Here is a 57,151-nt window from a genome sequence, read left to right as displayed (position 1 = left end):
ATAATGAGGGCTAGCTTGCCTGCCGTATTCCACTTATGAACAGGCGTCCCCTGCATATCCGTCCCAAAAATCCAGAAGCCAGCTTCCTTGAGCTTGTCCAGAGTCTGGCTGAGATTGGTCACACGGGCAATAGGAATGTGCTCGATAGCGCCCGTAGAGGTCTTGGCCACAACTGGTGTCACGCCGACTGCTCGGTGCTTGGGAATGATCACTCCCGTGACATTGGTAGCGTCAGCCGTGCGCAAGATAGAGCCCAGATTATGCGGGTCTGTCAAGCCATCCAAAATCAACAGAAGAGGATTCTCTTCCTGCTCCGCTTTTTTCAAAACATCCGCCAAATCTGCATAGGCAAACTCCGATACCCGCAAAACAAAGCCTTGGTGAACGGCTCCATCCGTCATCTCCTGCAAGGTTTTCTTGGGGGTCCAAGAGATAGAGACCTTCTTTTCTGCCGCCAAATCTTTCAGCTTGCTCACGTTTTTGCCACGCAAGTCATCCTGAATGTAAAGTTTATTTCCCGTATTGGCCATCAAGGCCTCGGTCACAGCATGCACGCCGTAAACAATATCATTTTTTCCATACTAACAGTATATCACAAGCTCCCCAAAAAAATCTGTCTAAAAGCTAAATATCTCTCTATTACAACCTAGCATTTCTCAGCAATCAGCTAAAAACTTCATTTTGTTATCCTATTTGCTTTTGAAATAATTCCTTATTTGAGACCTAGAAAACAACTAGACTAGCCAGCTCTGCTAGCTGATTTCCAAACAAGAGACATCTCTTCTCGTTAGACACTTGCTTTTGGTCAACAGCTATCTCAAGTATCATTTACCTTAAAAACTAAAGGAAAGTGACCAGCCGAGGCCTAGAATACCATGAATCTATAGGAAAAGTGACCAGCCGAGGCCTAGGTTGCCCGCATCTCTCTTGAACAGTTCTTATTTCGAAACAAGCTCTCCAACATCAAAAAAAAGAGAGAACAAATCGTTCTCTCTTGTGCTTGCATTTGTCATCCACTAGGGCTGACTAGAAGCTATTATTTTACTTTAGCAGTGCTTGTGATGACTTCAACTGCTTTCTTAACAGCGATATCATGTTTAAGCATTTCTTCTGAAAGCAATTGGCGAACGCGGTCTGCTTCCATGTTGTAGTCTGTTGCCAATGAAGTGATTTCTGCTTCAACTTCTTCAGCGCTAGCTTCAAAGCCTTCTGCTTTCGCAACTGCTTCTACAACAAGGTTCGTCTTAGTGCGTGCTGCAGCATCTGCTTCATATTGTTTGTGAAGGTCTTCTTGAGTTGTACCAGTGATTTGGAAGTACATATCAGGAGAGATACCTTGACGTTGCATGTTGCCGAGGAATTCGTTCACAGCGCGATGAACTTCTTCGTGAATCATTTCTTCTGGAAGGTCAACGATTTCTGCATTTTCTACTGCAAGATCGATCGCTGCTGCTTCAACTGCATCGTTGTAAGCTGCTTCTTTCGCTTCTGCTAATTCTTTGCGGTATTTTTCTTTCAATTCAGCAAGAGTTTCAACTTCTTCGTCGATGTCTTTTGCAAGTTCATCATCAAGAGCTGGAACTTCTTTTTCTTTTACTTCATGGATTGTTGTAACGAATTTTGCTTCTTTACCAGCAAGATCAGCTGCTTGGTAGTCTTCTGGGAAGGTTACAACAACGTCTACTGTTTCACCAGCTGAGTGACCAACCAATTGGTCTTCGAAGCCTGGGATGAATTGACCTGAACCAAGTCCAAGTGAGAAGTTGTCGCCTTTTCCACCGTCAAATTCAACACCGTCAACAGAACCAACAAAGTCGATGACAACTGTATCCCCTTCAGCTGCTGCTCCATCTTTCAGAACCAATTCAGCCAAGTTGTTGCGTTCACGCTCAATGCGCTCATCAACTTCAGCATCAGTAACTTCCTTAGAAACTTCTACAGATACTTCAAGGTCTTTGTAAGCACCCAATTTCACTTCAGGTTTTGTCACAACATCAGCAGTGATCACCCATTCTTGACCTTTTTCCATTGAAGTCACATCAATTTTTGGTTGTGCAACCACTTCAAGACCAGCTTCTTTTACAGCTGCTTCATAAGCTGCTGGAAGCAATGCATTCAAGACATCTTGATAAAGTGACTCTTCACCAAAACGTTGGTTGAAGACTGGACGAGGAATATGACCTTTACGGAAACCTGGTACAGCAATATTTTTCTTAACTGCATTAAAAGCACGATCCAAAGCAGGTTTGATTTGGTCTTGACCGATAGTAAAAGTCAATACACCACGATTTGTTTCTTTGTTTTCAAATGATACAGACATTCTGTCAGTTCTCCTTCAAATTTTTTGCATACAATCCATTATAACATAAGTAGCAGTTTTTTCAAGCGACACCTTTTATTTTTCGCCTTTTTCCCCTTTCACAAGTCAAAACCCAAGCCACTTTTTGCTCTTTTTTGACCATTTCCCCAGCTCTTAGCAGACACTATTTTCCTATCACTGTGGGATTATTTCCCTCGCCAACACGAGAATCGACTAGCAAAGTCTACCATTTGGGAAAAGAGAGTGGGACAGAAATCGGTAATTCGTTAGAATTCGATTTCGTCGTCCCACCTCCGCACAGTTGAGTAGGGCTGTAAAAGCTGATGAAATCAGCGTATTAGAGCCCACTCAACCACTGCGTCTTGCTCGACAATCCAAAGACAATTGAGAGGCTAGGACTTTTGTCCCAGCCTCTTCTCCTCTTCTACTAAGATTTCCGAATCCTATCTTCAATATATGACGCTCTAGCTCCGCCAATCAACTTGGGACGACTGGCAAGGGCTGTAACGTGAGCCTGACCTAAACTGCGCAGCTGAGGGCGAATCGGAACCTGAACATGCTTGACATGCATACCGATTGACGTATCTCCCACATCCAAGCCAGCATGGGCTGTGATAAACTCAACCTCCACAGGATCCTGCATATAGTCAAAAGCCGCTAGCTGGCCACTCCCGCCTGCATGTAGACTAGGCAGGACATTGACAATCTCTAGGTCTTTCTTTTCTGCCAATTCTCGTTCCACAACTAAGGCACGGTTGAGGTGCTCACAGCCTTGAACGGCCAAGTAAATCCCCCGCGCTTGCAGAATATCTAACAAGGTCTTGACAATGACCTGACCGACTTCCCTGCTGGAATGCTGGCCAATGTTTCCCCCCATGACTTCACTAGAAGATAGACCTAGGACAAAAATATTTCCCTTGACCAAACCTGCCTTGTCCAAGACATCCGTGGCAATCTGTCTGGTTTCCTTTTCAAGCTTCTCTAAATCCATCTTTGACCTCACTTACTCTGGCTGAAGGGCTCTTTTCAAGGCAAGGGGAAAAGCTCTGTAAAGGGCATAGCCGACCACCAAGCCAAAAATATTTTGCATGACATTGCCCCAAATCGCTGCGATAGCTGCACCTGGTCCACTCAAAATGCTACCAAAGAGAGCATAGCCGCCGACCATGGCAAGTCCAGCCAAGAGCAAACCGATGTAACGCTGCTTGTCAGTGAAGCCAGCAAAGTAGCCTTGAAGGCCATGGCAGATGAGGCTAAAGACCATCCACTGAGGATAGCCTGCCACCAAGTCAATCAAGAGACCAGACAAGCCACCAACCAAGGCTCCTTCCTTACGACCAAAATAAAATGCGGTAAAGTAAATCCCTGCATCTAGCAAGGTTAGAAAACCAGTTGGCGTAGGGATTTTGAAAAAATTCCCCAAAACAATGGATAGGGCTGTAATGACAGCCAGCAAAGCGATTTTTCTTGTCTGATTATTTTTCATATTGAATAACTCCATACTGATCTGAGCGCTGGATAGCGCGGTAAACAAAATCTTTTGAATAGTTGACGGCTTCAAGAGGGGATTGGCCTGCCAAAAGCTGACTAGCTATGCTAGAAGCAAAGGTACAGCCTGCCCCTGTATTATTATCTGGTAAAACAGGACTTTCCAACAACACAAAGTCTTTGCCATCGTAAAATAAATCAAGGGCCTGATCTTGACTGAAACGATTCCCTCCCTTAATCACGACATTTTGAGCTCCCAGTTCATGGAGGGTCACAGCCGCAGCCTTGAGGTCATCCAGACTCTTGATCTTCGACTGGGTCAGGATCTCCGCTTCTGGTAGATTGGGCGTGATAATGGTCGTATAAGGGAAAAATTTGATCAATTCATCTCGGAGGGCAGAGACTTCCACATCGTGGGTTTCCTTACAGACTAGGACAGGGTCTAGCACGACTGGTATGCCCGTTTGCTTTTTGATGAAGTCCAGAACCTGATCTGCAATGGCAACCGTTGGTAACAAGCCCAACTTGATTGCCGAAAACGGCACATCTTTGAGCGAGGAGAGTTGCTGCGCAAAGACCTGCTCGTCGGTCGGAAGAACTTCAAAGCCCTTATCCGTCATAGCGGTCAAGCAAGTCACCGCTACAAAACCATGCAGGCCATGGACCGTATAAGTAGCCAGATCCGCATGAAGACCACCACCACTAAAAATATCATTGCCAGAAAGGGCTAAAATCAGCTTATTCTTCATAGATAATCTCCTTTAGGTAAAGACCATTAGGCGCTGCGGTTGGCCCAGCTAGCTGCCGATCCTTTTCTTCTAAAATCCGTTCGATTTGGTTGACTGGCATCCGCTTATTTCCAATCTTGAGCAGGGTTCCCACCATGTTGCGGATTTGTTTATAGAGAAAGCCATTGCCAGAAAACGTAAAGACTAGAAAATTGCGTTGCGCATCAAAAGTCAGACTGGCCTTTGTAATCGTACGAACCTTATTTTCCACACTGGTACCCGAGGCTGTAAAGCCTGTAAAATCGTGTGTCCCCTCCAAGGCTTTAATGGCCTGCTCCATCAGAGGAATTTCCAAAGGATAGGGATAGTGGGTCGCATAGTGGCGCATCATCGGATTTTTTGGCCGACCAATATCCACCAGAAACTCATAGGTCTTACTGTGCGGCTTGTAACGGGCATGGAAATCTTCCGTCACTTCCTCCACAGAAATGACATCAATATCTTCTGGCGTCTGGGTATCCAAGGCAAAACGTAGCTTTTCTTCATCCCTAGCTGACGGGAGGTCAAAGTGAATGACCTGCCCAAGCGCATGAACGCCGCTGTCGGTCCGACCAGCTCCGTGGATGACAATGGGCTGGCCTTTGTTGATACGAGTTAAGGTTTTTTCAATTTCTTCCTGAACACTCCGAGCATGAGGCTGGCGCTGAAAGCCAGCAAAGTCATGTCCGTCGTAGGAAATAAGGGCTTTATAACGAGTCATGTCATTATTTTAACAGGAAAAAAAGCCTGTCGCAAGAGAGAAAGAATAGAACTGTCTGGGTACAGAAAGTGTTGACAGGAAGCTCTAAATCAAGTAAACTAAAAAACGCAAGGAGGATACTATGGCAAAGGATATTTCTTATAGGCAAGGACAGGAGCGCTTTCGCTATCGGGCTGCTGCTCTTATCATTGAGGAGGAAGCCCTCTGTGTCATATCTTCTCCTAGCGAAGACTATTTCTATTCAGTGGGAGGGGCGGTCAGATTTGGAGAGACCTCCGAAGAAGCTGTCCGGCGAGAAGTTTTCGAAGAAACAGGACAAAAGTATGAGATTGAAAAGCTGGCTTTTGTCCATGAAAATTTATTTTCAAACTCAACCGGCGTCCTCAAGGGACTAGACTGTCATGAGATTTGCTTCTATTATCTGATGAAGCCTCACGGCAAGCAATTTGACTACCAACATAAGCAAGAACAAGTCTACTGGATCCCCCTGACAGACTTGGAAAACTACAAAGTTTTTCCAAAGGAAATCACACACATCCTCAAGCACCTCCAAACAGGCATCCAGCATATCATCAGCAAAAAAGAGAGTGGGACAGAAATCGGTCATTCGTTAGAATTCGATTTCGTCGTCCCACCTCCGCACAGTTGAGTAGGGCTGTAAAAGCTGATGAAATCAGCGTAGTAGAGCCCACTCAACCACTGCGTCTTGCTCGACATTCCAAAGACAATTGAGAGGCTAGGACTTTTGTCCCAGCCTCTTTTATTCTCCCAACATGACCTGCTTAATAGTCAGTTGATCTATCCTTCTACTGGATAAATAGATTAAACTTTCATAGACTAAGACAAAGACTAGCAAAGTCATCAAGCAGACTCCAAAATCAAAATCATAGTCAACTTTCTGAGCTATTGATTTTTCCATCAATCTGAGTAAAAGCTGCATAATCCCGTATTGATAGCCCGTTCCTAAGACAAAGCCCAAAAAAGCAAGAATACGATAAGGAGCAAATAAACTCTTATGGCACTCATTTCTGCTATAACCAAAAACCTTCATAATAGCTAGGGTTTCTTTATTTTCCTGCAGGAGTACTCCCAGCGACAGATAGAGGATTGCTACTGATAGGACAGTACCGATTGACATCATCATGATCTGAATGGTTTCATCTGTCAATTCTTTCATACCAAATGATAGTTGAATCATAGCTGAAAAGCACATTGAACCGAAAATGACAAAGAATATTAATAATTTTCTAGACCAGAGCAGGCTGGCAGAAAGGTCTTTTAAAAAGGGGCGGCCTTTCCTTATTTGCTTTACTGTTTTCCTTTTTGGTGACTTTCGACTAGGTCTGACCCGCTTGAGCAAGTCTAAAGCAGGCAAGCGTAGACAATAACTAGCGTAGAGAACAGCTAAAGCAGCAAAGGCTAAAGTTGGCAAGACAACGAGAAACAGGAAAAGGGACCAATGTTGTCGAATGGTAATTTCAGGCAAAACTCCGCTTTGATTACGCAACTGATAAAAATGCGGCATCATGACAAACGAAGAGAAATAGCCAGCGCCTGTTCCCAAGCCAATTGGAAGACTAAAAATCCAAAACTTTCGAGCAATTTCCCAGTTTTTATAGCCCAGAGCCTTTAAAACTCCTAATTCTGGCTTATGCTGGTCAATAAATTGCCGAATGTAAAAAAAGAGAAGGAGTATCGATGTTAGGGATAAAACAGCTCCGCTAATGGATGCAATCAACCAAGAAATCGCAACTTGAGCATCGTAAGCAGCTCGAATCTCAGGCAACCAATTTGTTTGATCTAGTAAACGGATATCCAGATAAAAATTTAGGAAGAGATTGGTCACAAAGACCGCACAAAAGCTAATAATTGATACAACGACTAATCTATACAAATCTTTTATTGAAAACATAGCTTACCATCCAATCTCATAGGCCGTCTTGGGCTGGCTATTTCTCTCTAAGCTTTGAATCTGACCGCTATTGATATGGACAATAGTCTTAGCCATCTGAGCAATATTTGCATTGTGAGTCACCATGACCAGCGTAAAACCTAGCTCCTCTTGAAGACTTGAAATATAGGCTAGAATCTGACGACCTGTTGCTTCGTCCAAGGCTCCAGTAGGCTCGTCCAAAAAGAGGACACGCGGTCTTTTAGCTAGGGCTCGTGCAATAGCCACCCGCTGCTGCTCACCACCTGACAGCTGACTTGGATAATGCTGAAGTTTATCACCTAAACCTAAAGCCTCCAAAATACGGACATAATCTTGATTGCCTGCTAGGTTGGCGCCCATTTTGACATTTTGCTCCACTGTAAGATTTGGAAGTAAGAAATACTGCTGAAAAATAAAGGCAATCTTCGCTCGACGAAAAGCCGTTAATTGACCTTCTGTCTGCTGGGATAGATCTTCCTCACCGTAGTACACATGACCACTGTCTGGCTTTTCTAGGCCTGATAAAACGTTGAGCAAGGTTGACTTTCCAGATCCAGAAGCTCCCAAAATGACCAAGTAATCTTGGTCAGCAATCTCCAAATCAATTCCTTTTAAAACTTCTCTCCCATTGTAGGATTTGCGAATTTCCTTTAATCTAATCATTCTTGCTTTCCTTTCATTTCCTTTAGGAGGGCAGTAAATACTTGCGTTAAGCGCTCTGTCACTTCCTCCTGACTAAAAGAATAAATACCCGATGCTATCATGCTAGCCAAACCATGAGAATAGATAAATAAATGCTGATAAACGAACTCTGCACTCTCTATGGACATGGGATAATCCTCCACAATCGACTCTAATATCTGCTGATAACTATGGTCTTTCTGAGGTAAAAAGTTCTTGAAAGACTCAATGGGGTGCTTGTGAGGATTTAGATAGAGAATTTTAAAAAGCTGAGGCTCCTGACTGGCAAAAAGGATATAGGCCATGCCAACTGCTCTGAAAGGCTTGGCTCGCTCCAAAGCCGAACGAATATATTGGACCAAAACGAATTCAGCCGCCCGAACAACCGAATGACTTAGATCCTCCATATTTTCAAACTGACCGAAAATAACCTTGGGGCTAGACTGTAATCGTTCCGCTAGAGAACGAGCGGTCAAACCAGCTAAACCGTCTTCCCTGACAATCCCTAGAGCTGCTTGGATAATTTCATCACGAGTAAATTTATTTTTAGGTGGCATCAAAACTCCTTTTAGATACGATTGTTGCACAACATATGTTTCTTAAAATATAATATCACACAGAACATTAAAAAACAAGTATAAAAAGAAGCCTTTCGGCTTCGATTTTTTGTATGATAAATCGCCAAATAAAACGGGATCCTCATTTAGTCAACAAGAGGGTAACAAACAAACTCTTTTCCTCTATCTTTTAGGGATCTGTAAAAACCATGGTTGTACTTTGGTTTTTCATATTTGCGAGATAAGAACTTCAATCAAGACTTATTAAACATTCTTTCTTTAGTCTCTTCTCAAGAATTGATCCAAGTAATAGTCAAAGTAGGTTTTGCTTCCTGTAATGACTACCGCACGACCTTCAATACCATAACGCATCTTCTTGGCTTGGGCATCCGTTAAGCTTATTTCAGCTTCCACCTTAAAGAAATTGCCTTTTTCCGTTTTCGTCGCATTGTTGTCAATGTTTGAAATTTTAGATTTGAGAACAAATTCTTTATTATTTCCATCCATTGCAGTGAAACGCAGAGTCTCACCTTTTTTCAGACTAGCTACATCTTTCGAGGTCACATAGGTTGTGATGACAACCTTTTTTTCCTTGGTCAAAACAGGATACAACTGAGCGAGTAACTTCCCTTCGGGAACCAGATTCGCTCCTGCTGTTTCAGGATTTAGATGGAGAATACCATCTTCAGTTGCTGTGATCATGCCCTTTTGAGTGATACCACCTTGCACCTTGAGATTATTTTCAACTTCTAAAATCTTTTGATTCAAGGCCGTCAATTCTTGACCAACTTTAGTCAACTGCTGAGCTTTCAAAGACTCAAGCTGGCTATCCAGGCTACCAGAATAGGCTTGCTGAGCACCAGAGCCCGCATACTGCACCCGATAACCTGCAAGAGCTGATTCAAACTGAGAAATCTGACTATCAATTTGCGAAAGAACCTGACTCTTTAGCTGACCTTGACTATCTGCAGCAGCTTGTGTCTCATAAGCCTGATAGATGCTATAGCCGGCATTAGTCGAAGGGACACTTGTCCCATTTTGGATAGCATTTCTAAGGGTCTGGTAATCTGCTAATTTGGCATTTGTTTCATTGATCAAATTCCCCAGCTCTGCCTGTGAATTGCTAGCTGCTGAATTTTGAGAAGCAATGGTCGAATTTTGCTGCTCAGTATTACTACGGATACTCGCAGCTTGATTCTTGTAATCATTAAATGCTTGCTCATAGCCGAAGCGATCCTCTCCTGAAAACTGGCTAGTCCCCGTCTTCAGACTTTCTTGCAGCAGCTCCAATTGACGTTTTTGCTCCTTCAAGCTTTCTACTTGAGAGGAGAAGGTTTCTTTTTGAGTATTTTCACTATCAGACTTATACTGAACTAAAAGATCCCCTTTTTTAACAATCTTGTTTTCCTTCAAATTATTAGTGACAATGGCATTGTTACTGGTTGATTGGATGTTAGCCAGAATCTTGCTAGGCTCAATAGAAGCACCTGAAGTAATAGTGATTTCTTTTTTAGCAAATAGGGAGAATAAGACCACAAAAATCAACAAGAAGAAAGTCGGTAAAATCACGCGCACAGAAAAGCTAGAATATCTACGGTTATAAAATTCAGCACTCTCTAAGTAATGTTCTTCCATCTTCTTTCTCCTTTCTAACTATTCACCAGATGAGCATAGAAGCCATCCTGAGCAACCAACTCTTCATGCGTTCCTTGCTCCACGATTTCACCCTTGTCCAGAACAACCACTTTTTCAGATCGCTCCGCAATAGTCAATCGATGGGCAATGAAAATGATGGTCTTGTCCAACTCCAAAAGGTTGTCAATAATCTTTTTCTCTGTCAAGATATCCAGATTGCTGGTCGCCTCATCAAGGATCAAAACAGGAGCATCGGTCAAAAGAGCCCGAGCCAAGGCCAAGCGCTGACGCTGACCACCTGAAATTCCTGAACCATCCGATGTCAATTCTGTTTGGTAATTCAAAGGCATCCGTTCAATATCTTCACGGATTTCTGCAATTTCCAACGCCCGAATGATTTCTTTCTGAGTCGTTCCAGGCTTGGCACCTAGGAGAACATTCTCTAAGATGGTCCCATTAAAGACATAAGGCTGTTGCGGCAAGTAATTGATATGACGGCGCAAGACATGCTTATCAATCTGATTGAGGTTGATATTATTAACCAGAATTTCTCCCTCGTTTGGATCGTAAAAGTTCACGATCATCTTAGCAAGAGTCGTCTTTCCAGAACCAGAAATTCCTACAAAGGCCACCTTGCTGCCTCTTTCAATGGTCAAATTAATATCTGACAGAACGTTTCGTCCATAGCCATACTTGTAGCTGACATTTTTCAACTCAATGTCGCCCTTGGTCATGCTCAAATCACGGATCGCTTTTTTATCCATAAATTCAGAGTCAACCAGATAAACCTCGTTCAAGCGATTATTGGCAACTTGTGCAGTCTGAAGCTTGGTTTGTAAATTGATAATGTTTTCCAGCGGATTTGTGAAATAAACCAGCAAAGTATTATAAGTAATCAATTGCCCCAAGGTCATTTTATTGTCCATAACCAAAAGGGCTCCCATCCAAAGGATTGCAACATTCAGCAAGAGCTGAGCCGTCTTCTTCAAGCCGATTTGGATGTTTTCCATCCGACTATAGGCAAATGATTTCTTCAGATAGTCAACAAATTCTCTATCAATCTTTTGATAGCGGAAATCTTCACTTGTCAAGGATTTGATCGTCTCAATACCATTGATATCTTCGATAATAGAAGAAGACAAAATGGCATTAGATTCCATCGTATCGCGATTCATTTTTTCAAATGGCTTCATGAAAGCAAAAATCACGACGATATAGATTGGCAGCGAGAGCAAACTGATGAAGAACAAATAGAAATTTTGCGAGAACAAAACAATTGCCATAACGACAACGATAGAGACATCCAAAAAGATGGACAGAATAGTACTAGCCAAGGCATCAATGATACTATTGGCATCGTTGAAGCGCGATACGATTTCCCCTGTCCTTCTCGTCGCAAAAAAAGACATGGGCAGATGAAAGACATGCTTGATATAGGACAAAATCACATCAATCGAAAGACGTTGGCCCAAGATGAGAAGCAGATAGCTCTGAGCATAAGTTAGAACCTGTTGCAAAATGTAGACGACTATTAGACCGAGAGAAATGATCCCTAAGGTATTCCTCATCTGATTCGGTACGTAAGTATCAATAATCCCCTGCATGTAGTAAGAGCCCACGATATTGATGATCGTCACCAGCATCGTTGCGATAACGATATTGGCAATCAGTCCCTTTTGTTTCATTAAAATTGGAACAAAAGACCAGAGACCGTTTTTCTTTTCCTTGTGTGGTCTATATTCTGGCGCTGGGGCGATGAAAATAGAGACACCTGTCCACTCTTGCGCAAACTGTTCCTTAGAAAGTTTGGTCATTTTAACAGCCGGATCTGGATCCGCAATATAAACCGAATGTTTATCGTGCCCAGTCACAACATAATAGTGAAGCAATTTCTTATCTTTGATAACATGGGCGATAAAAGGATAAACGATGCCCTTCATATCAAATAAAGACATATCTGCTTTAAAGGCTCGTGTTTCAAAACCTAACTCTTCCGAAACCTTCACTAGCCCAAAAGCAGTTGTTCCTCTTAAAGTTGTCTTGGCCATTTCACGCAAACTAGCCAAAGAATAATAGGAACCATAATAGCCATATATCATGGCTAGCGCTGCTACACCACAATCTCTCGCGTCAACTTGAGCCCTATAATGACGCTTTGTAAATCTCATACAAACTCCTTTATTCACAAAAGTGTAAATTTGCTTTTATGGAGAACGACCCTCGCATAAAAACTCCTAATTAGTAAACATACTATTCAATAAAAACTGCTTGTCAACTTTATCCATAGCGGTTCTCTCTAGCAAAAAAACAAGTATAAATTAGGAAGAAAACTTTCACAACGAGCAAAAAATAGATATCTCTATCATACACTAATATGGCGTATTTTTCCAATGGTATCAGTCGTTTTACTCCATGTAAACATAAAATTACTTAAAAAACAGACATAAAGTAACTTTATCAGACCATTCTACACTAAAAAGCCTCTTGTCCCAATCAAGACGAACAAGAGGCTCTATGTCGAAACAAAAAATATTAGTTAAAAATTCCTTGGTCTGCGCCACCACCGTTGTTAGTGCCACCACCGTTGCTAGAACCAGATCCTGATCCAATTCTAGAACGAATACGACCATATGCACGAACAGCAAGTCCACGTACAGTGCGACCAACTTCACGACCGATATCAAATACGGCACGTACAAGGTCACCACCGACCCATCCACCTTCTACTTCAACCAATTCAGCTTCAGTAAGTGGCATAAATTTTTGATCCAATGATTTAAAATCTTTGTTCATGAAATTCACCTTCTTCTATTTGAAATACTAATTAGCTAAAAAGTCCTACTAAGAAGCCTGAAACCAATGAGCCACCCAAAATAGCCAATGATACTGTGAAAATATCAACAGGGACACCGTAGAATGACCATCCACCGTCGATCATCATCATTTCTTCTTCAGTCAACGCAGCAAATTGGTTGTCCATCATAGCAAAGTTTTCCATATGTGTTCTCCTTTTTTACAAGGTCTTCTTAACCTTGTTAATATATTGTTTGCGGTCAGTTTTTTTCAAACATTGACCCAACACCTATATTATACAACAACCATATATGGTTCAACATGACATTGATGTCATGTTGGGAAGAAAAATGTGTAATTTTTTCATAATCTTTTAAATATCCTATTTTTCCCATTTTCCCTAGTTTCATTTTATGGTACAATAGGGGCTATGGAAAGTATAACTTTAAGTCCTAAACAAGAAGAAATTCAGGCTTTTGTCCAGAAATATCAAGACAAGCTTGTGCCCAGTAAAAATCAGTATATCCAATACTTACTGAAATTAAACCAGGCAACTGTTAGTATCTATACTTCTGGTAAGGTTCTTTTCCAAGGAGAAAAAGCCAGGCATTATGCTGCTTTTTTCGGCCACCAAGTCGAAGAAACAGTCGACACTACTCAGAATATTGCTCTTATTGGTACTGATGAGGTCGGAAATGGCTCTTACTTTGGTGGTTTAGCAGTTGTTGCTTCCTTCGTCAGCCCAGAACAACACACTTTCTTGCGCAAGTTGGGCGTGGGCGATTCGAAGGCCTTGACCGACCTTAAGATTCGGCAGCTGGCACCAATTCTGAAAAAAGAAATCCAACATCAGACTCTGCTCCTGTCTCCAGAAAAGTATAACGAAGTGATTGCCTCTGGTTACAATGCCGTGTCTGTCAAGGTGGCCCTTCACAATCAAGCCATTTATCTGCTGTTACAAAAAGGTTTGACACCAGAAAAAATAGTCATCGATGCCTTTACCAGTCAGCAGAATTATGACAAATACTTGCAAAATGAAAAAAATCATTTTCCAAATCCTGTTAGCCTCATTGAGAAAGCAGAAAGAAAGTTTCTAGCTGTCGCTGTTAGCTCCATTATCGCCCGTGACCTCTTCCTGGAAAATCTGGAAAATTTAAGTCAAGAACTTGGCTACACCCTTCCGAGTGGAGCTGGGAGCAAGAGTGACCAGGTTGCTAGCCAAATCCTCCAAGCCTATGGAATGGCTGGCCTCCAGCATACTGCTAAACTTCATTTTAAAAATACAGAAAAAGCTAAAAAGCTCTTAGAAAGGTAGACTATGAAAAACAAACGCTTTGACTTCCGTGCCTTCCTCAAGGAGTGGGGAGTCTTTACCCTGATTATCTCTGTTATCTTACTCACTCGCTGGCTGCTCTGGGCACCTGTCAAGGTAGACGGCCACTCAATGGACCCAACCTTAGCCAATGGGGAGTATCTGATGGTTTTGAAACACCAGTCCATTGATCGCTTCGATATTGTCGTAGCCTCTGAAAAGGATGACGATGGCAAAAAGAAAGAAGTCGTCAAGCGAGTGATTGGTCTTCCGGGCGATACCATTCAGTACGAAAACGACACCCTTTATATCAATGGTAAAAAAACTGATGAATCTTACTTAACAGAATACATCAAGAAATTCAAAAAAGACAAGCTCCAATCTACTTATGTAGGCAAGGATTACACGGACAACGGAACTTTCTTCCGCAAGCTGGCCTCTCAAGCCCAAGCCTTTACCGTGGACAAGGAAGGTAGCCCCGTCTTTACCATCAAACTCCTAGATGATGAGTACCTGCTTTTAGGTGACGATCGCATCGTGTCCAAGGATAGCCGTCAAGTAGGTGCCTTTAAATCCAGTCAGATTCAAGGCGAAGCTAAATTCCGCATCTGGCCAATCCTACCTTTCAAGACTTACTAATACTTAAGAGTATACTCCATCCAAACTCAGTTGACTACTCAGCTGGGTTTGCTTTTTAAAGAGCATATATAAACAATGACAGAATTTTATTTTTCAGGCACTATTGAGCGCATCATTTTTGAAAATCCCAGCAATTTCTTTCGAATCCTCCTCTTGGATATCCAAGACACGGATTGTGAAGATTTTGATGATTTTGAGATTATCGTGACCGGAACCATGGCCGATATTATCGAAGGCGAGGATTATACATTTTGGGGCAACCTAGTCCAACATCCAAAGTACGGACAGCAGCTAAAAATTTCCCGCTACGAGAGGGCAAAACCGACTAGCAAAGGGCTGGTTAAATATTTTTCCAGTGACCACTTTAAAGGCATCGGGGTCAAGACAGCTCAAAAAATTGTGGAACTCTATGGGGATGAAACCATTGATAAGATTTTAGCTGAGCCAGAAAAACTTAAAGAAATCGCTGGCCTTTCTGCCAAGAACCGAGAAGCCTTTGTGGCCAAACTGCAACTCAACTATGGAACAGAGCTGGTCTTAGCCAAACTGGCTGCCTACGGCATTCCCAACAAACTAGCCTTTCAGATTCAGGAAACCTACAAGGAAGAAACGCTGGAAATTGTCGAGCACTATCCCTACCAACTAGTTGAAGATATCCAAGGTATCGGTTTTAAAATTGCTGACCAGCTGGCCCAGCAGTTGGGAATTGAAAGTGATGCCCCTGAGCGTTTTCGGGCTGGCTTGATTCATACCCTCCTGACCCAATCCATGGAAACTGGCGATACCTATTTGGAAGCCAGAGACCTATTGGCACATACGATTGATCTTCTGGAGAGTTCGCGCCAAGTAGAGCTAGACCCTAGTCTGGTAGCCGATGAATTAGCTCACCTGATTGAAGAAGACAAAGTCCAAAATGTTGAGACTAAGATTTTTGAAAACAGCCTCTTCTTTGCCGAGGAAGGTATCCGCAGCAATCTGGTCCGCCTCTTGGAAAAAGGCCATCAGGATCGCTTTGAAAACGAAAAAATCCTCGATGCCATCAGCCAAGCTGAAGATGACCTAGGCATCCACTATGATCAGATTCAGAAGCAGGCTATTTTCGACGCCATTACACAAAAAGTCTTCATCCTGACTGGTGGACCAGGAACAGGAAAAACAACCGTCATCAATGGTATCATCGCTGTCTATAGCCAGCTTCGAGACTTGGATTTGAAAAAGAAGGCAGATTTGCCCATTCTCCTTGCTGCTCCGACTGGTCGAGCTGCTCGCCGTATGAACGAACTGACTGGACTACCCAGCGCTACGATCCACCGACATCTCGGTATGACTGGAGATGATGATACCAGTCATTTGGATGATTATCTGGATGCTGACTTTATCATCGTGGACGAGTTCTCCATGGTGGACACTTGGCTGGCCAATCAGCTCCTCAGCAATATCTCCACCAATACCAAACTGCTCTTGGTTGGGGATGCAGAGCAGTTACCCTCTGTCAGTCCTGGGCAGGTATTAGCTGACCTATTGCAAATACCGAGTATCCCCCAAACCAAGCTGGAAAAAATTTACCGTCAGAGCCAAGATTCGACCATTGTCACTCTGGCTAGTCAAATCCAAAAAGGACTACTACCAGAAGATTTTACTGAGAAAAAAGCGGATCGTTCTTATTTTGAAGCTCGAAATGAACACATCCCGCCCATGATTGAACGAATCGCCAGCGCAGCTATTCGCAGCGGCATCCCAGCTCAAGATGTGCAAGTGCTGGCTCCCATGTACCGCGGACAGGCCGGTATTGACCAGATTAATAGCCTCATGCAAAATCTCATCAATCCTGTGGAAAAAGACCAGCTGACCTTTGAAGCACCCGATTGCCAATATCGACAAGGAGACAGGGTTATCCACTTGGTCAATGATGCCGAAAGCAATGTTTTTAACGGTGACTTAGGCTACATCGTCAACCTGCTCCCAGCTAAGTACACCGAGTCCAAGCAGGACGAATTAACCATCAACTTTGACGGCAATGAAATTAGCTACCAGCGCAGCGAATGGTACAAAATTCGCCTAGCCTATGCCATGAGCATCCACAAGTCTCAAGGTAGCGAGTTTCCCGTGGTCATCCTGCCTATCACCCGCAGCAGCCACCGCATGCTCCAGCGCAATCTGGTCTACACTGCTATTACCCGAGCCAAGAGCAAACTAATCCTACTTGGGGAAAAGTCAGCCTTTGACTACGCCGTAAAAAATACCGGAACAGCTCGCAAAACCTATCTGATTGAGCGCTTTGAAGATGTAGAACCCTCTCAAGAAATTATCCACAATCCTGTGGATAACAGCGAATCGCCTGTGGAAAACTATATCCTTACGGAGGAAAATATCCTAACAATCGATCCTCTAATCGGACTGACCGAGGAGGATATCCACAGTATATTTGACAATGACAACCAAATAGAAACAGATGCCTAGGTCTACCTTTGAAGCTGTCATAAAAGTTTACAGAGTGCCTTATCAAATATTCCCTATAAAAATAGCGTCTGAGACAGTTGTGTCCCAGACTCTTTTACATTCTTATCCAAACCCCGTCACTGTCAGTCCTAATAAGCGAACGCCTCGCGGCTGCTCTTCCAGGCTGTCATAGATTTCATGACTAACCCGCTCAATCACTTCGACTTCCTTCGTTTCTTGCTCCAAGGTCCTCCTTTTGGTTAGGGTTGAAAAGTCAGCATAGCGGATTTTGAGGACAACCGTCTTGCCAGCTTTCTGGTGTTTCTCTAAGCTGAGAGCGACCTTAGCTGCCAAGCGAGATAGTTCTTTTTTTATATCCTCCTCGCCATGGAGCAATTTAGCATAGGTTCGCTCCTTACCGATAGACTTGCGGATACGATTGGACTTGACCGGACTATCGCTGATGCCACGCGCTTTCCGGTAGAGATCAAAGCCAAAGCGGCCGAACTTATCAATCAAGGTCATTTCCGGTATCTTGAGCAAATCTGCGCCAGTATAGACCCCCATATCATGCAGTTTCTCAACACTCTTCTTCCCCACCCCATGAAATTTGGCAATGTCCATAGACGCCAAAAAAGCCTCTGCCTCTTCGGGTAAAATAACCGTCAGACCGTGCGGTTTCTCATAATCACTGGCAATCTTGGCCAGAAACTTATTATAAGAAACACCTGCCGAAGCCGTCAGCTGCAATTCATTCCAGATATCGTGCTGGATCAACTTGGCTATCTTGACCGCAGATTTAAGCCCTAGCTTATTCTCCGTCACATCCAGATAAGCCTCGTCGATGCTCATGGGCTCAATTTTATCCGTATAGCGTTTAAAAATCTCTCGGATCTGCAAGCCAACTGTTTGGTATTTTTCGTAATTCCCTGAGATGAAAATTCCCTGCGGGCAACGCTCATAGGCTTCCTTGGAGCTCATAGCCGAATGAACCCCGAACTTTCTGGCCTCATAATTGCAGGTGGAGACGACACCACGACCGCCAGTCAAGCGTGGGTCGCTGCCGATGATGACCGGATGCCCCTTTAACTTAGGATTGTCCCGCTCTTCGACCGAAGCAAAAAAAGCATCCATATCAATATGAATGATCTTTCGCGATGTGTCATTGATTAGCGGAAAAATTAGCATGCCGTCTCCTATAAGTTAGAATAGCTCTTTAGCAAATTTTATCATTTTTAAAGCAAGTTTCAAAGGATTTTTACTCAAAAGCAAGACCGGAAAATGTGAGAAACTTTCTGAGATGCATAGACAAAGTAATAAAATAGGAATTTCCGTATTGGACAAATTCTCCATAGTAACGTTCAAAGCAAGTACAAAATAATTCAACTTATCAGCTTCTTTCTACTATTTTCATTTACCATTTTCAAAATTATAAAACAGTTTGCAATAAAATATCAATCTGTATTATAAAAGAAAGCCTCTTTTAGCTCTGAAATTCGTTTGTGAAACCGATTACCTTATGATATACTTTAATTATAAATGTAACAGTTTATGTTGCTAGAATAAAGAGGAAAATCTAATGGTTGTTAAAACAGTTGTGGAAGCTCAAGACATTTTTGACAAGGCTTGGGAAGGCTTCAAAGGTGAAGACTGGAAAGAGAAAGCAAGTGTTTCTCGCTTCGTTCAAGCCAACTACACACCTTATGATGGAGATGAAAGCTTCTTGGCAGGTCCTACTGAGCGCTCACTCCATATCAAAAAAATCGTAGAAGAAACAAAAGCTCACTACGAAGAAACTCGTTTCCCAATGGACACTCGTCCAACATCTATTGCAGATATCCCTGCTGGTTATATCGACAGAGATAACGAACTAATTTACGGTATTCAAAACGATGAACTCTTCAAATTGAACTTCATGCCAAAAGGTGGTATCCGTATGGCTGAAACAACTTTGAAGGAAAATGGTTATGAACCTGATCCAGCTGTTCACGAAATTTTCACAAAATATGTGACAACTGTTAACGACGGTATTTTCCGTGCTTATACTTCTAACATCCGCCGTGCTCGTCACGCCCACACTGTAACAGGTCTTCCAGATGCCTACTCACGTGGACGTATCATCGGTGTTTACGCACGTCTTGCTCTTTACGGTGCAGACTACTTGATGCAAGAAAAAGTCAACGACTGGAATGCAATCAAAGAAATCGACGAAGAAACAATCCGTCTTCGTGAAGAAGTAAATCTTCAATATCAAGCATTGCAACAAGTCGTTCGCTTGGGTGACCTTTACGGAGTTGATGTCCGCAAACCAGCGATGAATACGAAAGAAGCCATCCAATGGGTTAACATCGCCTTCATGGCTGTCTGCCGTGTTATCAACGGTGCTGCTACATCTCTAGGACGTGTACCAATCGTACTCGACATCTTTGCAGAACGTGACCTTGCTCGTGGTACATTTACTGAATCAGAAATCCAAGAATTTGTTGATGATTTCGTTATGAAACTTCGTACAGTGAAGTTTGCTCGTACAAAAGCTTATGACCAATTGTACTCAGGTGACCCAACCTTCATCACAACTTCTATGGCTGGTATGGGGAACGACGGTCGCCACCGTGTTACGAAGATGGACTACCGTTTCTTGAACACTCTTGACAACATCGGTAACTCTCCAGAGCCAAACTTGACAGTTCTCTGGACTGACAAATTGCCATACAACTTCCGTCGCTACTGTATGCACATGAGCCACAAACACTCTTCTATCCAATACGAAGGTGTAACAACAATGGCTAAAGACGGATACGGAGAAATGAGCTGTATCTCATGCTGTGTGTCACCACTTGACCCAGAAAACGAAGAACAACGCCACAACATTCAGTACTTCGGTGCTCGTGTAAACGTTCTTAAAGCCCTTCTTACTGGTTTGAACGGTGGTTACGATGATGTGCATAAAGACTACAAAGTATTTGACATCGATCCTATCCGTGACGAAGTTCTTGAATTCGAATCTGTTAAAGCGAACTTTGAAAAATCTCTGGACTGGTTGACTGACACTTACGTAGATGCCTTGAACATCATCCACTACATGACTGACAAGTACAACTACGAAGCTGTTCAAATGGCCTTCTTGCCAACTAAACAACGTGCTAACATGGGATTCGGTATCTGCGGATTCGCTAACACTGTTGACACATTGTCAGCTATCAAGTACGCTACCGTTAAACCAATCCGTGACGAAAATGGCTACATCTACGATTACGAAACAATCGGTGAATACCCACGTTGGGGTGAAGATGACCCACGTTCAAACGAATTGGCAGAATGGTTGATCGAAGCTTACACAACTCGTCTACGTAGCCATAAACTTTACAAAGACGCTGAAGCTACAGTATCACTTTTGACCATCACATCTAACGTTGCTTACTCTAAACAGACTGGTAACTCACCAGTCCATAAAGGTGTATACCTCAACGAAGATGGTTCTGTGAACTTATCTAAACTTGAATTCTTCTCACCAGGTGCTAACCCATCTAACAAAGCGAAAGGTGGTTGGTTGCAAAACTTGAACTCACTTGCTAGTCTTGACTTCAGCTACGCAGCTGACGGTATCTCATTGACAACTCAAGTTTCACCTCGTGCTCTTGGTAAGACTCGTGACGAACAAGTTGATAATTTGGTAACAATCCTTGATGGTTACTTTGAAAACGGTGGACAACACGTTAACTTGAACGTTATGGACTTGCAAGATGTTTATGACAAGATCATGTCTGGCGAAGACGTTATCGTACGTATCTCTGGATACTGTGTAAACACTAAATATCTCACTCCAGAACAAAAAACTGAATTGACACAACGTGTCTTCCACGAAGTTCTTTCTATGGATGATGCACTTAGCTAAGCCTCTTTCCTAATTGTAAAACCAGCTGAAAATCAGCTGGTTTTCTTTTACTTTGGAGAGATAGCTTTGAGCATTTGTGTTATAATAGAGTTATTGTGAAATGAAAAAAGGGGATATAATGGCTGAGAAAATGTCTACAGATGAAAAAAATCTTAATCTGGCCGTCGATGTTATCATGCTAGCTGGAACCTTGCTATTACAAAGCGGCTCAGAGATTTATCGGGTCGAAGACACCATGATTCGGATTGCCCATTCGCAAGGCATCCTGGACTGCAATGCCTTAGCCATGCCCGTTGCCATATTCTTTTCAATTGAAAATACTAATATTTCTCGAATGAAGCGAAATATCCATATGAACTACAATATCGAGAAAGTCTGCGATGTCAATCAGGTTTCTCGGCAATTAGTCAGTGGAGCAATCAATTTGGAAGAGGCTCTTGAACAGCTAAGGGCACTTAAAACGAAAGGGGTTCCCTATAGCAAAAGAGAACTCATCGCAGCAGCTACACTCAGTGCTCCTTTCTTTTCTATCATGTTCGGTGGAAATTTTTACGATGCTCTTGGAGCCGGTATCGCGACTCTATTTGGCTTCTCTTTCTCCCTTTATGTCGATAAATATATTCGAATTCCTTTTGTTTCGGCCTTTGCTGGAGCTTTTGTCTTCGGATTATTAGCCCAGATTTGGGCTTACTATTCGGGATTCGATTCGACAGCAGACTTGATTATCGCAGGAGCTGTCATGCCCTTCGTTCCAGGAATCGCTCTGACCAACTCAGTTAGAGATATCATGACCAACCATATCAACTCTGGAATGAGCAAACTCTTTGAATCGCTCCTCATTACCCTTGCTCTCGGTGCTGGTACCTCTGTCGCCCTCATTCTTATGAAATAAGCCTATGACAATCTTGACTTTCTTACTACAAGCTCTGGCCAGCCTACTGGCTATCATCACTTTTCTAATCGTTCTAAATGTCCAGCGTAGTATGCTGATTCCTGGCGGAGTTTTAGGAATGGCTACTTGGCTACTCTATCTCTTGCTCAAGGGACCGACCAATGTCATCATTGCAACCTTTGTGGCTGCTATCATTGGTTCCTGTGCCAGCCAAATCCTCAGCATCATCTACAGAACGCCAGCTGTCGTCTTTATTTTGGCTATTCTAGCGCCTCTAGTACCCGGATATATTTCTTACCGGACAACTGCTTTCTTTGTGACAGGTGATTACAGTCATGCTATGGTCAATGCTACCTTGGTCGTCATCCTAGCCTTGGTCATCTCTATCGGCATGGCTAGCGGGACGGTTGTCTTAAAGATTTACAGCTATCTGAAGAAGCATCCTCTTCACTATAAAAAATGAGTCAATACATATTGACTCATTTTTCTTTACGCATTTTGGTTAGAATTTCCTTAGCTTTTGCCTGATTAAATTGCTTCTCTTTGAGAAGTTCTGCAACGACAGTAGCAATCTCATCTTCCTGAGCACCTGCCAATAAAGCTAGAGATTTGGCTTGGAGCTTCATGTGGCCAGCCTGAATTCCCGTGGTCACCAGCGCTCTTAAAGCTGCAAAATTTTGCGCTAAGCCGACAGAAGCGATAATCGAAGCTAATTCTTTGGCTGTCGGTTGCCCCAATAAATCAAAACTGGCGACAACCATTGGATTAAGACCGATGGAGCCTCCCTTAGCCGCAACCGGCATGGGTAAAGTCAACTGGCCATGGAGTTTTCTTTCCTCTAAATTGGCCTCCCAGTTACTCAATCCTTGATAACGGCCATCACGAGCAGCATAGGCATGGGCCCCTGCTTCAATAGCGCGCCAGTCATTACCTGTCGCCAAAAGAACTGCATCAATTCCGTTGAAAATGCCTTTATTATGCGTGCTGGCCCGATAAGGATCCTGCTTTGCAAACTGACTAGCTAAAGCGATTCTTTGAGCAGTTCGTTCAGCTTCTGCCTTGTCTCGACTGAGTGAGTGGAAATCAATTTCACAAGAGGCTGTTACAAGCGCTTCAGTCGCATAGTTAGACAGGATGGCCATCAAGCTCTGTCCACCTGTTAACTCCTCTAACCGTTCTTTTAGGGCTTCTAGCATTGTATTAAGGATATTGGCACCCATAGCTTCCTGAGTGTCCACGACAAGGTAGACAACTAGAAAGTCCGTCTCTCCCTCCAGGAAATCCGTTCTCAAATCACGCGCCCCACCTCCTCGCTTGACGATGGAAGGATGGGCTTGATTTGCCAATTCTAATAAAGCTGACTTCTCATTTTGGATTTGCTCTAAGGCTTTAGCTACATCGGGCACATCATAGAGTGCGACCTGCCCAACCATCTGCCGATTATGAATCTTGGTCTTGAAACCGCCGTTGCGCTTAATGATTTTTGCTGCGAAACTAGCAGCAGCAACGACAGAGGGCTCCTCTGTTGCAAAAGGTACCTGATAAACCTGCCCATCTATGAGAAAGTCCGGTGCAATCGAATAAGGTAAAGCCAAAACAGAAAGCACATTTTCACTCATTTGATTGGCTGTCTCCAGCGGTAAATGGCTTTGATTAGCAAGATTTTGCCAATTCTCAGTCTGGAGTAGTTCATGGGCTTTCAGAAACTCTAGCCGCTCTGCAGGCGTTTTTTTAGAAAATCCGGTCCAATTTATTTTCATGATGGTTTCTCAACTTTGATATACTTGCGCTGGTGTTGGTCGATTTGAACCAAGGCGTAAACTTGGTCATCGTAGTCAGTAAAAACAGCTGATCCGTTTTCATCTAGCTGGGCTTCTGCAAAGAAAAGCTCTTCATAAGCAGCAACAGTCAGTTCTTGACGTTGATTTAATTTCTCCAAACGATTAGTTATCAGCTGTTTTTCATAACCTTCTACCAGATTGGCACTAAAAATCTCGGCCACAGCACCACTACCATAACTAAAGAGAGCAATCTTGTCACCAGCCTTAAGATTCTCAGAGTTTTCTAAGAGGGACAAGAGCCCCAGAAAGAGCGAGCCTGTATAGATATTCCCGACCTTTTGGCTATAGAGAATAGACTTGTCAAAGTTTTCTTGCAGGCCTTTTTGCTCCTCCTGAGACAAGCTTTTATCCATAATTTTATTCAGCCCCTTAAGCGCCAATTTGGGATAGGGAAGATGGAAACAAACCGCCGCAAAGTCTCCCAAAGCTAAACCATGACGCTTTTGGTATTCGTTCCAAGTCGTCTTGAGGCAATCCAGGTACTGCTGGGTTGAGTAAACACCATTGACGTAAGGAGTCGTCGAATAATTTGGACGCCAGAAATCCATAATATCACGAGTCTGAGCCACATTATCTTCATTGAATTCAAGGATGCGTGGATTTTGACTGATCAACATAGCGACAGCGCCTGCGCCTTGAGTCGGCTCGCCTGGCGTCTCTGCCCCGTATTTGGCAATGTCACTAGCGATGACCAAGACCTTGCTTTCTGGATATTGTCTGATATGCAGCTTGGCATAGTCTAGAGCAGCAGTTGCTCCATAGCAGGCCTCTTTAATTTCAAAGCTACGAGCAAAGGGCTGAATGCCTAAAAGACCATGAATAAAGACCGAAGCCGCCTTGCTTTGGTCGATGCTAGACTCTGTTGCGACAATGACCATATCAATGACCTTCTTGTCCTCTACAGTCAAGATTTGCTCAGCCGCTGTCGCACCCAAAGTGACAATATCCTCAGTTAAAGGAGCAATGCTGATCTCCTTCATCAATAATCCCTTGCTGAGCTTGTTGGGATCAATGCCCCGCTCCTCAGCCAGATGATCTAATTTTAAAACATAATTGCTAGTCGCAAAACCGATTTGATCGATTCCGATGTTCATCATAAAGACCTCATTCAATTCATTTGATAGCTAATAGTATTCAGACATTATTTTACCATAATTAAGGCTAAAACTCTTTTAAAAACCATTTTTTAAGCCCAAATCCGACCTGAGACGGAGAAAGCTCATCATCAAAAAATGAGAGAAACCCAATTTTCCAATTCAGTTTCCCTCATCAGTCTATTCCAAATTTTGAGCTAGCAAGTTTAGGGTTTTAAAGATAAGCTTCCGCCCATGAATTCCCTGAAATCGCTCTTGTTTTTTCTTTATAAATAGTCCAAAGCAAGTCCTACTTCCGCTTCCTTGCAATCAAGTGAATCGGTGTTCCTTCAAAGACAAAGGCCTCGCGAATTTGATTTTCCAAGAAACGCAGGTAAGAGAAGTGCATAAGCTCTTCTTCGTTGACAAAGATGACAAAGGTCGGCGGTTTGGTCGCAACCTGAGTCGCATAAAAAATCTTGAGACGCTTGCCCTTATCAGTCGGTGTCGGATTGATGGCGATAGCATCCATGATGACATCATTGAGCACTGCTGATGGAATACGGGTATTCTGACTCTGACTGATTTGCTTAATCATGTCTGGCAGCTTATGGAGACGCTGCTTGGTCAGGGCAGAGACAAAAATAATCGGCGCATAAGACAAGTACTGGAACTGGTCACGAATATCTTCTTCCCAGTCTTTCATAGTATGGTTGTCTTTTTCCAGCGTGTCCCACTTATTGACGACGATGATCATTCCTTTTCCTGCTTCATGGGCAAAGCCAGCGATTCGCTTGTCGTACTCACGAATTCCTTCTTCAGCATTAAGCACCATCAGAACGACATCTGAGCGATCAATCGCCCGCATAGCCCGCATAACAGAGTATTTCTCCGTATTTTCATATACCTTGCCCGACTTGCGCATACCAGCCGTATCGATCATGGTAAATTCCTGACCTTCACTGTCCGTAAAGACCGTATCAATAGCATCACGCGTGGTACCAGCCACTGGACTGGCAATGACCCGATCCTCACCTAAGATGGCATTAATCAAGCTGGACTTGCCGACATTAGGCCGGCCAATCAAGCTAAACTTGATCATATCAGGATTTTCAACCACTTCCTCATGTGGAAGATTTTCAACGATAGCGTCTAGAACATCCCCTGTACCAATCCCGTGGACAGAAGATACTGGAAATGGATCGCCCAAGCCTAGAGCATAGAAATCATAGATTTCATTGCGCATTTCGGGATTATCCACTTTATTAACCGCTAAGATAATCGGCTTGTGGGTCTTGTAGAGCATGCGAGCCACATACTCGTCCGCATCCGTGATACCTTCCTTGCCAGACACGACAAAAATGATAACATCAGCCTCGTCCATAGCGATTTCAGCTTGGTGCTTGATTTGCTCCATAAAAGGCGCATCAACATCGTCAATTCCGCCTGTATCAATGATACTAAACTTACGATTCAGCCAATCTGCCGTCGCATAGATGCGGTCACGAGTAACCCCTTCCACGTCTTCGACAATGGAAATCCGCTCACCCGCAATCCGGTTAAATAGCGTTGACTTGCCGACATTGGGACGGCCGACAATGGCAATAGTTGGTAAAGCCATGTTTTTCCTCTTTCATTCTTTGGGACAGAGCTGAGCCCCGCCTTATTTTTTTAATTTCTTTTCTTTGAACAGTTGGTCAATCGCTTGATTTGGCTCCTGACCAAATTGGGCTGCCAAACGCTGGCTCCAAGTATCCTGTGCTCGCTCACCAGCATACTCAGCCTGCACACGGTCATAGACCTCGATGACTGAGCTGAGTTGCTCACAGTATTCTTCCTCAAAGACCACCGCTTCATACGGCAGGCGTGGCTTGAAAGCATGGTTTTGATTGGGCTTTCCTAAAGCCATGCCGAAAACTGGATAAGTATAGTCTGGCAGATTAAAGAGCTGGGCAATTTTTGAAGCTTCGTAGCGGACTAAACCAATAATAACACCGCTATAACCCAGACTTTCAGCTGCTAAGAGGGTGTTTTGCCCTGCCAAAGCAGCATCTACCGAGCTAATGAGAATATTTTCGGTTCCTTCAGGGTAAAAACCATCCGTTTGCAATTGAACGCCCTTTTGAGCACGATTGAGGTCGCCAACAAAAAGCAAAAATGCTGAAGCCTGAAGAATTGCTTTCTGCGGAACCAACTCAAAAAGGGCTTCTTTTTTCTCCTGACTGCGCACCACAATGATAGAGTAGGACTGGAAGTTTTTCCAGCTGGAAGCAGCACGTCCAGCATCGATAATGGCGCGTAGTTCTTCATTCGAAATTTGCTCTTCTGTAAAGCGCCGAATAGACGTATGAGCTTTCATCAAGTTAATTGTTTCATTCATCGACGGTTCTCTCCTTCTAGATGCACTTCTTGAGCCAAAAACTTGATCCGCTCCATAACCCGCTTGGCTTGCCAGGTCTCATCGCCATTCTTAGAATTAGCAAAGTGACGCTCCAAATCTGCAAAACTAAAGTTAGAAGTAAAGAAAGTTGGCAGATTTTCCTGCATACGGTGCTGGAGAATAACCTGCAAAATCTCATCGCGCATCCAGGGGCTAGACTGCTCTGCACCGATATCGTCCAAAATCAGCACTTGAGCTGTCTTGACCTGGTCAATCTTGTCCTTGACCAAGCCAGAACTGATCGCATTCTTAACATCCAAAACAAAGCTCGGATAGTGGAGCAGAGTCGTTGAGACACTACGTTTTTCTGACAAATCATGCGCCAGCGCAGCCATCATGTAGCTCTTACCCACGCCGAAATCTCCGTAGAGGTAAACAGCCTTTTGATAATGCGGAAAATCCGCAACAAAACTGGTCAAGAGTTCAAAAGCCTTGTAACGACCGACATCGTCTAAGTCTACTTTGGCCAAACTAGCTTCTTTTAGACTGGTTGGTAAATTGATGAGGTTGAGACGGCTTCTAATCGCCTCCTGTCTCTCCTGCTCGATCAACTCAGGCGTTTCCTCATAGGCAACATCCGCATAGCCTTCATTTTTCACCAAAATTGGCTTATAACCCTTAGCAATATAGTTCTGATCTTCTAGCAGGAAACGATCTCGTTCGGTAATGTATTGATTGAACTTAGAAATGCTACGCTGAATTTCGATTGGAGACAGTTGTTCTCGACTGATAAAGGCAGCGATATCTGGATCTGCTAAAATCTGCTGGACTAATTTTTGATAATCAAACTGCTTCACCTTATTCATATGAGGCATTGCCTGTCCTATTTTTTCCATTTAATCGCCTCCCTCTTCCAGTCTCGCTAAAAGCCTTCTTTTTTGCTCTTCTAGTTCCGCTTGTTTTTCTAAGCTGGTTTCATTTTTGTAATCCGGCTGACTCCAGTTTGGCACATTGCTTTTAGCAGCAGCTGGGCTGACTTGCGCAGGACGACTATTCGTCTGCTGATTACGCTCACGGATTTTTAGGACTGCCTCTTCAGCCGAGGTCACCTTTTGATAGGAAAAGTCATTGGCCACCTTGAGGGCATACTTTTCATTGAGGTTGGCTGAATCCACCTTATTAAAAGTCAGTAGCAGGATGATATTGATAACTTCATCCAAAAGCCCCATCTCTGCCAAATCCTGAATCAACTTCCGTTCACTACGCGTAATGGCCGCCTGACGGGTTTTCTTGATTTCTGCCAAAAAGAACAAGGGCTGCTTGCTTTTAGCCTCACGGATAATAGACTGCTCTTGCTGAGAAAAATCTCCCGAGACTGGTTTCTGCTGAATCTTTTGCTGCATCCGTTTCGTCGAAATCACATGTGACACAGCCGTTTCACGCGCTAAGACATAGGTCTCGTACCACGTCCATTTCTTCTGCTCCGCAATAGCAAACAAGTCCAAGAGGTCCGACTTCTCATCTGCAAAACGCAAGCCATCCTGAGCCATTCTCTGTTTAAAATGCGTCAAGTCAAAATCATTCTGGCGACTAGTTCTCGTCAGACTGATGTCATCCATGCCATAAATCTGGCTAAAAGAAGCACCGATTTTTTGTCCAGCTGGATTTTCCGGTCGTAGCTTATCTACTGCCGCCTGACCAATCTTTTTCTCCAAAAGACTACTGTACACATGATGAGCAAAGAAGTCCTCAGCGGACAAGGTTGGATAGAGTCGGATGAAAAATCCCGTCTCCGTCTGGTAAAGCTCTAGCAAGCCAATAGCTGATAGGCGCTCCAAGCTTCTCTCCAACACTTCCATACCAAAATCAAGATGATTTAAAATATGGCTGAAAAGTCGCTGCTGAGCTCCATTATCCCCAAAAGAAACCAGATAAAGATAAAGCGCCACTGCATCCTTGCCCACAATAGGTAGATAATAACGGGTCAGCCCGCTCATATCTTGACTGACCTGGTTATTAGACAAGAAAGAAAAATGATCATTTGGTTTCATAAGCCCTTATTTTTCCTTTTTCTTCTTAGAACCCTTGGTGATCTGCTTCAAAAGGCTTTCCAGCTCGCCAACATCTTTGAAACTCCGATAAACACTGGCAAAACGGACATAGGTAATTTCATCCAGCTCGGCCAGCTCATCCATGACCAGAGAGCCAATATATTCGCTGGCAATTTCATTTTCACTCTGACTGCGAAGTTTTTGCTCAATCCGATTGACCAATTCTTCGATCTCGTCACTTGAGACCGGACGCTTCTGAGCGGAACGGATGATTCCGTTAAAGATCTTATCCCGAGAAAACTGCTCACGCGTTCCATCTTTTTTGACAACGACTAGGGTTCTTTCTTCCACGCGCTCATAAGTTGTAAAACGATGCTGGCATTCCTCGCATTCACGGCGGCGACGGATTGTATTTCCATCTTCTGCCTGCCGGCTGTCAACCACACTTGATTTGCTTCCGCCACATTTGGGACAACGCATGTCATTTCCTCCTAGAATCTTAATACTTCATTATACCATGTTTTGACCAATAACAAAAGACGAGAGATTTCTCGCCCATAAAAAAACTAAAGCTGGCAAAGCAGCTTTAGCAAGAAAATCTTCTTTCAAAAATCCAGCAAATGGAAACTCAGCCCTTCTTGTCAAAATACTTTTTGGTTTCAGCAATAATAACCGGAGACAAGGCCAAAAGAGCAATAAGATTTGGCAAGGCCATCAAGGCATTGACAATATCGGCAATGACCCAAACTGCTTCAAGCTCAATAAAGCCCCCTAAGAGCACCATAGCGACAAAGATGATTCGGTACAAGCGAATATATTTAACACCAAAAAGGAACTCAAAGCAGCGCTCACCGTAGTAGTTCCAGCCTAAAATAGTGGTAAAAGCAAACAGAACTAGAAAAACGGATAGAAGGATTGGACCAAAATTAGCAAAGACAGTCGCAAAGGCTGCCTGAGTCAAGGACACACCGTTAAGATTGCTATCCCAAACTCCTGTGATTAAAATTGTTAGACCTGTCAGACTACAAATAATCAGAGTATCGATAAAGGTTCCCGTCATAGAAATCAAACCTTGTTCGACAGGCTCCTTGGTCTTAGCTGCAGCCGCTGCAATGGGTGCTGATCCTAAACCAGATTCATTGGAGAATACCCCGCGTGCGACCCCATTTTGAATCGCCATCTGGATGGTTGCACCAGCAAAGCCACCAACAGCAGCTGTCTGACTAAAGGCAGAACTAAAGACTAGCTGAAGAGTTGGCAGCAAACGATCTATATTGACTGCTAATACAGTCACAGTCCCCAAGATATAAATAGCCGCCATAAAAGGCACAACCTTGGTCGACACTCGAGCAATCGACTGAATACCGCTAAAAATAACTAGAGCCACCAAAATAGCCAAGATAGAGGCAGTCACAGCTGGAGGCAACTGAATCGTATTCTGCATAGCTTCTGTAATGGAATTCACCTGTGTGAAGGTCCCAATCCCTAAAAGAGCCACCAAGACACCCGCTACAGCAAAGAAGATAGCCAGTGGACGCCATTTTTCTCCCATCCCCAGTAAGATATAATGCATGGGACCACCAGCAACGGCTCCGTGGGCATCCTTGGAACGATACTTGATTGCTAATAAACCTTCGGCATACTTGGTTGCCATTCCAAAGAAAGCCGCTAGCCACATCCAAAATAAGGCGCCCGGTCCACCAACTTTTATGGCAGTCGCTACACCGATAATATTCCCCGTGCCAACCGTGGCTGCCAATGCTGTACAAAGAGCTGCAAAGCTAGACACGTCTCCATGATGATCCTCACCGGAAACAAAAATTAAGCGAAAGGCGCGAGAAAGGCGCGAAATCTGTAGCAACCTCAGACGAAGTGTCAGATAAAGCCCTGTTCCAACTAATAAAATCAAGAGGGGAGGCCCCCAGACCAAAGAATCAATTTGATTCAACAATTTCAACATAAATCTTCTGCTCCTTTTCCACACCGAGAAAAAGAAAAGTACATGTGTAAACATGTACTCTGGATGCCTGAGAACGACCGTTTCCTGTCCTTCCCTTGCTCTGTCCTTTTACCTGAGAGTTTGAGCAGTTGCCTGCCTTGCCCCTTCGGTGCCAATCATGGTCTCTCCAGAGTTCCGTCCATTTCACAGTCATAAGGCTCAAACTCTTATTTCTGAAAAACTTCATTCGGTGTTTATTCTAAATTTTCTATTATTTTAAAATAATATTCGGTTTTTGTCAATGTTTTATGAAAAATTTTGAATATTCTATTAACCCCAAAAGGTTAGACAGATAATTTATTCAAAGGTAAGATGATAGTAGCTCATAGAATTTCCTTGGTTATCTATTGATGTGGTTATTTATGGTTTACACTAATTGAAGTTCTGTAAGTTTTTTTGCACTATGTTTTACAATTTTTCATTCCTTAAAGTATTGATGACATTCTTCCAATAGTTAGGCAAGAGAAAATTTAGAAAGTTCTGCTAGTTCAGCACTGATTTCTTACTCGACTTGTAGTCAATGAAAAAGAATGGGTCGTTCTAAAAAGCCCTTTCACCCCCTCAAAGGCTAAGCATAAGGCTGCAATTCCGGATTAATTGGCGTGTTGGCTAGATTATTGGCATAATTGCAAAGGGTCGCAAGGCTGACACCCAGAACTACATCCAGAGCATTCTCATGTGTATAGCCTGCTTCTAGGAAGTCTGCCAAAGCCTCATCTCCGACCCGTCCCTTAGTATTGATGACAGCAATGGTAAATTTAGCAAGCGTATCTAGCTTCGGATCGGTGTCAATCGGAGTTCGATTGCGCAGAGCCTCCAAAAGATCATCATTCATTTGAATCTGCTTGATTGAAAAGGCTGTATGGCCCGCCACACAGAAAGCACAACCATTAGTAACTGCAGCCGTAATCTGCACTACTTCACGCTCAGTCGGTGTCAGGCTGTTACGGCGATTGATAGCTCCAACCGTCCGATAAGTTTCCAAAGCCGTTGGTGCATTGGCCAAAAGACCGATAAGATTAGGAATGTACCCACCGTTATCTTTTTGAACCGTTTCTAAAACCTCTTTCACCTCAGCTGGTGCAGACTCAATCGTATGGATAGTAAATTCTGACATATGAAACCTCATTTCTTTTAATTAGAAACTATCTTAACATAGGACCAATGACTTGTATAATATATATTTTATATGACCTCTATAAAGAGAATATATTGCTACATGTCAAACCAAAATATATTACCCACCTTAACTGCCCCCATACCTCTCTCAAGCAAGAAAAAGAAGCCCTAAGGCTTCTGGCTAATATTTTCTAAAACGTTGATAGCGATCTTCCAAAAGTTGCTCGAGAGAAAGTTTGGAAAGTTCCGCCAGTTCAGTACTGATCTCTTGCTTGACTGCAGCTAAGAGCTCATTTTTATTAAAGCCGCGTTCAGGGATGACCTTATCAACGACACCCATCTGCAAAAGTTCGTGCGAGGTGATTTTCATCATCTCCGCCGCCTCCATTGCTCGGCTGCCATCCTTCCATAAAATCGAGGCAAAGCCTTCTGGACTGAGAATGGCATACATAGAGTTTTCCAGCATCCAGACCTTATCAGCAACTGCTAAGGCCAGTGCCCCGCCAGAGCCACCCTCGCCGATGATAATGGCAATAATGGGCACTTTCAAATCACTCATTTCCATGAGATTACGGGCAATTGCTTCACCCTGTCCGCGCTCCTCAGCACCGACACCAGGATAGGCACCAGCCGTATTGATAAAGGTCACGACTGGACGGCCAAATTTTTCAGCCTGCTTCATGAGACGTAGAGCCTTGCGATAGCCTTCTGGATGGGGCTGACCAAAGTTCCGCCGTAAGTTATCCTGCAAATTGCGACCTTTTTGAATGCCGACCACTGTGACTGGCTGACCATTTAAGGTTCCGATACCGCCAATAACAGCACCATCATCACGGAAACCACGATCTCCGTGCAATTCCACAAAATCATCAAAAATTCCTTGGGCAAAATCCAGAGCCGTCAAACGGGACTGATCACGCGCTGCTTTGATAATCTGACTGATTTTTGTCATTGGTCACCTCCATGAAATCTCAAGAGAGTAGCAATCCGATCCCGCAATTCACCACGTTTTACAATCGCATCAACAAAGCCATGCTCCAGTAAAAACTCTGCCTTTTGAAAATCATCTGGCAATTTTTCCCGTACAGTAGACTCAATGACCCGGCGACCGGCAAAGCCTACCAAAGCCTGCGCTTCTGCCAAGATAATATCCCCTTCCATAGCGAAGGAAGCTGTGACACCGCCTGTAGTCGGATCTGTCAAAACAGTCAGGTAAAAAAGACCAGCCTTTGAATGACGTTGCACAGCAGCTGAGGTTTTAGCCATCTGCATCAGGCTCATGATACCTTCCTGCATACGAGCACCGCCAGAAGCCGTAAAGAGGACAACCGGCAGCTTATGCTCTGTCGCAAACTCAAAGAGGCGGGTAATCTTTTCACCCACAACCGTTCCCATGGAAGCCATGATAAAGTTAGAATCCATGATCCCAAGGGCTAATTTTTGGCCTTTTATCATAGCGGTTCCAGTCAAAACAGCCTCATCTAGACCAGTCTTTTCCCGCATCTTTGCCAGTTTTCCTTGATAATTTGGAAAATGTAAGGGATCTGTCGTCTCAATACCTGTGAACAATTCCTCAAAGCTTCCTTCATCCACCGTCAAACTCAGACGCTCAAAAGCTGAAATCCGAAAAGTGTAGCCACAGCTTGGACAGACACGCTCTGCCCCCAAATCCTTTTGATAAATGGTATGCTTACAACCTGGACACTTGGAAAAAAGCTCATCTGGAACTTCTGGTTTTGGCTGAGGCAAGGCACGAGAGGAACGATTAGGATTGATCCGAATATATTTATCCTTTTTTGAAAACAAAGGCATTGCTTACTCCTTCATCAAATTGTAGAGTGATTCTGCTTCTTTCAAACAAAATCACTCCTTGTCATCTATTTTTTCTCTTGATAAGCCGGAAGGAACTTCTCCATGAGAAAGGCTGTATCATAATCACCAGCAATCACATTAGGATCTGAAATCAAATCCAGCTGGAAACTGCTATTAGTCACGACACCGTCGATTTCTAGCTCATAGAGAGCCCGTTGCATCTTCATCAGGGCATCAAAGCGATTTTCCCCGTGAACGATGATTTTGGCAATCATACTGTCATAGTAAGGAGGAATGGTGTAGCCAGGATAGACTGCTGAATCCACACGCAGTCCCACTCCGCCACTTGGCAGATAAAGATTGGAAATCTTGCCTGGGCTCGGTGCAAAGTTAAAAGCTGGATTTTCAGCATTGATCCGACATTCAATCGCATGGCCGCGAATTTCAACATCTTCTTGACTAAAGGACAGCTCCTGACCATCCGCAATCTTAATCTGCTCTTTAACAATATCCACACCGGTGACAAACTCAGTCACTGGATGCTCTACCTGCACGCGAGTATTCATCTCCATAAAGTAGAATTCACCCTTGGCTTCATCTAACAGAAACTCAATCGTTCCGGCATTTTCATAGCCGACTGACTCAGCAGCCCGAACAGCCGCTTCCCCAATCTGCTGGCGCAGGGTTTTCCCAATTGCCACAGATGGACTTTCTTCCAGCACCTTCTGATTATTCCGCTGCAAAGAGCAATCCCGCTCGCCCAAGTGAACCACATGCCCCTGCTGATCTGCCAAGATCTGCACTTCAATATGGCGAGCTGGATAGATGACTCGCTCCATATACATGGCACCATTCCCAAAGGCCGCTTTGGCTTCACTAGAAGCAGACTCAAAGGCCGCTACTAAATCCTCAGACTTTTCAACCTTACGAATGCCCTTGCCGCCGCCACCAGCAGAAGCTTTGAGCATGACTGGATAGCCAATTTTTTCGGCTACTTCCAAGGCTTCTTCAGAGGTATGAACTTCCCCATCAGAACCTGGGATAACTGGCACTTTCGCCTTAATCATCTGAGCCCGAGCATTAATCTTGTCCCCCATCATGTCCATAACAGCACCTGAAGGCCCAATAAACTTAATTCCGACTTCTTCGCACATGGTCGCAAATTTAGAGTTTTCGCTCAAAAAACCAAAACCAGGGTGAATGGCTTCTGCACCTGTCAGAACAGCAGCAGATAAGACGGCATTCATGTTCAGATAAGAATCCGTAGACTTGGCTGGCCCGATGCAGACTGCCTCATCAGCCAGTAAAGTATGGAGCGCTTCCTTGTCAGCTGTTGAATAAACAGCGACTGTATCAATTCCTAGCTCGCGAGCTGCACGAATAATTCTGACCGCAATTTCCCCACGGTTAGCAATTAAAATTTTACGAAACATGGTGAAATCTCCTCTTTCTTATTGACCAATCGCAAAGGTCAAGGTTCCGCTGGCTGCAAGTTTACCATCAACTTCGGCCTTGGCCTCTACCACTGCAATAGTGCCACGACGCTTGACAAACTTGGCTGTCATAATCAGCTGGTCACCTGGCACAACTTGCTTCTTGAACTTAACCTTGTCCATGCCAGCATAGAAGACCAGTTTGCCCTTGTTTTCTTCTTTAGACAATTCCAGCACACCAGCCGTTTGAGCCAGTGCTTCCATGATTAAGACACCCGGCATAACTGGATACTGGGGAAAATGTCCGTTAAAGAATGGCTCGTTGATTGTCACATTTTTCAGAGCGACAACCTCATCTTCGCTGACTTCCAATACACGGTCCACCAACAACATAGGATAGCGGTGCGGAAGCGCCTCTTTTATTGCATTGATATCAATCATTTGATGCGTACCAGCCCTTTCCCAAACTCAACCATTTCTTCATTCTGAACCAGAATTTCCGTTACCAGACCATCTTTAGGTGCTGGAACTTCATTCATGACCTTCATGGCTTCAATAATCATCAGGGTTTGACCTTTTTTAACTTGGTCCCCTACACTGACAAAAGCTGGTTTATCTGGACCAGATGCTAAGTAAGCGACACCAACCAAGGGACTTTCCACGACATCGCCTTCAGCAGCTGGAGCTGGAGCCTCTGGAGCCACCTCAGGTGCTGCAGTTGGAGCTGCTTGGGAAACTGTCTCAGATACAGGTGCGCTTGCTGGCTGCACAGGAGCTACAACTGGAGCTGCACTGACTGATGGAGTTGCTGCGACTGCGGCAGAACTTTCATTCTTGCTGAAAGTCAATTCATCACTTTGATTTTTATAAGAAAATTCACGCAGGCTTGACTGGTCAAACTGAGCCATCAAGTCTTTAATTTCATTGATATTCATCTAGCCCTCCCAACGCTTGAATGCCAGAACAGCATTGTGACCGCCAAAACCAAAGGTATTTGAAATAGCATAAGGGATTTCTTGCTCCAAGCCTTGTCCATAAACGACATTCGCTTCGATATAGTCTGACAATTCACTTGTTCCAGCTGTCATTGGTACATAGTTATGACGCATGGCTTCAATTGTAGCGATGGCTTCTACCGCTCCTGCAGCCCCAAGCAAGTGTCCTGTAAAGGACTTGGTTGAAGATACAGGTACTTCTTTACCAAGAACAGCTACGATCGCACCACTTTCTCCTTTTTCATTAGCAGGAGTTGAAGTACCGTGGGCATTGACATAAGCTACTTGCTCTGGAGAGATCTCCGCCTCTTCCAAAGCCAATTTAATTGCCTTGATGGCACCTTGACCTTCTGGATGAGGTGAAGTCATATGGTAAGCATCACAAGTATTTCCATAGCCAACTACTTCAGCCAAGATAGTCGCTCCACGCTTTTCAGCATGTTCCAGACTTTCAAGCACCAACAGACCAGAACCTTCTCCCATGACAAAGCCGTTACGATCTTTATCAAATGGAATAGAAGCACGAGTTGGGTCTTCTGTCGTAGAAAGAGCTGTCAAAGCTTGGAAACCAGCAATGGCAAATGGAGTGATAGAAGCTTCTGATCCACCAACTAACATGACATCTTGGAAACCAAACTTGATAGAGCGGAAAGCATCCCCAATCGCATCATTTGATGAGGCACAAGCTGTATTGATTGATTTACAAATCCCGTTTGCTCCGAAGCGCATAGCAACATTTCCTGAAGCCATATTTGGCAAAGCTTTTGGAAGAGTCATTGGCTTAACGCGTTTTGGACCTTTTTCATGCAAACGGATAACTTGATCTTCGATTTCCTTGATACCACCGATACCAGAAGCCACGATGACACCAAAGCGGTCTTTATCGATTGATTCTACATCAAGATTGGCATTTGTCACCGCTTCTTGAGCTGCATACAAGGCATACAAAGAATAGTTGTCAAAACGATTGGTATCTTTCTTGATAAAGTATTTATCAAAAGGAAAGTCTTGGACTTCTGCCGCATTATGAACAGCAAAATCACTGTGGTCAAACTTGGTGATGGGACCAATTCCAATCTTACCTTCTTTTAAACTATTCCAAAATTCTTCTGGTGTATTTCCGATGGGAGAGGTTAAGCCATAACCTGTCACAACAACTCGATTTAGTTTCATAGTGAACTCCTTTATGATAATTGGTAAACTGTCAAATCCAAATGCATGTAATTACTGCATTGTCAGTCCGCCATCAATCGCGATGACCTGACCAGTAAGGTATTCCTGATCTGCTAAGAATAGGGCAACATCCGCTACTTCTTCGGTATTGCCGAACCGTTTCATTGGGATTTGAGCCAGAGAAGCTTCTTTGATTTTTTCAGAAAGCCCGTCTGTCATATCCGATTCGATAAAGCCTGGGGCAATCACATTGACACGAATATTGCGCCCAGCTACCTCACGAGCAACCGACTTAGAAAATCCAATCAAGCCAGCTTTAGAAGCTGCATAGTTGGCCTGACCGACATTACCAGTCAAACCGACAACACTTGATAGATTGATAATTGCTCCCTGACGAGCCTTGGTCATTGGTTTCAAGACGGCTTGCGTCATATTAAAGGCTCCAGTCAGATTGACCTTCAGCACTTGCTCGAAGTCTTCCTCTGTCATCTTGAGCATAATCTTATCACGGGTAATTCCAGCATTATTGACCAAGACATCTACAGATCCCAAAGCCACAATCGCCTCATCGATCATTCGCTTAGCATCAGTACCATCAGACACATCGCCTGAAATAGCCACGACTTTGACCGGATAGCCAGCAAACTCAGCCAAAACTTCGTCTGAAATTTGACCGCGACCGTTCAAGACAATATTGGCACCTGCACTTGCAAACTTATGGGCAATAGCCAGACCAATCCCACGGCTAGAGCCAGTAATAAAAACATTTTTATTCTTTAATTCCATTGGTATTCCCCATTATTTTTCCAGTAGGGCTGTCAAAGTCTCCACACTTTCAACATGATAAACAACTGCTGATTTATCAATTTTTTTCAGAAAGCCAGACAATACTTTACCTGGACCAATCTCGATAAACTCAGTCACACCAGCTTCCTGCATTTTAGCGATACTATCGTAGAAACGAACCGGTTCCATGACCTGACGAGTTAACAATTCCTTAATTCTGCCAGTTTCCATGATATCCGCCTCTGTATTGCCCACTAGCGGAAGCTGAAAATCAGCAAATTCTGTTTCAGCCAAAACCTGAGCTAATTGCTCACTGGCTGGTTTCAAGAGAGCTGTATGGAACGGACCAGAAACGTTTAGCGGAATCAAGCGTTTCACACCTGCTTCCTTGAGGAGTTCTACCGCTTTATCCACCGCTGCCACATCTCCCCCAATGACGATTTGACCTGGAGTATTGTAGTTGGCAGGAGAGACCACTCCTAGCTGACTAGCTGTCTGACAGGCTTCCTCAATAAGAGCCACGTCCGCATTTAGGACCGCAACCATCTTTCCAGAGCCAGCAGGAGCTGCTTCCTCCATGAAAGCTCCGCGTTTAGCGACTAGAGCTACCGCTGTTTTGAAGTCCAGCGCACCAGCAGCTACCAAGGCAGAGTATTCGCCCAGAGAAAGACCAGCCACCATATCAGGCTGGATTCCTTTTTCAGCCAGCAGGCGATAAATAGCAAGAGAAGTTGTCAAAATTGCTGGTTGAGTATAGCGAGTTTGGTTGAGTTTTTCTTCATCTTGGTCAATCAATGCCCGAACATCATAGCCCAGAACTTGACTCGCTTCCTCAAAAGTCGCCTTAACCACATCATACTGCTCATAGAGGTCACGAGCCATTCCCAGATATTGGGCTCCCTGACCAGCAAATAGAAAGGCTGTCTTAGTCATTTCTAGTTACTCCTGCCCAACGTTTTGCTTCTTGCTGAATCTTCTCAGCAGCGCCATAATAGATATCCTTGAGGATTTCTTCGACTGTTTCTTCCTTGCTGACCAAGCCGGCAATCTGACCGGACATGACGGAACCATTTTCCACATCGCCACGGACAACTGCATTGGCCAGAGCACCAGCACCCAGATTTTCAAAAACAGTCAAGTCTGGATTTTCTTGCTTGAAGGCTTCTTTTTCAGCCTTTTCAAAATCGCGAGTCAGCTTATTCTTGAGCGCACGAACCGCATGACCGAAGTGTTGAGCAGAAATTGTCGTATCGATATCACGAGCCTTCAAAATCATATCTTTATAATTTTGATGGGCATTGGATTCCTTAGCTACAACAAAGCGCGTCCCGACCTGAACCGCTTCTGCTCCTAACATAAAACCAGCCGCAGCACCAGATCCATCCGCAATACCACCAGCCGCAATAACTGGAATGTTAACTGCTTCTACAACCTGACGAACCAGGGTCATCGTTGTTAACTTACCGATATGACCACCAGCTTCCATCCCTTCAGCAATGACGGCATCTGCTCCGATTTTTTCCATCCGTTTAGCCAAAGCCACACTTGGTACAACAGGAATCACCGTAATACCTGCTTCATGGAAACGAGCCATGTACTTGCTTGGATTGCCCGCACCAGTCGTTACCACTTTTACACCCTCTTCGATCACCAAATCCACAATGTCATCTACAAAAGGCGACAAAAGCATGATATTGACACCGAAAGGACGATCCGTCAAAGACTTAATCTTGTCAATATTAGCTTTCACCACTTCCTTAGGAGCATTTCCGCCACCGATGATCCCAAGACCACCAGCCTTTGAAACAGCACCAGCCAAGTCACCATCTGCGACCCAAGCCATACCACCTTGGAAAATAGGATATTTAATATCTAATAATTCTGTAATTCGTGTTTGCATAATACCTTCCTCTAATCATTGCTTAAGTAATAGCTTGAGCTCAAACCGCTAGATAGCAGCCTTTTTACTTTGAAATTCAAACTATTACCTAAACAAGAGAGAATATCTTGCGATACTCTCAAATCTTTATTATTTTGTTTTTTCTTCTACGTAGGCAACCAAGTCACCAACTGTTTTCAAGCCTTCTTCAGTTTCGATTTGGATGTCAAATGCATCTTCGATTTCTGAAATTACTTGGAACAAATCCAATGAATCTGCTTCAAGATCATCGAAAGTTGACTCAAGTGTAACTTCTGATGGCTCTTTACCAAGTTCCTCAACGATAATTTCTTGTACTTTTTCAAATACTGCCATGGATAGACTCCTTTAAAAAATATATTTTTTATCTATGTGTTTCCACATGATTAACTAAATTGTAACAATAAGCGTGCCCCATGTCAAACCTCCACCGAAACCTGACAATAAAATAGTCTGATCCCCGTTCAGCTTAATCAAGTCCTGTTGGACACACTCAGATAATAAAATCGGGATGCTAGCTGCACTAGTATTACCATATTCCATCATATTGGCAGGTAGTTTTTCCCGAGAAACTCCGAGTTTCTTAGCCATTTTATCTAAAATTCGGATATTGGCCTGATGCAAGAGCAGATAATCAAGCTCCTCCACTGAAAATGGACTCTCTTCAATGGTATTTTTGATAGACTGTGCCACATCGCGAATAGCAAAATCAAAGATTGCTCGGCCTTCCATTTTCAAATAGCGATCATCAACTTGCTTTTCCGAAAATGGAGAGGACAAACCAAGTCCACCACAGGTCAAACTCTGACCTCTCAAGCCATCAGTAAACTGACTTTCAGCCCAAAAATACTGCTTTTCTGCCGCTTCAAGCAAGACTCCCCCAGCCCCATCACCAAATAAGACTGACGTCGCACGGTCCGACCAATCAACGACTTTCGAAAGCGTTTCGCTACCGATCACCAAACCTCTTTGATAGCGACCAGAGGAAATGAACTTTTCTCCAGTTGATAAGGCAAAGATGAAGCCACTGCAAGCTGCCGTCAAATCAAAAGCAAAAGCTTTGGTAGCTCCAATATTGGCCTGCACCCTAGCTGCAGTTGACGGCATCATAGAATCCGGAGTGATCGTCGCAACAATGATAAAATCAAGCTGAACAGCAGACAGTTGGGCCCTTTCTAGCAATTGCTCAGCAACCCTTGTAGCTAAATCACTTGTTGACTCAGTCCGGGATAAATGTCGCTGTTTGATACCTGTTCGACTTGAGATCCATTCATCACTTGTATCCATCATCTTGGCCAGATCATCATTTGTGACAACCTGCTCTGGAGCATAATGAGCTACTTGAGTAATTCTTGCATAGTTCATTATTTCAACTCCTCTAAAAAATTATACAAGTTCTGCAAACCTTTTTGCATTGCATTTTTTTCTTCTGAGGACATTCCTTCCACTACTTGCATGACCATGCGATTGTGGAATCGTTTATGAAGACGATACAAGAGCCTCCCCTTCTTAGTCAAACTCAGATGAACTACACGACGGTCAATGGATGAACGGCGACGCTCGATATACCCTTTACGCTCCAAGTTATTCAAGCTGGTTGTGACAGTCCCCAAAGTGACTAACAATTCCTTTGAAATATCGCTTGGAGTCGCATTAGGCATGGTACCAATAACATCAATAGTGTGCATTTCTTTAATGGAGACATCTTTAAATTGACTGCCTCGGAGGCTGGACTCTTCAATAACCAAAACATTATTAAAAATGGATGTTAAATAATCATTGACTAATTGATAATTCAAACCAACACCTCCTTCATAAATACTTTGACATTCAAATTTTATCAGATCTCAAAATAATTTGCAAGTCCTTTTGAAAATTTATTTGATTTTCAAACAATTTTCTTATCCTGCAAATCCTTACTTACCTGCAAATTGTGGACGACGCTTCTCAGTATAAGCTTGGACACCTTCTTTGAAGTCCTCAGTGAAAGCAAGAGACTTCTGTAAAGATAGCTCCAACTCCGCATATTCTTTCCAACCGCTGAACAGGCTCTTCCAGACCATTTCTTTCATAGCTCTGTAAGAATTCAGCGAACCGCGTTTTAGCTTCTTCAGCAACTGTTCCGTTGTTTTTTCCAGTTTTTCTACTTCACAGACCTTATAGAGCAAACCATAATCCAGAGCCTTCTCAGCAGTCAAGGCCTCTCCCGTCATGACCAAATGAGTCGCCCGAGTCACACCAATTGCCCGAGTCAAAAGATAAAGTCCACCGGCATCTGGCGCTAAGCCCACTCCCACAAAAGCTTGAATGAACCGAGATTTTTCTGTCGCAATGCAGAAATCTGCAGCCACGACCATATTGGCAGCTGCACCAGCAACAGGGCCATCCACACTCATGATAACTGGCTTGGGTAGTCGTTTCATGGCAAAAGAAATATCATTGACCAGCTCTGCAATTTTTACCAAGGATTGAATATCGTCAGCACTGACAGCTCTTTGCATCTCAGCTAGGTCGCCACCGACAGAAAAGACCTTCCCATTGGCATTGATCACTAGAAACTTCACTGCCTCATCATTTGCGGCCAGCTCAATCGCTTCTAAAATCTCCTCACACATAGGGATATTGAAACCATTTGAAACTTCAGGACGATTGAAGGTAATAGTCGCCACTTCATCAACTACCTTATAAAGAATACCATTAAAAGTCATTCTAACTCCATTCCAGACTGGGTAATTACAGCCATTTTATTTCATAATTAAATAATTTGATAGTCAAATTACATTTATTCTAGCATAAAAGATGTAAGAAAGAAAACAAAAACTGGAAAATTTGATTTTATATTCGTTTTTTGCTTATTTTTGCAATAAATTTATATAAAGCGGTGCTTCTGATAGATTTGCAAAATTTTCAGAATTTTGTTATAATTTTTCCTAAATCATGTTTAGGAGTTTCTATGAAAGTTGTAAAATTTGGCGGAAGTTCACTTGCTTCTGCTTCACAATTAGAAAAAGTCTTACATATTGTAAAGTCTGATGCTGAGCGTCGTTTCGTCGTCGTTTCCGCACCAGGAAAAAGAGATGACCAGGATACAAAAGTCACCGATGCCCTGATTAAGTATTATCGCCAGTACATTGCAGGAAATGATGTTTCCAAGGAGCAAAATTGGATTATTAAACGCTACTCCGATATGGTCTCTGAGCTAGGCCTGAAATCTGCAATTATTGAAAAAATCTCTAAGAGCATCATCTCCCTAGCTACTCTGCCAATTGAAAATAATGGATTTCTTTACGATACTTTCCTAGCAGCTGGTGAAAACAACAATGCTAAGCTCATCGCAGCTTACTTTAACCACAACGGCATTCCGGCTCGTTACGTCCATCCTAGAGAAGCTGGGCTAGTGGTTTCAAGCGAACCAGGAAATGCTCGGATCCTTCCTTCAAGCTATGATAAATTGGAAGAACTAATCCATTCCGATGAAGTCCTTGTCATCCCTGGCTTCTTTGGTGTCACTCAAGATGGACAAATCTGTACTTTTTCTCGTGGTGGCTCAGATATTACAGGATCAATTATTGCAGCTGGTGTCAAAGCTGATGTCTATGAAAATTTCACTGATGTAGACGGCATCTTTGCTGCTCACCCTGGGATTATTCATAAGCCACGTTCCATCGCCGAGCTTACTTACCGTGAAATGCGGGAATTAGCCTATGCAGGTTTTACTGTCCTTCACGATGAAGCCCTGCTTCCAGCCTATCGCGGAAAAATTCCACTCGTTATCAAAAATACCAATAATCCAGAACACCCCGGTACGCGCATCGTCCATAAACATAGCGAAGATCATCCCCCTGTTGTAGGAATCGCTGGTGATTCTGGCTTCGTAAGCATTAACATGTCCAAGTATCTCATGAACCGAGAAGTTGGATTTGGCCGAAAGGCGCTTCAGATTTTGGAAGATCTAAATATCGGTTGGGAGCATATGCCAACAGGAATTGATGATCTTTCCATCATCCTTCGTGAACGTGAATTAACTCCAATCAAAGAAGAAGAGATTCTACGCCAGCTTGTACAAAAAGCAGAAGTAGACTATGCTGAGATTGAGCATGACCTCTCTATTATCATGATTGTCGGCGAAAAAATGAAAAGTCATATCGGGGTGACCGCTACTGCAACTAGAGCTCTTTCTGACAACAAAATCAATATCCAAATGATGTCACAAGGTTCCAGTGAAGTTTCTATCATGTTTGTTGTCAATAAGAACCAAGAAAAAGAGGCCATCCGTGCTCTGTACAAAGCATTCTTTGGCAGCTCAGAAAGCGATGAATAAACCGAATAAGTAAACAACAAAGACCTAGCTCTATATGGAGCCAGGTCTTTCCTTATTCTTTCTTGCTTATAATAAACCTTTTTTCTTTATTCTTTCTTGCTTATAATAAACCTTTTTTCTTTTCCAAGATTAAGTCCTTGACAGATATCAATAGGACAGCTAGCAAAATCATGCCCATACCTACAAAATCAAGTAGATAAAAGCGTTCATTCATAATGACAAAGGCAAAAAAGACCGCTGAAATTGGCTCAATCGAAGCTAAAAGACTAGATTTAACAGGGCCAACCAAGCTTGTTCCCTTCAAAAAGACGGTGTAAGCAAAGATTGTCCCGATGACAATGATGCCGACCAAGGCTAGAAGGATATCCAAACGGAATTGCCACTGATGCTGGAAAATACCGCTGAAAGGAAGGAGCAAGATACCTGCAATGGTCATGCCAATCCCGATAACCAGCATGCTTCCCCACCTTTTGATGAGCCCAATCGGCAAAAGAATATAAAGTGCATAAGTAAAGGCTGAGAAAATACCTAAAAATAAGCCTTTTGGCGTCATCGAGAGCTGATTGATCTGACCGTGGGTCGCAATCAGAAAGGTTCCTCCGATAGCCAAAATCATAGAGCAGACCTGAGCCACAGTCGGTGCTACTCTATCTTTGATACAAGTGTATACCAAGACTCCCACTGGACAGAGATATTGTAAGACCGTTGCTGTTCCTGCATTCGTCTCATGAATGGCCGCTAAATATGCATATTGATTGATGAATAAGCCTAGAACTGCAAAAAGTGAAATGTGTAGAAGAGAGCTCTTGTCTTTCCAAATCTCTTTAAAAGAATCTTTATTTGTCGCATAAGCCAACATCATCAAAACCAAACCCGCTAGCAACAAGCGCACATTGGTCAAGCTCAGTGCCGAAAAACCATGCTCCATCAGATATTGACCACTCGTTCCCGATAAGCCCCAAGCAATCCCCGCGGCCAAGGTATAAAGGGTTCCCCTCAAAACTTTTGACATCTCAAACCTCTTTCTGTTAGCTCTGATCATTATAACATAAACCATAAAGAAAAATCAGTCTGTTTTGACTGATCTTTTATGATTTAGTTGAGCTTAAAGATGTTTAATTCTCTATCTCAAGAAGTAAATAAGGCAAACCTAAGATATGCCCAATAATTCCTAGCATAGCCCGCATTCCAGAAGCTGTAACGAGTACTTTCTGACCATCTTTCACTTGAATCTTATGCGATTTCATAAAGCTTTGTCCAACCTGTAGTTCAACACTGTTTCCCTCAAAAGTCAGCGTTTTACTTTCATCATTCGCAAGTCTATCCACAAGTTCACCATTTAGATATACTGCAACATTTTGAGCTACTCCGACCATACCGGTAGCACGCGTAATGGTAAATTTTGGCATCAAAAAATCCTTTATTTCAAGCTAACCTATCAACAAAAACTCTTCAGTTTATTCTTCAATCCTAGCTGAGTAAAAAGGCAGAAGAAACATTAAAACAATATAAAGAATTAAGAGAATTGCACGCACTAGACCACCAAAGAACAGGCCGAGCAACAAAACTCCTAGACAGATAGAAAAATTAGTAAAATTTGTTTCAACCAGCAAGGTTTGCCCTGCTTTAACTGTCACTGGCTTGGTTCTCATAGGAGCTGCTCCTACACGAACAACCGCTTCTTCTCCCTCAATAGGAAAGGCCGCCTCGTCGCCATTCTGGATTGTACCAACCTTTTGACCATTGATTAAAATTGGAAAATTCCCAATGATCCCTACAAAGCCTGTTCCGCGTTTTACTTTAATTTCTGACATAAGAACTCCTTTATTTTTTATTTATTTTACCATAAATACCATTCAAATAAAAGGTGAAAACCAGCCTCACGACTGGTTTTCTGCTTATTTCTATAATTTCTCCAACTCTTCGTTCAGCAGTTTTTGTGCTACTTGTGGGTTGGCTTGGCCCTTGGTTGCTTTCATGAGCTGACCGATCAGGGACTTAGCCGCATTCTTATTGCCACCCTTATAGTCATTGATAGCTTTTTCGTTGTTGGCAAATACTTCTTGGATGATTGGCAGAAGCTGCGCAGGGTCTGAGATTTGAACCAGGCCTGCTTTCTGTACATATTCCTTAGCAGAACCGCCATTTTTAGCCAGATGGACAAAGACCTTCTTAGCGATCTTAGAAGAAATCGTTCCGTCTGCAATCAAGGCAATCATTTCAGTCAGATTCTCAGGCGTCAGCTCAATCTCAGCGATAGTCTTACCTTCTGCATTGAGGTATTGAGCCACTTCTCCTTGGAGCCAGTTAGAGACAGCCTTAGCGTCTCCACCTGCAGCAACAGCTGCTTCAAAGAAGTCTGACACAGCCTTGGTCGCGGTCAGCTGCTTGGCATCGTAGTCAGATAGGCCGTAATCGCCCACATACTTGGCACGGCGCTCTTTTGGAAAGGCTGGCAGACTGCTGCGTACTTGCTCAATCCAAGCATCTTCAATCTCAAAGATAGGCAGATCAGGCTCTGGGAAGTAACGGTAGTCCGCTGAACCTTCCTTGACCCGCATGAGCAGGGTTTCGCCAGTCGCTTCGTCATAACGACGGGTTTCCTGACGGATTTGACCACCGCTGCGTAGGATTTCAGCTTGGCGTTTTTCCTCAAAGGCCAGACCCTTGCGGACAAAGTTGAAGGAATTAAGGTTTTTCAGCTCAGTCTTGGTACCAAACTCTTTCTGGCCGTAAGGACGGATGGAAATATTGGCGTCCACCCGCATGGAGCCCTCTTCCATCTTGACATCCGAAATGCTCGTGTACTGGATGATTTCCTTGAGGGCAGTCAAATAGGCATAAGCTTCTTCTGGACTGCGCATATCTGCTTCCGATACGATCTCAATCAACGGCACCCCTTGACGGTTGAGGTCCACATAAGAGTAGCCATCGCTGCCGTGGGTATTCTTTCCGGCATCTTCTTCCAAGTGGGCCCGCTCGATACGGATTTTCTTGGTCGTGCCATCTTCTAGTTCAATCTCAATCCAGCCATTGTAGCCAATCGGCTCATCAAACTGAGAAATTTGATAGGCTTTTGGATTGTCCGGATAGAAGTAATTCTTGCGGTCAAAGTGCATCTTCTGGTGAATGTCCATGTTCAAAGCCAGAGCAGCCTTGATTCCATAGTCGATGACACCCTTGTTCATAACAGGCAGAACACCTGGGAAGGACCAGTCGATGATATTGGTGTTGGCATTTGGATCTTCACCGAAGTGAGCTGGAGCCGGTGAGAAAATTTTTGAATTGGTCTTCAATTCAACATGGACTTCCAGTCCGATAACTGTTTCAAAGTTCATTATTTTTCACCTCCAAAGATAACTGGCTGCTGTTTGTGGTAGTCAGTCGTTGCTTCAAATGCTGCGGCTGCCTGATAGATAGTCGCTTCATCGAAGTGGTTACCAATCAACTGCAGGCCGACAGGAAGACCATCTACGAAGCCAGCCGGGATTGAAATCCCCGGTAGGCCAGCCAGATTGACTGGAATGGTCAAAAGGTCCGCCAGATACATAGCCACAGGATCTTGGTTTTGACTGCCTAAGTCATAAGCAACAGTTGGTGCAGTTGGACCTAAGATCAAGTCATATTTTTCAAATACCTTGGCAAAATCTTGCATAATCAAGGTACGAACCTGACCAGCCTTCTTGAAGTAAGCATCGTAGTAACCAGATGACAAACTGAAAGTTCCCAGCATGATGCGGCGTTTCACCTCTTCACCAAAGCCTTCGCTACGAGATTTAACATAGACATCTTCTAGATTTTCAATGCCTTCTGCACGATAGCCATAGCGAATACCGTCAAAGCGCTGCAGGTTAGAGCTAGCCTCAGAGGAAGCAATAATATAGTAGACTGCCACGCCGTACTTGCTGTGAGGCAGGCTAACCTCTTCAACGATAGCTCCTAGACTTTCCAAGTGCTTGGCTGCTGCCAGAATCGTTTCCTTGACCTTGCTGTCAATTCCCTCACCCATGTATTCCTTAGGCAAGGCAATCTTCATCCCCTTGATGTCTTGGCCAATCTTGCTTGTAAAGTCTGGCACAGCTTCTTGTGATGATGTAGAATCCTTAGGATCATTACCAGAAATAACATTCAGAAGCTGTGCATTTTCCTTAACTGTCTGAGAGAAAGGCCCAATCTGGTCTAAAGAAGAACCAAAAGCAATGAGACCAAAACGGGAAACCCGTCCGTAGGTTGGTTTGAGGCCGACTACGCCGTTAAAGGAAGCCGGCTGGCGAATAGAACCACCCGTATCTGAACCTAGTGATAGACGAACCTGACCAGAAGCAACAGCTGTCGCTGAACCACCAGATGAGCCACCAGGAACCTTGCTAGCATCCCAGGCATTCTTGGTCGTCTTGAAGTGAGAATTTTCACTGGAGCCACCCATGGCAAATTCGTCCATGTTGGTCTTGCCCACGATAATCATATCCTTGCCGTAGAGCTTTTCCACGCTGGTCGCATCAAAAATCGGCTTATAGTTATAAAGCATTTTTGAAGCAGCTGTTGTCAGGATACCCTTGGTAGAGATATTATCCTTGATCGCCAGCGGAATCCCGCTCATGAGATTGTCCGCATCAATCCCCTTGGCATCCAGGGCAGCAGCCTGGGCCAGGGCTTCTTCCTCGCTGACCGTGATAAAGCTGTCCACGGCAGCCTCCCGCGCCTTGATATCGTCCAGGGTCGCCTGGGTCAGCTCAACTGCAGAAATTTCCTTTTTGACCAGCAGGTCATGCAGTTCTTCAATGGTCTTGTGATTAAAAGTCATTAGGCATCTCCTCCGTCATCTAGGATGGCAGGCACTTTGATGTAGCCCCGCTCTTTTTCAGGTACATTTTGGAAAAGCTCTTCTCGGTTCCAGCCCGGCTGAGCCACATCTTCTCGCATATAGTTGATGTTAGCTGCCACATTGGAAGTGAAAGGCACACCCTCCGTATCCACTTCATTGAGCAATTCGACCATGTCGACAATTTTAGACAAGGTTGTCGCAAACTCATCTGTCTCTTCTGGTGAAAAAGCCAGTTTTGACAGTTTTGCAACGTGACTTACTTCTTCTTGAGTAATCTTCATTTCTGATTCCTTTCATAAGATAGACGAGCCTGAATACCAACCGAAAACGATAAATCTAAGAAAGATCTTTGTTTTCGAGGTATTTAACTCGCATTGTTTTGCTAAGATAGAGGCACCAAGCTCTCGTAGCTGCGACCTCTTTCTTTAGCTTCTTCCTGATTTCTTCAGGAATTCGCATCATTTCATTTTACCATATTTCTGGCTAATTCTTCAATTCCAAATGCAGTTCTTTCACTTGTCTTGGATCCACCAGACTTGGACTTTCCAGCATAGGGTCAAAACCAGTACCATTTTTCGGAAAAGCGATGACTTGGCGAATATTTTCTTCCCCAGCCAAAATCATAACCAAGCGATCTAAGCCAAGAGCCAAGCCACCGTGTGGTGGGAAGCCGTACTCCAAAGCCTCTAGGAAGAAACCAAAGTCCCGCTCATAGTCTTCTCGGCTCATGCCCAATAGCTCAAACATCGCTTCCTGAGCCTTCCTGTCATGAATCCGTAGACTCCCCCCACCAATTTCATAGCCATTCAAGACGATGTCGTAGGCATGGCTGCGGTATTGATCTGGCTCCTGACCTTCTTCAAAAATGCCTTGTGTGAAAGGATGGTGCATGGCTTGATAGCGGTTTTGGTCTTCATTCCACTCCAGTAGTGGCCAATCCACAACCCAGAGAAAATGAAGCAGACTCGGGTCAATCAAATCCAAAGCCTTTGCGACTTCTATGCGCAGATGTCCCAAAGCTTCCTGAGCCCGACGCTTCTTAGCCATAACTAGCAGAATCAAATCTCCATCCTTGGCCTCAAAACGTGCTAGTAAATCCTGACTCTCAGCCTCAAAGGTGCTAGCCAAATCTCCAATTAACTGGCCATTTTCAACCTTTAGACTGGCGAAACGACTGCAGCCAAATTCCTTCATTTCTTGATAGTAGTGACTGAGCTGTTTCTTGCTAAAAACACTAGCCGCATCTGGCACACAGATTCCCATCACTTCCTCTTGGTTGTCCAAGGCTTTCTTGATGAGAAGAGAGTCATTGGACTGGCACAAATCCGTCAAATTCTTCAGCTCTAAACCAAAGCGTGTATCTGGCTTATCAGAACCAAAGCGGCTCATAGCTTCTTCATAGCTGATAGTCGGAAAAGCTTCTGTCAACTCTAAACCATGAGTTTTCTTGACAACTGCTTTGAGCATAGCTTCAACCAGAGCTCGGATTTCTTCCTCGCTGGCAAAACTCAACTCCAAATCCACCTGGGTAAACTCTGGCTGACGGTCGCCCCGCAAATCTTCGTCACGGAAACAACGAACAATCTGATAATAGCGCTCGAGGCCAGCTCCCATCAGTAACTGCTTGAGCATCTGAGGGCTCTGCGGCAGCGCGTAGAATTGATTTTTAAAGACCCGACTAGGCACCAAGAAATCCCTAGCTCCTTCAGGAGTTGACTTGGTCAGATAAGGCGTCTCCACTTCCAAAAAGTCCAAACCATTCAAATATTCCCGAATAGTTGATGTGACCTGATGGCGCAGTTTGAGGTTATGTGTCATCCTCTCACGCCGCAAGTCCAGGTAACGGTATTTCTGACGCAGGTCTTCCCCAGTATGGGCATGCTGGTCCAACTCAAAAGGCAGAGGCTTACTGCTAGCAATGACCTCAATCTTCTCTGCCCTTAGCTCAACCTGACCAGACTTGATGGCCTTGTTGACAAAGCGCTCTTCCCGCTGAACGACTTGCCCCGTCACCGCAATGACATCCTCTTTGCCAATTTTTTCCAGCTTAGCAAAATCTTCAATCTCACCGCCAACAAAGACCTGAAGCAAGCCCTCGCGGTCCCGCAATTCAATAAAGGCCAGCTTACCATGATTGCGGATGTTGGCCACCCAGCCAGTTGCGGTCATGGTCTGTCCGACCTGCTCTAAACCATAGTTTCCGATAAAAATTTCTTTCATATACTTTCCCTCTCACATCAATTTGTAGCTTCGCCCTGTTGTTCAGGATATTACCACGTTCTTCCATCGTCTTCACTTGAATCGCTACAAAAGAAAAGGGCCTTCGTCTCTGAAACAGACGAAAGCCGTGGTACCACTGTTATTCGCTACCCTAAAAGGCAGCCTCTGAGCTCGTAACGTGAGCGACGTCTGTGCTTAATCACACAAAAGATTACGAAACATGTTCTTCGGTTTTTGCTTTCTTGGTACTGCTCTCAGCTATCAGTACTCTCTGTGCAAGTCAGCAAGCCTACTCTGCTTCTCTTTTACTCTTAAATTGTATCTATTATAGTCGAACCCAGGACATTTTGCAAGTGGTTTAAGGCAAATTTGTGATTTTCCTCTGACAGAGAAGCCACTGCTGGCTCTACCACCTGAATCTGATAACCAAGATTATATGCATCAATCGCTGTATGTAGGACGCAAATATCCGTCAAGACTCCTGTCAAAATAACTGTATCTACCTTTCTTTCCCGCAATCGAATATCTAAATCCGTACCAGAAAAAGCAGAATAATGACGCTTATCCATCCAAAAGACCCGAGAGTCTGCTTGATGCTTGTCATAAAAATCAGCCAAAGGACCATAAAGATTGCGACCGCTAGTTCCTTTGATATTATGAGGTGGAAACAGCTTACTTTCTGGGTGAAAGGCGTCATTTTCATCATGGGCATCAATCGCGAAGAAGATATAGTCCCCTCGATCAAAAGCTGCCTCGGTCACTTGAGCAATGGCTTCAGAAATTGCCTGAGCCGGCGCTCCTGCTGTTAATTTCCCCTCGTCTGCAACAAAATCAACTGTATAATCAATGGAAATCAGCGCTCTTGCCATTAGTAATCCCTCTTTTTAATTTCCTCAAAAACATCTGGAATCAGTACTTTCAGATAAGTTCCCTTCATCCCCAGCGAGCGGCTTTCAATAATCCCCGCACTTTCCAGCTTGCGCAAGGCATTAACAATCACTGAGCGGGTAATCCCGATGCGATCAGCAATGACAGAAGCCGTCAGTTGCCCTTCATTGCCATTGAGCTCGCCCAGAATAGCTGAAACAGCTCTTAGCTCTGAGTAAGACAGGGTATTGACCGCCATGGTCACAGCTGTCCGGCGACGGATGTTCTTCTCGTCCTCTTCTCGCTGGAAGTTAAGCAGCTGGATACCGACCACTGTGCTGGCAATCTCGACCAAAATCAGGTCGTCATCCAAAAATTCTTTATCATTGCGCCAGATAATCAGCGAGCCCAAGCGAATTCCTGAAACATGAATCGGTGCGATAGTAGTCAAACCATCTGGAAATTCATCCTTGGTTTCCACTGGGAAAATAGTCAAATCGTGAGTTACAGGCAGATTGGCCTCTGTCTCATACACCATGTTTGCTTCTTGGACATATTCTTTGGGGAAAGTCTTGTCTTGGAAAAAGGCTTCTACACGATCATTATTTGTCTTGTAGCGCATGAAATAGCCCAAGAGACGGCCCTTGCTGTTGATGATGCAGGCATTGCAATGAATAATATCAGCAAGCTGGCGAGTGATCGCATTGTAAGGAAGTTCCTCCTGAAGTTGCTCCTCTGAACGTTTCAAGATAGAAGTAATCTTCCTTGTTTTTTCTAATAGTTTTGCCATACATTTACCTCGTATTTAGTCCCCTTGATTGTACCATAATCGACCGAAATTTTCAATAATTATCTGAAAATTGTGTATTGAAAAAAAATTCGCTACAATTCTGAAAGATTCAGAATTTGGCGATTGCGAAAAGAATCACTTCATCAAAAAAACCATTTAAAACAATTCTAAGACGAATTTGTTTTAAACGGTTTATGACTTGTATTTTATGCTTATCTGCGGTATTGGCGCAGGAAGCGTGTCATTTTTTCTTGGATCTGAGCTAGTTCATCTACCCGAGGCAGATAAACGATTCGGAAATGATCTGGATCCTTCCAGTTAAAGCCTCGTCCATGGACAAGAAGGACTTTTTCCTGCTTGAGGAAATCCAAGACAAGCTGCTCATCATCATCGATACGGTACATTTCCCGATCAATTTTCGGGAAGATGTAAAGACCCGCCTTAGGTTTGACTGCAGACAAACCTGGAATATCTTGAATAGCATTGTAAATGAAGTTTCTTTGTTCATAGATACGACCGCCTGGTAAAAGCAATTCATCCACTGACTGGTGCCCACCTAGTGATGTTTGTACGACTTGCTGGGCCAAAACGTTAGAGCAAAGACGCATATTGGACAGCATATTGAGACCTTCGATATAGCCTTTGACATGCGTCTTAGGACCAGATAAGACCATCCAGCCAACACGGAAACCAGCGATACGGTGAGATTTTGAAAGACCATTCATGCTGACACAGAAAACATCTGGTGCCAAACTTGCCACAGGCGTGTGCACATGCCCATCCATCACCATACGGTCATAAATTTCATCCGCAAAGATGATAAGATTGTTCTGGCGAGCAATTTCCACAATTTCTAGCAAAAGTTCCTTAGGATAAAGTGCCCCTGTTGGATTGTTAGGATTGATGATAATGATAGCCTTAGTATTAGAAGTGATTTTTGACTTGATGTCGTCAATATCTGGATACCATTCTGCCTGCTCATCACAGACATAATGCACAGCATTCCCACCAGCCAGACTAACTGCAGCCGTCCAGAGCGGATAGTCCGGCATTGGTACTAAGACCTCATCTCCATCATCCAAGAGTCCCTGCATAGACATAACAATCAGCTCGCTGACTCCATTTCCAAGATAAATATCATCGATATCAACATTAGGGAAATTTCTGAGCTGGCAATACTGCATAATGGCCTTACGGGCTGAGAAAATCCCCTTAGAATCAGAGTAACCCTCACTGTCACGCGCATTCATAATCAAATCATGAATGACCTCGTCTGGAGCGGTAAAGCCAAATTCAGCTGGATTTCCCGTGTTCAAGCGGAGGATTTTTTCTCCGTTGGCCCGCATCCGCATCGCTTCATCCAACACCGGTCCACGAATATCATAGGCTACATGTTCCAGTTTGCTGGACTTATTAAATTCTTTCATCCTATTTTCCTCAATTCATCTGAATGATTTTATTATACCACCAGAAAAAAAGATTGACAATTAGGAAGAATCTAAGAAAGCTCCTTTCAACTAAAATAAGGCTTATAACTTAGGAAAATACACTTGTCCATCATGATAATTTCACTTGATTTCTGAATTTCATTTGCAGCTTTACTTTTTTTCTGAAAAGGTTTACAATATAAGTGAAGATATAAGAAGCTCGAATCTAGTATTCGACAAAAGATGGAGGTAGCTTTATGACTCAACAAAAATATGAAAATATCATGGTCGCTGTTGACGGCTCTCGCGAAGCAGAACTCGCTTTTGAAAAAGGTGTTAATGTAGCGCTGAGAAATGCTTCTCGTTTGACAATTGCTCATGTGATTGATACCCGGGCTCTCCAAAGCGTCTCAACATTTGACGCTGAGGTCTACGAAGATCTCCAAGAAGAAGCACAAAAGTTGATGACAGAGTACAAGGAAAAGGCGCAAAAAGCTGGGGTCAAATACGTCGATATCGTCATTGAATTGGGCAATCCCAAAACCCTCCTTGCGACTGACATTCCTGACGAACACAAGGTTGATTTGATTATGGTCGGAGCTACCGGTCTCAATGCCTTTGAACGCCTCCTAGTCGGCTCATCATCTGAGTATATCCTTCGCCACGCGAAAGTGGACTTACTGGTCGTTCGTGACAAAGAGAAAACATTCTAAAATATCTAGTAGGTTGCTGCGATAGCTATGCCCTACTTCCCTCATAACTATAAGTTAAAATCCCTCATTAGGTTAGCCTAGTGAGGGATTTATGTTTTAGCAGGATAAAAATCTTATTTTAGCTTGCCTTTCAAATATTGGCCGGTATAGCTGGCTGTGTTGGCTGCGACTTCTTCTGGTGTACCAGTCGCAATGATCGTACCACCACCGACACCGCCTTCCGGTCCTAGGTCGATGATATGATCAGCTGTCTTGATAACGTCCAGATTGTGCTCAATGACGAGGACTGTATTGCCATCGTCAACAAAACGAGCCAAGACTTTAAGCAAGCGAGCAATATCCTCTGTATGAAGCCCTGTCGTCGGCTCATCCAAGATATAGAAGGACTTACCAGTCGAGCGCTTGTGAAGTTCGCTGGCCAGCTTCATCCGCTGAGCTTCACCACCTGACAAGGTTGTGGCTGGCTGCCCTAGAGTCACATAGCCTAGTCCCACATCCTTAATCGTCTGAAGTTTGCGGGCAATCTTGGGAATATGCTGGAAGAATTCTACCGCATCATTGACCGTCATATCCAGAACCTGAGCGATATTCTTTTCCTTATAGTGAACCTCTAGAGTCTCGCTATTATAGCGGGTGCCGTGGCAGACCTCGCAGGCTACATAGACGTCAGGCAGGAAGTGCATCTCAATCTTGATAATCCCATCACCCGAGCAGGCCTCACAGCGACCGCCCTTGACGTTAAAGCTGAAACGGCCCTTCTTGTAGCCGCGAATCTTGGCTTCATTGGTCTTGGCAAACAGATCGCGAATATCGTCAAAAACTCCAGTATAGGTAGCTGGATTCGAACGCGGTGTCCGGCCAATCGGGCTTTGGTCAATATCAATCAAGCGGTCCACATGCTCAATGCCACTGATTTTCTTGAACTTACCTGGTTTGGCAGAGTTGCGGTTGAGTTTTTGAGCAATGGCTTTTTTAAGAATAGAGTTGACCAGCGTTGACTTACCGGATCCAGAAACTCCTGTCACAGCGATAAATTTGCCCAAGGGGAATTTAGCTGAGATATTCTGCAAGTTATTCTCCTGAGCCCCTGTCACTTCAATAAAGCGGCCATTGCCTACACGGCGGTCCAATGGTACGGGGATCTCGCGCTTACCTGACAAGTATTGGCCTGTGATAGATTTCTTGCTCTTGGCCACTTGTGCAGGAGTGCCGGCTGCAACGATTTCACCACCGAAAACACCAGCTCCTGGTCCCACATCAATCAGCCAGTCAGCCTCCTGCATGGTGTCCTCGTCGTGCTCAACCACGATTAAAGTATTGCCCAGGTCGCGCATCT

General features: G+C 43.8%; 56 protein-coding genes and 1 riboswitch (1 of these 57 only partly in view). Of the genes, 9 read left to right on the top strand and 47 right to left on the bottom strand.

The features are described 5' to 3' along the window. From rlmB to truA, 6 genes are all read right to left on the bottom strand, one after another. Positions 1–530 carry the 5' portion of a 23S rRNA (guanosine(2251)-2'-O)-methyltransferase RlmB gene (gene rlmB, locus SCRDD08_RS02440; RefSeq protein ID WP_061423248.1) on the bottom strand. It extends 151 nt beyond the left edge of the window, so only the first 530 of its 681 coding nucleotides appear in the window; it begins with the start codon at positions 528–530; the stop codon falls past the left edge of the window. 506 nt (positions 531–1,036) lie between these two features. Then, complete coding sequence (gene tig, locus SCRDD08_RS02435) at positions 1,037–2,320, bottom strand: trigger factor (protein ID WP_061422289.1); 1,284 nt, start codon at positions 2,318–2,320, stop codon at positions 1,037–1,039. A gap of 427 nt (positions 2,321–2,747) precedes the next feature. Next, complete coding sequence (locus tag SCRDD08_RS02430; RefSeq protein WP_061422287.1) at positions 2,748–3,311, bottom strand: TIGR01440 family protein; 564 nt, start codon at positions 3,309–3,311, stop codon at positions 2,748–2,750. 12 nt (positions 3,312–3,323) lie between these two features. Further along, entirely contained in the window at positions 3,324–3,806 is a 483-nt protein-coding gene (locus SCRDD08_RS02425) for an ECF transporter S component (protein WP_061422285.1), read from the bottom strand. After that, on the bottom strand, positions 3,796–4,557 hold the full coding sequence (locus SCRDD08_RS02420) for a bifunctional hydroxymethylpyrimidine kinase/phosphomethylpyrimidine kinase (RefSeq protein ID WP_061422283.1): 762 nt from the start codon (positions 4,555–4,557) through the stop codon (positions 3,796–3,798). The genes SCRDD08_RS02425 and SCRDD08_RS02420 overlap by 11 nt, the downstream gene beginning before the upstream one ends. Beyond that, positions 4,547–5,296 carry a tRNA pseudouridine(38-40) synthase TruA gene (gene truA, locus SCRDD08_RS02415; protein WP_005591721.1) on the bottom strand — a complete coding sequence of 250 codons (750 nt, stop codon included), beginning with the start codon at positions 5,294–5,296 and terminating at the stop codon, positions 4,547–4,549. The genes SCRDD08_RS02420 and truA overlap by 11 nt, the downstream gene beginning before the upstream one ends. 121 nt (positions 5,297–5,417) lie before the next feature. Between truA and SCRDD08_RS02410 the strand changes: the two genes are divergently transcribed. Beyond that, positions 5,418–5,945 carry an NUDIX hydrolase gene (locus SCRDD08_RS02410; RefSeq protein WP_061422281.1) on the top strand — a complete coding sequence of 176 codons (528 nt, stop codon included), beginning with the start codon at positions 5,418–5,420 and terminating at the stop codon, positions 5,943–5,945. A gap of 111 nt (positions 5,946–6,056) precedes the next feature. On the opposite strand, the gene SCRDD08_RS02405 is transcribed toward SCRDD08_RS02410, so the two are convergent. The 7 genes from SCRDD08_RS02405 to SCRDD08_RS02375 form a co-directional block, all read right to left on the bottom strand. Further along, a complete protein-coding gene (locus SCRDD08_RS02405; protein WP_061422279.1) occupies positions 6,057–7,208 on the bottom strand; it encodes an ABC transporter permease in 1,152 nt (383 codons plus the stop codon). 3 nt (positions 7,209–7,211) lie between these two features. Beyond that, positions 7,212–7,892, bottom strand: coding sequence for an ABC transporter ATP-binding protein (locus SCRDD08_RS02400; RefSeq protein WP_061422277.1), 681 nt, complete (start codon positions 7,890–7,892; stop codon positions 7,212–7,214). Beyond that, complete coding sequence (locus SCRDD08_RS02395; protein ID WP_061422276.1) at positions 7,889–8,467, bottom strand: TetR/AcrR family transcriptional regulator; 579 nt, start codon at positions 8,465–8,467, stop codon at positions 7,889–7,891. Before SCRDD08_RS02395 ends, SCRDD08_RS02400 begins: the two co-directional genes overlap by 4 nt. A gap of 279 nt (positions 8,468–8,746) precedes the next feature. Continuing rightward, positions 8,747–10,102, bottom strand: coding sequence for a bacteriocin secretion accessory protein (locus tag SCRDD08_RS02390; RefSeq protein ID WP_061422274.1), 1,356 nt, complete (start codon positions 10,100–10,102; stop codon positions 8,747–8,749). Positions 10,103–10,116: 14 nt separating this feature from the next. Then, complete coding sequence (gene comA / locus SCRDD08_RS02385; protein WP_061422271.1) at positions 10,117–12,270, bottom strand: peptide cleavage/export ABC transporter ComA; 2,154 nt, start codon at positions 12,268–12,270, stop codon at positions 10,117–10,119. Positions 12,271–12,634: 364 nt separating this feature from the next. Beyond that, entirely contained in the window at positions 12,635–12,895 is a 261-nt protein-coding gene (locus SCRDD08_RS02380; protein WP_061422269.1) for a hypothetical protein, read from the bottom strand. Positions 12,896–12,926: 31 nt separating this feature from the next. Next, on the bottom strand, positions 12,927–13,100 hold the full coding sequence (locus SCRDD08_RS02375) for a class IIb bacteriocin, lactobin A/cerein 7B family (RefSeq protein WP_061422267.1): 174 nt from the start codon (positions 13,098–13,100) through the stop codon (positions 12,927–12,929). A gap of 225 nt (positions 13,101–13,325) precedes the next feature. Between SCRDD08_RS02375 and rnhC the strand changes: the two genes are divergently transcribed. The 3 genes from rnhC (at position 13,326) to recD2 (ending at position 17,306) form a co-directional block, all read left to right on the top strand. Beyond that, positions 13,326–14,210 (top strand): ribonuclease HIII, encoded by an 885-nt coding sequence (gene rnhC / locus SCRDD08_RS02370; protein WP_061422265.1) that lies wholly within the window; start codon positions 13,326–13,328, stop codon positions 14,208–14,210. 3 nt (positions 14,211–14,213) lie between these two features. Beyond that, entirely contained in the window at positions 14,214–14,846 is a 633-nt protein-coding gene (gene lepB, locus SCRDD08_RS02365) for a signal peptidase I (RefSeq protein WP_048765885.1), read from the top strand. A gap of 75 nt (positions 14,847–14,921) precedes the next feature. Beyond that, positions 14,922–17,306 (top strand): SF1B family DNA helicase RecD2, encoded by a 2,385-nt coding sequence (gene recD2 / locus SCRDD08_RS02360; RefSeq protein ID WP_061422264.1) that lies wholly within the window; start codon positions 14,922–14,924, stop codon positions 17,304–17,306. 102 nt (positions 17,307–17,408) lie between these two features. Here recD2 and dinB read toward each other — a convergent pair whose 3' ends face one another. Continuing rightward, positions 17,409–18,473 (bottom strand): DNA polymerase IV, encoded by a 1,065-nt coding sequence (dinB, locus tag SCRDD08_RS02355; protein ID WP_061422262.1) that lies wholly within the window; start codon positions 18,471–18,473, stop codon positions 17,409–17,411. Positions 18,474–18,864: 391 nt separating this feature from the next. Between dinB and pflB the strand changes: the two genes are divergently transcribed. From pflB to SCRDD08_RS02340, 3 genes are all read left to right on the top strand, one after another. Next, the gene (pflB, locus tag SCRDD08_RS02350) at positions 18,865–21,180 is read left to right on the top strand and encodes a formate C-acetyltransferase (RefSeq protein ID WP_061422260.1); all 2,316 of its coding nucleotides are present in this window, start codon (positions 18,865–18,867) and stop codon (positions 21,178–21,180) included. Between the two features lie 118 nt (positions 21,181–21,298). Then, on the top strand, positions 21,299–22,072 hold the full coding sequence (locus SCRDD08_RS02345; protein ID WP_061422259.1) for a threonine/serine exporter family protein: 774 nt from the start codon (positions 21,299–21,301) through the stop codon (positions 22,070–22,072). A 4-nt stretch (positions 22,073–22,076) separates the two neighbouring features. After that, positions 22,077–22,535, top strand: a complete 459-nt coding sequence (locus SCRDD08_RS02340) for a threonine/serine exporter family protein (protein WP_045498515.1) — start codon at positions 22,077–22,079, stop codon at positions 22,533–22,535. A gap of 16 nt (positions 22,536–22,551) precedes the next feature. Here the strand turns inward: SCRDD08_RS02340 and SCRDD08_RS02335 are convergent, their stop codons facing one another. From SCRDD08_RS02335 to fabM, 22 genes are all read right to left on the bottom strand, one after another. Beyond that, positions 22,552–23,832 (bottom strand): hydroxymethylglutaryl-CoA reductase, degradative, encoded by a 1,281-nt coding sequence (locus SCRDD08_RS02335; protein ID WP_061422257.1) that lies wholly within the window; start codon positions 23,830–23,832, stop codon positions 22,552–22,554. Next, on the bottom strand, positions 23,829–25,007 hold the full coding sequence (locus tag SCRDD08_RS02330) for a hydroxymethylglutaryl-CoA synthase (protein ID WP_061423247.1): 1,179 nt from the start codon (positions 25,005–25,007) through the stop codon (positions 23,829–23,831). Before SCRDD08_RS02330 ends, SCRDD08_RS02335 begins: the two co-directional genes overlap by 4 nt. 289 nt (positions 25,008–25,296) lie before the next feature. Further along, complete coding sequence (gene der / locus SCRDD08_RS02325) at positions 25,297–26,607, bottom strand: ribosome biogenesis GTPase Der (protein ID WP_061422255.1); 1,311 nt, start codon at positions 26,605–26,607, stop codon at positions 25,297–25,299. A gap of 42 nt (positions 26,608–26,649) precedes the next feature. Then, complete coding sequence (locus SCRDD08_RS02320; RefSeq protein WP_061422253.1) at positions 26,650–27,366, bottom strand: nitroreductase family protein; 717 nt, start codon at positions 27,364–27,366, stop codon at positions 26,650–26,652. Then, positions 27,363–28,262, bottom strand: coding sequence for a primosomal protein DnaI (gene dnaI, locus SCRDD08_RS02315; RefSeq protein WP_061422251.1), 900 nt, complete (start codon positions 28,260–28,262; stop codon positions 27,363–27,365). The genes SCRDD08_RS02320 and dnaI overlap by 4 nt, the downstream gene beginning before the upstream one ends. Further along, positions 28,263–29,417, bottom strand: coding sequence for a replication initiation and membrane attachment family protein (locus SCRDD08_RS02310; RefSeq protein WP_061422249.1), 1,155 nt, complete (start codon positions 29,415–29,417; stop codon positions 28,263–28,265). It lies immediately after the preceding gene. 6 nt (positions 29,418–29,423) lie between these two features. Beyond that, positions 29,424–29,897: a transcriptional regulator NrdR gene (nrdR, locus tag SCRDD08_RS02305; protein WP_005591110.1), complete on the bottom strand. Its 474-nt coding sequence runs from the start codon at positions 29,895–29,897 to the stop codon at positions 29,424–29,426. Positions 29,898–30,045: 148 nt separating this feature from the next. Continuing rightward, positions 30,046–31,377 carry an alanine/glycine:cation symporter family protein gene (locus SCRDD08_RS02300; RefSeq protein ID WP_061422246.1) on the bottom strand — a complete coding sequence of 444 codons (1,332 nt, stop codon included), beginning with the start codon at positions 31,375–31,377 and terminating at the stop codon, positions 30,046–30,048. A 90-nt stretch (positions 31,378–31,467) separates the two neighbouring features. Then, positions 31,468–31,557: riboswitch (glycine riboswitch) on the bottom strand. A gap of 427 nt (positions 31,558–31,984) precedes the next feature. Beyond that, a complete protein-coding gene (locus tag SCRDD08_RS02295; RefSeq protein ID WP_009659051.1) occupies positions 31,985–32,533 on the bottom strand; it encodes a carboxymuconolactone decarboxylase family protein in 549 nt (182 codons plus the stop codon). A 183-nt stretch (positions 32,534–32,716) separates the two neighbouring features. Further along, positions 32,717–33,487: an acetyl-CoA carboxylase carboxyl transferase subunit alpha gene (locus tag SCRDD08_RS02290; RefSeq protein ID WP_045500627.1), complete on the bottom strand. Its 771-nt coding sequence runs from the start codon at positions 33,485–33,487 to the stop codon at positions 32,717–32,719. Continuing rightward, on the bottom strand, positions 33,484–34,347 hold the full coding sequence (gene accD, locus SCRDD08_RS02285) for an acetyl-CoA carboxylase, carboxyltransferase subunit beta (protein WP_061422244.1): 864 nt from the start codon (positions 34,345–34,347) through the stop codon (positions 33,484–33,486). The genes SCRDD08_RS02290 and accD overlap by 4 nt, the downstream gene beginning before the upstream one ends. A gap of 65 nt (positions 34,348–34,412) precedes the next feature. Then, positions 34,413–35,780 (bottom strand): acetyl-CoA carboxylase biotin carboxylase subunit, encoded by a 1,368-nt coding sequence (locus SCRDD08_RS02280; protein WP_061422242.1) that lies wholly within the window; start codon positions 35,778–35,780, stop codon positions 34,413–34,415. 18 nt (positions 35,781–35,798) lie between these two features. Next, positions 35,799–36,221, bottom strand: a complete 423-nt coding sequence (gene fabZ / locus SCRDD08_RS02275) for a 3-hydroxyacyl-ACP dehydratase FabZ (protein ID WP_061422240.1) — start codon at positions 36,219–36,221, stop codon at positions 35,799–35,801. Continuing rightward, a complete protein-coding gene (gene accB / locus SCRDD08_RS02270; RefSeq protein WP_061422238.1) occupies positions 36,218–36,715 on the bottom strand; it encodes an acetyl-CoA carboxylase biotin carboxyl carrier protein in 498 nt (165 codons plus the stop codon). The genes fabZ and accB overlap by 4 nt, the downstream gene beginning before the upstream one ends. Then, positions 36,716–37,948, bottom strand: a complete 1,233-nt coding sequence (fabF, locus tag SCRDD08_RS02265; protein ID WP_061422236.1) for a beta-ketoacyl-ACP synthase II — start codon at positions 37,946–37,948, stop codon at positions 36,716–36,718. Between the two features lie 51 nt (positions 37,949–37,999). After that, positions 38,000–38,734 carry a 3-oxoacyl-[acyl-carrier-protein] reductase gene (gene fabG, locus SCRDD08_RS02260; protein ID WP_061422235.1) on the bottom strand — a complete coding sequence of 245 codons (735 nt, stop codon included), beginning with the start codon at positions 38,732–38,734 and terminating at the stop codon, positions 38,000–38,002. Positions 38,735–38,746: 12 nt separating this feature from the next. Next, positions 38,747–39,667: an ACP S-malonyltransferase gene (gene fabD, locus SCRDD08_RS02255; protein WP_061422234.1), complete on the bottom strand. Its 921-nt coding sequence runs from the start codon at positions 39,665–39,667 to the stop codon at positions 38,747–38,749. Next, positions 39,660–40,634, bottom strand: coding sequence for an enoyl-[acyl-carrier-protein] reductase FabK (gene fabK, locus SCRDD08_RS02250; RefSeq protein WP_005591707.1), 975 nt, complete (start codon positions 40,632–40,634; stop codon positions 39,660–39,662). Before fabK ends, fabD begins: the two co-directional genes overlap by 8 nt. Positions 40,635–40,763: 129 nt before the next feature. Next, positions 40,764–40,988 carry an acyl carrier protein gene (locus SCRDD08_RS02245; RefSeq protein WP_005591706.1) on the bottom strand — a complete coding sequence of 75 codons (225 nt, stop codon included), beginning with the start codon at positions 40,986–40,988 and terminating at the stop codon, positions 40,764–40,766. 54 nt (positions 40,989–41,042) lie between these two features. Further along, complete coding sequence (locus tag SCRDD08_RS02240) at positions 41,043–42,017, bottom strand: beta-ketoacyl-ACP synthase III (RefSeq protein WP_061422233.1); 975 nt, start codon at positions 42,015–42,017, stop codon at positions 41,043–41,045. After that, positions 42,017–42,451 (bottom strand): fatty acid biosynthesis transcriptional regulator FabT, encoded by a 435-nt coding sequence (gene fabT / locus SCRDD08_RS02235; protein WP_045500607.1) that lies wholly within the window; start codon positions 42,449–42,451, stop codon positions 42,017–42,019. Before fabT ends, SCRDD08_RS02240 begins: the two co-directional genes overlap by 1 nt. Before the next feature lie 117 nt (positions 42,452–42,568). After that, complete coding sequence (gene fabM, locus SCRDD08_RS02230) at positions 42,569–43,360, bottom strand: trans-2-decenoyl-ACP isomerase (protein ID WP_061422230.1); 792 nt, start codon at positions 43,358–43,360, stop codon at positions 42,569–42,571. 245 nt (positions 43,361–43,605) lie between these two features. Here fabM and SCRDD08_RS02225 point away from each other — a divergent pair, with 245 nt between their 5' ends. Then, complete coding sequence (locus SCRDD08_RS02225) at positions 43,606–44,973, top strand: aspartate kinase (protein ID WP_061422229.1); 1,368 nt, start codon at positions 43,606–43,608, stop codon at positions 44,971–44,973. 100 nt (positions 44,974–45,073) lie between these two features. On the opposite strand, the gene SCRDD08_RS02220 is transcribed toward SCRDD08_RS02225, so the two are convergent. The 10 genes from SCRDD08_RS02220 to SCRDD08_RS02175 form a co-directional block, all read right to left on the bottom strand. Beyond that, positions 45,074–45,985, bottom strand: coding sequence for a DMT family transporter (locus SCRDD08_RS02220; RefSeq protein ID WP_061422228.1), 912 nt, complete (start codon positions 45,983–45,985; stop codon positions 45,074–45,076). A gap of 103 nt (positions 45,986–46,088) precedes the next feature. Beyond that, positions 46,089–46,382, bottom strand: coding sequence for a hypothetical protein (locus tag SCRDD08_RS02215; protein ID WP_061422227.1), 294 nt, complete (start codon positions 46,380–46,382; stop codon positions 46,089–46,091). Between the two features lie 48 nt (positions 46,383–46,430). Next, positions 46,431–46,787 carry a hypothetical protein gene (locus SCRDD08_RS02210; RefSeq protein WP_048763482.1) on the bottom strand — a complete coding sequence of 119 codons (357 nt, stop codon included), beginning with the start codon at positions 46,785–46,787 and terminating at the stop codon, positions 46,431–46,433. Between the two features lie 90 nt (positions 46,788–46,877). Further along, positions 46,878–48,311, bottom strand: a complete 1,434-nt coding sequence (gene gatB / locus SCRDD08_RS02205; protein WP_061422226.1) for an Asp-tRNA(Asn)/Glu-tRNA(Gln) amidotransferase subunit GatB — start codon at positions 48,309–48,311, stop codon at positions 46,878–46,880. Next, entirely contained in the window at positions 48,311–49,777 is a 1,467-nt protein-coding gene (gene gatA / locus SCRDD08_RS02200) for an Asp-tRNA(Asn)/Glu-tRNA(Gln) amidotransferase subunit GatA (RefSeq protein ID WP_061422225.1), read from the bottom strand. The genes gatB and gatA overlap by 1 nt, the downstream gene beginning before the upstream one ends. Continuing rightward, complete coding sequence (gatC, locus tag SCRDD08_RS02195) at positions 49,777–50,079, bottom strand: Asp-tRNA(Asn)/Glu-tRNA(Gln) amidotransferase subunit GatC (protein ID WP_061422224.1); 303 nt, start codon at positions 50,077–50,079, stop codon at positions 49,777–49,779. Before gatC ends, gatA begins: the two co-directional genes overlap by 1 nt. A gap of 202 nt (positions 50,080–50,281) precedes the next feature. After that, positions 50,282–52,018: an aspartate--tRNA ligase gene (aspS, locus tag SCRDD08_RS02190; RefSeq protein ID WP_061422223.1), complete on the bottom strand. Its 1,737-nt coding sequence runs from the start codon at positions 52,016–52,018 to the stop codon at positions 50,282–50,284. 311 nt (positions 52,019–52,329) lie between these two features. Further along, a complete protein-coding gene (locus SCRDD08_RS02185) occupies positions 52,330–52,887 on the bottom strand; it encodes a cysteine hydrolase family protein (protein WP_061422222.1) in 558 nt (185 codons plus the stop codon). After that, positions 52,887–53,675: a GTP-sensing pleiotropic transcriptional regulator CodY gene (gene codY / locus SCRDD08_RS02180; RefSeq protein WP_005591692.1), complete on the bottom strand. Its 789-nt coding sequence runs from the start codon at positions 53,673–53,675 to the stop codon at positions 52,887–52,889. Before codY ends, SCRDD08_RS02185 begins: the two co-directional genes overlap by 1 nt. A 212-nt stretch (positions 53,676–53,887) precedes the next feature. Next, positions 53,888–55,102 carry a pyridoxal phosphate-dependent aminotransferase gene (locus tag SCRDD08_RS02175; RefSeq protein WP_061422221.1) on the bottom strand — a complete coding sequence of 405 codons (1,215 nt, stop codon included), beginning with the start codon at positions 55,100–55,102 and terminating at the stop codon, positions 53,888–53,890. 257 nt (positions 55,103–55,359) lie between these two features. Between SCRDD08_RS02175 and SCRDD08_RS02170 the strand changes: the two genes are divergently transcribed. Next, positions 55,360–55,815 (top strand): universal stress protein, encoded by a 456-nt coding sequence (locus tag SCRDD08_RS02170; protein WP_061422220.1) that lies wholly within the window; start codon positions 55,360–55,362, stop codon positions 55,813–55,815. 113 nt (positions 55,816–55,928) lie between these two features. Here SCRDD08_RS02170 and SCRDD08_RS02165 read toward each other — a convergent pair. Beyond that, on the bottom strand, positions 55,929–57,151 hold a 1,223-nt coding region (locus SCRDD08_RS02165), incomplete at its 5' end, for an ATP-binding cassette domain-containing protein (RefSeq protein WP_155719782.1).

Source organism: Streptococcus cristatus, assembly GCF_001578775.1.
Classification (GTDB): domain Bacteria; phylum Bacillota; class Bacilli; order Lactobacillales; family Streptococcaceae; genus Streptococcus; species Streptococcus cristatus_A.
Note: the sequence above shows the minus strand (reverse complement) of the source record. Positions and strands in the feature narration are given on the sequence as shown.

What these genes read in the sequence shown, in the direction of transcription:
- tig (WP_061422289.1), bottom strand. Translation starts at nt 2,320, where the DNA reads ATGTCTGTATCATTTGAAAACAAAGAAACAAATCGTGGTGTATTGACT.
- SCRDD08_RS02430 (WP_061422287.1), bottom strand. Translation starts at nt 3,311, where the DNA reads ATGGATTTAGAGAAGCTTGAAAAGGAAACCAGACAGATTGCCACGGAT.
- SCRDD08_RS02425 (WP_061422285.1), bottom strand. Translation starts at nt 3,806, where the DNA reads ATGAAAAATAATCAGACAAGAAAAATCGCTTTGCTGGCTGTCATTACA.
- SCRDD08_RS02420 (WP_061422283.1), bottom strand. Translation starts at nt 4,557, where the DNA reads ATGAAGAATAAGCTGATTTTAGCCCTTTCTGGCAATGATATTTTTAGT.
- truA (WP_005591721.1), bottom strand. Translation starts at nt 5,296, where the DNA reads ATGACTCGTTATAAAGCCCTTATTTCCTACGACGGACATGACTTTGCT.
- SCRDD08_RS02410 (WP_061422281.1), top strand. Translation starts at nt 5,418, where the DNA reads ATGGCAAAGGATATTTCTTATAGGCAAGGACAGGAGCGCTTTCGCTAT.
- SCRDD08_RS02405 (WP_061422279.1), bottom strand. Translation starts at nt 7,208, where the DNA reads ATGTTTTCAATAAAAGATTTGTATAGATTAGTCGTTGTATCAATTATT.
- SCRDD08_RS02400 (WP_061422277.1), bottom strand. Translation starts at nt 7,892, where the DNA reads ATGATTAGATTAAAGGAAATTCGCAAATCCTACAATGGGAGAGAAGTT.
- SCRDD08_RS02395 (WP_061422276.1), bottom strand. Translation starts at nt 8,467, where the DNA reads ATGCCACCTAAAAATAAATTTACTCGTGATGAAATTATCCAAGCAGCT.
- SCRDD08_RS02390 (WP_061422274.1), bottom strand. Translation starts at nt 10,102, where the DNA reads ATGGAAGAACATTACTTAGAGAGTGCTGAATTTTATAACCGTAGATAT.
- comA (WP_061422271.1), bottom strand. Translation starts at nt 12,270, where the DNA reads ATGAGATTTACAAAGCGTCATTATAGGGCTCAAGTTGACGCGAGAGAT.
- SCRDD08_RS02380 (WP_061422269.1), bottom strand. Translation starts at nt 12,895, where the DNA reads ATGAACAAAGATTTTAAATCATTGGATCAAAAATTTATGCCACTTACT.
- SCRDD08_RS02375 (WP_061422267.1), bottom strand. Translation starts at nt 13,100, where the DNA reads ATGGAAAACTTTGCTATGATGGACAACCAATTTGCTGCGTTGACTGAA.
- rnhC (WP_061422265.1), top strand. Translation starts at nt 13,326, where the DNA reads ATGGAAAGTATAACTTTAAGTCCTAAACAAGAAGAAATTCAGGCTTTT.
- lepB (WP_048765885.1), top strand. Translation starts at nt 14,214, where the DNA reads ATGAAAAACAAACGCTTTGACTTCCGTGCCTTCCTCAAGGAGTGGGGA.
- recD2 (WP_061422264.1), top strand. Translation starts at nt 14,922, where the DNA reads ATGACAGAATTTTATTTTTCAGGCACTATTGAGCGCATCATTTTTGAA.
- dinB (WP_061422262.1), bottom strand. Translation starts at nt 18,473, where the DNA reads ATGCTAATTTTTCCGCTAATCAATGACACATCGCGAAAGATCATTCAT.
- pflB (WP_061422260.1), top strand. Translation starts at nt 18,865, where the DNA reads ATGGTTGTTAAAACAGTTGTGGAAGCTCAAGACATTTTTGACAAGGCT.
- SCRDD08_RS02345 (WP_061422259.1), top strand. Translation starts at nt 21,299, where the DNA reads ATGGCTGAGAAAATGTCTACAGATGAAAAAAATCTTAATCTGGCCGTC.
- SCRDD08_RS02340 (WP_045498515.1), top strand. Translation starts at nt 22,077, where the DNA reads ATGACAATCTTGACTTTCTTACTACAAGCTCTGGCCAGCCTACTGGCT.
- SCRDD08_RS02335 (WP_061422257.1), bottom strand. Translation starts at nt 23,832, where the DNA reads ATGAAAATAAATTGGACCGGATTTTCTAAAAAAACGCCTGCAGAGCGG.
- SCRDD08_RS02330 (WP_061423247.1), bottom strand. Translation starts at nt 25,007, where the DNA reads ATGAACATCGGAATCGATCAAATCGGTTTTGCGACTAGCAATTATGTT.
- der (WP_061422255.1), bottom strand. Translation starts at nt 26,607, where the DNA reads ATGGCTTTACCAACTATTGCCATTGTCGGCCGTCCCAATGTCGGCAAG.
- SCRDD08_RS02320 (WP_061422253.1), bottom strand. Translation starts at nt 27,366, where the DNA reads ATGAATGAAACAATTAACTTGATGAAAGCTCATACGTCTATTCGGCGC.
- dnaI (WP_061422251.1), bottom strand. Translation starts at nt 28,262, where the DNA reads ATGGAAAAAATAGGACAGGCAATGCCTCATATGAATAAGGTGAAGCAG.
- SCRDD08_RS02310 (WP_061422249.1), bottom strand. Translation starts at nt 29,417, where the DNA reads ATGAAACCAAATGATCATTTTTCTTTCTTGTCTAATAACCAGGTCAGT.
- nrdR (WP_005591110.1), bottom strand. Translation starts at nt 29,897, where the DNA reads ATGCGTTGTCCCAAATGTGGCGGAAGCAAATCAAGTGTGGTTGACAGC.
- SCRDD08_RS02300 (WP_061422246.1), bottom strand. Translation starts at nt 31,377, where the DNA reads ATGTTGAAATTGTTGAATCAAATTGATTCTTTGGTCTGGGGGCCTCCC.
- SCRDD08_RS02295 (WP_009659051.1), bottom strand. Translation starts at nt 32,533, where the DNA reads ATGTCAGAATTTACTATCCATACGATTGAGTCTGCACCAGCTGAGGTG.
- SCRDD08_RS02290 (WP_045500627.1), bottom strand. Translation starts at nt 33,487, where the DNA reads ATGACAAAAATCAGTCAGATTATCAAAGCAGCGCGTGATCAGTCCCGT.
- accD (WP_061422244.1), bottom strand. Translation starts at nt 34,347, where the DNA reads ATGCCTTTGTTTTCAAAAAAGGATAAATATATTCGGATCAATCCTAAT.
- SCRDD08_RS02280 (WP_061422242.1), bottom strand. Translation starts at nt 35,780, where the DNA reads ATGTTTCGTAAAATTTTAATTGCTAACCGTGGGGAAATTGCGGTCAGA.
- fabZ (WP_061422240.1), bottom strand. Translation starts at nt 36,221, where the DNA reads ATGATTGATATCAATGCAATAAAAGAGGCGCTTCCGCACCGCTATCCT.
- accB (WP_061422238.1), bottom strand. Translation starts at nt 36,715, where the DNA reads ATGAATATCAATGAAATTAAAGACTTGATGGCTCAGTTTGACCAGTCA.
- fabF (WP_061422236.1), bottom strand. Translation starts at nt 37,948, where the DNA reads ATGAAACTAAATCGAGTTGTTGTGACAGGTTATGGCTTAACCTCTCCC.
- fabG (WP_061422235.1), bottom strand. Translation starts at nt 38,734, where the DNA reads ATGGAATTAAAGAATAAAAATGTTTTTATTACTGGCTCTAGCCGTGGG.
- fabD (WP_061422234.1), bottom strand. Translation starts at nt 39,667, where the DNA reads ATGACTAAGACAGCCTTTCTATTTGCTGGTCAGGGAGCCCAATATCTG.
- fabK (WP_005591707.1), bottom strand. Translation starts at nt 40,634, where the DNA reads ATGCAAACACGAATTACAGAATTATTAGATATTAAATATCCTATTTTC.
- SCRDD08_RS02245 (WP_005591706.1), bottom strand. Translation starts at nt 40,988, where the DNA reads ATGGCAGTATTTGAAAAAGTACAAGAAATTATCGTTGAGGAACTTGGT.
- SCRDD08_RS02240 (WP_061422233.1), bottom strand. Translation starts at nt 42,017, where the DNA reads ATGAACTATGCAAGAATTACTCAAGTAGCTCATTATGCTCCAGAGCAG.
- fabM (WP_061422230.1), bottom strand. Translation starts at nt 43,360, where the DNA reads ATGACTTTTAATGGTATTCTTTATAAGGTAGTTGATGAAGTGGCGACT.
- SCRDD08_RS02225 (WP_061422229.1), top strand. Translation starts at nt 43,606, where the DNA reads ATGAAAGTTGTAAAATTTGGCGGAAGTTCACTTGCTTCTGCTTCACAA.
- SCRDD08_RS02220 (WP_061422228.1), bottom strand. Translation starts at nt 45,985, where the DNA reads ATGTCAAAAGTTTTGAGGGGAACCCTTTATACCTTGGCCGCGGGGATT.
- SCRDD08_RS02215 (WP_061422227.1), bottom strand. Translation starts at nt 46,382, where the DNA reads ATGCCAAAATTTACCATTACGCGTGCTACCGGTATGGTCGGAGTAGCT.
- SCRDD08_RS02210 (WP_048763482.1), bottom strand. Translation starts at nt 46,787, where the DNA reads ATGTCAGAAATTAAAGTAAAACGCGGAACAGGCTTTGTAGGGATCATT.
- gatB (WP_061422226.1), bottom strand. Translation starts at nt 48,311, where the DNA reads ATGAACTTTGAAACAGTTATCGGACTGGAAGTCCATGTTGAATTGAAG.
- gatA (WP_061422225.1), bottom strand. Translation starts at nt 49,777, where the DNA reads ATGACTTTTAATCACAAGACCATTGAAGAACTGCATGACCTGCTGGTC.
- gatC (WP_061422224.1), bottom strand. Translation starts at nt 50,079, where the DNA reads ATGAAGATTACTCAAGAAGAAGTAAGTCACGTTGCAAAACTGTCAAAA.
- aspS (WP_061422223.1), bottom strand. Translation starts at nt 52,018, where the DNA reads ATGAAAGAAATTTTTATCGGAAACTATGGTTTAGAGCAGGTCGGACAG.
- SCRDD08_RS02185 (WP_061422222.1), bottom strand. Translation starts at nt 52,887, where the DNA reads ATGGCAAGAGCGCTGATTTCCATTGATTATACAGTTGATTTTGTTGCA.
- codY (WP_005591692.1), bottom strand. Translation starts at nt 53,675, where the DNA reads ATGGCAAAACTATTAGAAAAAACAAGGAAGATTACTTCTATCTTGAAA.
- SCRDD08_RS02175 (WP_061422221.1), bottom strand. Translation starts at nt 55,102, where the DNA reads ATGAAAGAATTTAATAAGTCCAGCAAACTGGAACATGTAGCCTATGAT.
- SCRDD08_RS02170 (WP_061422220.1), top strand. Translation starts at nt 55,360, where the DNA reads ATGACTCAACAAAAATATGAAAATATCATGGTCGCTGTTGACGGCTCT.